Origin of the sequence: Pseudomonas sp. AL03 (assembly GCF_029960815.1) — a bacterium.
GTDB lineage: Bacteria > Pseudomonadota > Gammaproteobacteria > Pseudomonadales > Pseudomonadaceae > Aquipseudomonas.
The window spans coordinates 363,961-406,255 of record NZ_JASBRE010000002.1 but is presented as its reverse complement, the minus strand read 5'-3'; the positions used below and the strand labels follow the sequence as shown (position 1 = coordinate 406,255).

The 42,295-nt window shown below is 59.3% G+C and carries 45 protein-coding genes (1 of these 45 cut by a window edge); 6 read left to right on the top strand and 39 right to left on the bottom strand.

Translation table 11 applies throughout. The features are described 5' to 3' along the window. Window positions 1–308 precede the first annotated feature (308 nt). The 9 genes from QK293_RS04055 to QK293_RS04015 all read right to left on the bottom strand — a co-directional run bounded on the left by QK293_RS04055 (window position 309) and on the right by QK293_RS04015 (window position 7,367). On the bottom strand, window positions 309–914 hold the full coding sequence (locus QK293_RS04055) for an START domain-containing protein (protein ID WP_282375753.1): 606 nt from the start codon (window positions 912–914) through the stop codon (window positions 309–311). A 41-nt stretch (window positions 915–955) separates the two neighbouring features. After that, window positions 956–1,210, bottom strand: a complete 255-nt coding sequence (locus QK293_RS04050; protein WP_282375752.1) for a YkgJ family cysteine cluster protein — start codon at window positions 1,208–1,210, stop codon at window positions 956–958. 165 nt (window positions 1,211–1,375) lie between these two features. Further along, entirely contained in the window at window positions 1,376–1,849 is a 474-nt protein-coding gene (locus QK293_RS04045) for a translation initiation factor 2 (RefSeq protein ID WP_282375751.1), read from the bottom strand. Between the two features lie 90 nt (window positions 1,850–1,939). Beyond that, entirely contained in the window at window positions 1,940–3,379 is a 1,440-nt protein-coding gene (locus tag QK293_RS04040; protein ID WP_282375750.1) for a PLP-dependent aminotransferase family protein, read from the bottom strand. 213 nt (window positions 3,380–3,592) lie between these two features. Continuing rightward, on the bottom strand, window positions 3,593–4,405 hold the full coding sequence (locus QK293_RS04035) for an OmpA family protein (RefSeq protein ID WP_282375749.1): 813 nt from the start codon (window positions 4,403–4,405) through the stop codon (window positions 3,593–3,595). Next, window positions 4,402–4,758, bottom strand: a complete 357-nt coding sequence (locus tag QK293_RS04030; protein ID WP_282375748.1) for a DUF4398 domain-containing protein — start codon at window positions 4,756–4,758, stop codon at window positions 4,402–4,404. Before QK293_RS04030 ends, QK293_RS04035 begins: the two co-directional genes overlap by 4 nt. A 9-nt stretch (window positions 4,759–4,767) precedes the next feature. Next, on the bottom strand, window positions 4,768–5,604 hold the full coding sequence (locus QK293_RS04025) for a transporter substrate-binding domain-containing protein (protein ID WP_282375747.1): 837 nt from the start codon (window positions 5,602–5,604) through the stop codon (window positions 4,768–4,770). 81 nt (window positions 5,605–5,685) lie between these two features. Continuing rightward, entirely contained in the window at window positions 5,686–6,615 is a 930-nt protein-coding gene (locus tag QK293_RS04020; protein WP_282375746.1) for an FAD-binding protein, read from the bottom strand. 2 nt (window positions 6,616–6,617) lie between these two features. Beyond that, window positions 6,618–7,367 carry an electron transfer flavoprotein subunit beta/FixA family protein gene (locus tag QK293_RS04015; RefSeq protein WP_056745417.1) on the bottom strand — a complete coding sequence of 250 codons (750 nt, stop codon included), beginning with the start codon at window positions 7,365–7,367 and terminating at the stop codon, window positions 6,618–6,620. A gap of 546 nt (window positions 7,368–7,913) precedes the next feature. Here QK293_RS04015 and QK293_RS04010 point away from each other — a divergent pair. Further along, window positions 7,914–9,578: an electron transfer flavoprotein-ubiquinone oxidoreductase gene (locus tag QK293_RS04010; RefSeq protein WP_282375744.1), complete on the top strand. Its 1,665-nt coding sequence runs from the start codon at window positions 7,914–7,916 to the stop codon at window positions 9,576–9,578. 51 nt (window positions 9,579–9,629) lie between these two features. Here the strand turns inward: QK293_RS04010 and QK293_RS04005 are convergent, their stop codons facing one another. Beyond that, on the bottom strand, window positions 9,630–10,520 hold the full coding sequence (locus QK293_RS04005) for an AraC family transcriptional regulator (protein WP_282375743.1): 891 nt from the start codon (window positions 10,518–10,520) through the stop codon (window positions 9,630–9,632). 191 nt (window positions 10,521–10,711) lie between these two features. Between QK293_RS04005 and QK293_RS04000 the strand changes: the two genes are divergently transcribed. Beyond that, on the top strand, window positions 10,712–11,764 hold the full coding sequence (locus QK293_RS04000; RefSeq protein ID WP_282375742.1) for an NAD(P)-dependent alcohol dehydrogenase: 1,053 nt from the start codon (window positions 10,712–10,714) through the stop codon (window positions 11,762–11,764). On the opposite strand, the gene QK293_RS03995 is transcribed toward QK293_RS04000, so the two are convergent. The 6 genes from QK293_RS03995 to QK293_RS03970 all read right to left on the bottom strand — a co-directional run bounded on the left by QK293_RS03995 (window position 11,765) and on the right by QK293_RS03970 (window position 17,546). After that, window positions 11,765–12,568, bottom strand: coding sequence for an IclR family transcriptional regulator (locus tag QK293_RS03995; RefSeq protein ID WP_282375741.1), 804 nt, complete (start codon window positions 12,566–12,568; stop codon window positions 11,765–11,767). It abuts the gene before it with no gap. A 60-nt stretch (window positions 12,569–12,628) separates the two neighbouring features. Further along, complete coding sequence (locus QK293_RS03990; protein WP_282375740.1) at window positions 12,629–13,939, bottom strand: MFS transporter; 1,311 nt, start codon at window positions 13,937–13,939, stop codon at window positions 12,629–12,631. An 88-nt stretch (window positions 13,940–14,027) separates the two neighbouring features. Further along, complete coding sequence (dgoD, locus tag QK293_RS03985) at window positions 14,028–15,176, bottom strand: galactonate dehydratase (RefSeq protein WP_282375739.1); 1,149 nt, start codon at window positions 15,174–15,176, stop codon at window positions 14,028–14,030. A gap of 63 nt (window positions 15,177–15,239) precedes the next feature. Next, on the bottom strand, window positions 15,240–15,860 hold the full coding sequence (locus tag QK293_RS03980) for a 2-dehydro-3-deoxy-6-phosphogalactonate aldolase (RefSeq protein ID WP_282375738.1): 621 nt from the start codon (window positions 15,858–15,860) through the stop codon (window positions 15,240–15,242). 19 nt (window positions 15,861–15,879) lie between these two features. Continuing rightward, entirely contained in the window at window positions 15,880–16,872 is a 993-nt protein-coding gene (locus QK293_RS03975) for a 2-dehydro-3-deoxygalactonokinase (RefSeq protein ID WP_282375737.1), read from the bottom strand. Window positions 16,873–17,063: 191 nt separating this feature from the next. Then, window positions 17,064–17,546 carry a GNAT family N-acetyltransferase gene (locus tag QK293_RS03970; RefSeq protein WP_149417666.1) on the bottom strand — a complete coding sequence of 161 codons (483 nt, stop codon included), beginning with the start codon at window positions 17,544–17,546 and terminating at the stop codon, window positions 17,064–17,066. 165 nt (window positions 17,547–17,711) lie between these two features. Between QK293_RS03970 and QK293_RS03965 the strand changes: the two genes are divergently transcribed. The 3 genes from QK293_RS03965 to QK293_RS03955 all read left to right on the top strand — a co-directional run bounded on the left by QK293_RS03965 (window position 17,712) and on the right by QK293_RS03955 (window position 20,126). Then, the gene (locus tag QK293_RS03965) at window positions 17,712–18,365 is read left to right on the top strand and encodes an HD domain-containing protein (protein WP_282375734.1); all 654 of its coding nucleotides are present in this window, start codon (window positions 17,712–17,714) and stop codon (window positions 18,363–18,365) included. A gap of 112 nt (window positions 18,366–18,477) precedes the next feature. Beyond that, window positions 18,478–19,683: an MFS transporter gene (locus tag QK293_RS03960; protein WP_282375732.1), complete on the top strand. Its 1,206-nt coding sequence runs from the start codon at window positions 18,478–18,480 to the stop codon at window positions 19,681–19,683. A 188-nt stretch (window positions 19,684–19,871) separates the two neighbouring features. Beyond that, on the top strand, window positions 19,872–20,126 hold the full coding sequence (locus QK293_RS03955; RefSeq protein WP_282375731.1) for a hypothetical protein: 255 nt from the start codon (window positions 19,872–19,874) through the stop codon (window positions 20,124–20,126). 73 nt (window positions 20,127–20,199) lie between these two features. Here QK293_RS03955 and QK293_RS03950 read toward each other — a convergent pair whose 3' ends face one another. From QK293_RS03950 to QK293_RS03905, 10 genes are all read right to left on the bottom strand, one after another. Beyond that, the gene (locus QK293_RS03950) at window positions 20,200–21,129 is read right to left on the bottom strand and encodes a PfkB family carbohydrate kinase (RefSeq protein ID WP_282375729.1); all 930 of its coding nucleotides are present in this window, start codon (window positions 21,127–21,129) and stop codon (window positions 20,200–20,202) included. Further along, complete coding sequence (locus tag QK293_RS03945) at window positions 21,122–22,588, bottom strand: cytosine permease (protein ID WP_282375728.1); 1,467 nt, start codon at window positions 22,586–22,588, stop codon at window positions 21,122–21,124. Before QK293_RS03945 ends, QK293_RS03950 begins: the two co-directional genes overlap by 8 nt. A gap of 68 nt (window positions 22,589–22,656) precedes the next feature. After that, complete coding sequence (locus QK293_RS03940; protein WP_282375726.1) at window positions 22,657–23,664, bottom strand: ADP-ribosylglycohydrolase family protein; 1,008 nt, start codon at window positions 23,662–23,664, stop codon at window positions 22,657–22,659. Continuing rightward, on the bottom strand, window positions 23,661–24,374 hold the full coding sequence (locus QK293_RS03935; RefSeq protein ID WP_282375725.1) for a GntR family transcriptional regulator: 714 nt from the start codon (window positions 24,372–24,374) through the stop codon (window positions 23,661–23,663). Before QK293_RS03935 ends, QK293_RS03940 begins: the two co-directional genes overlap by 4 nt. Window positions 24,375–24,492: 118 nt before the next feature. Next, a complete protein-coding gene (araH, locus tag QK293_RS03930) occupies window positions 24,493–25,461 on the bottom strand; it encodes an L-arabinose ABC transporter permease AraH (RefSeq protein ID WP_111451791.1) in 969 nt (322 codons plus the stop codon). Between the two features lie 9 nt (window positions 25,462–25,470). Next, the gene (araG, locus tag QK293_RS03925) at window positions 25,471–27,027 is read right to left on the bottom strand and encodes an L-arabinose ABC transporter ATP-binding protein AraG (RefSeq protein ID WP_282375722.1); all 1,557 of its coding nucleotides are present in this window, start codon (window positions 27,025–27,027) and stop codon (window positions 25,471–25,473) included. 65 nt (window positions 27,028–27,092) lie between these two features. Beyond that, window positions 27,093–28,097: a substrate-binding domain-containing protein gene (locus QK293_RS03920; RefSeq protein WP_282375721.1), complete on the bottom strand. Its 1,005-nt coding sequence runs from the start codon at window positions 28,095–28,097 to the stop codon at window positions 27,093–27,095. A 121-nt stretch (window positions 28,098–28,218) separates the two neighbouring features. Beyond that, on the bottom strand, window positions 28,219–29,037 hold the full coding sequence (locus tag QK293_RS03915; RefSeq protein WP_282375720.1) for an SDR family oxidoreductase: 819 nt from the start codon (window positions 29,035–29,037) through the stop codon (window positions 28,219–28,221). Between the two features lie 198 nt (window positions 29,038–29,235). Continuing rightward, the gene (locus QK293_RS03910) at window positions 29,236–30,111 is read right to left on the bottom strand and encodes an SMP-30/gluconolactonase/LRE family protein (RefSeq protein ID WP_282375719.1); all 876 of its coding nucleotides are present in this window, start codon (window positions 30,109–30,111) and stop codon (window positions 29,236–29,238) included. A gap of 25 nt (window positions 30,112–30,136) precedes the next feature. Further along, window positions 30,137–30,853, bottom strand: coding sequence for a FadR/GntR family transcriptional regulator (locus tag QK293_RS03905; protein WP_282375718.1), 717 nt, complete (start codon window positions 30,851–30,853; stop codon window positions 30,137–30,139). A 211-nt stretch (window positions 30,854–31,064) separates the two neighbouring features. On the opposite strand from QK293_RS03905, the gene QK293_RS03900 reads away from it, so the two are divergent. Then, window positions 31,065–31,937 (top strand): triacylglycerol lipase, encoded by an 873-nt coding sequence (locus QK293_RS03900; RefSeq protein WP_282375717.1) that lies wholly within the window; start codon window positions 31,065–31,067, stop codon window positions 31,935–31,937. A 61-nt stretch (window positions 31,938–31,998) separates the two neighbouring features. On the opposite strand, the gene QK293_RS03895 is transcribed toward QK293_RS03900, so the two are convergent. From QK293_RS03895 to fabG, 13 genes are all read right to left on the bottom strand, one after another. Continuing rightward, window positions 31,999–32,559, bottom strand: coding sequence for a DUF1285 domain-containing protein (locus QK293_RS03895; RefSeq protein ID WP_282375716.1), 561 nt, complete (start codon window positions 32,557–32,559; stop codon window positions 31,999–32,001). A gap of 17 nt (window positions 32,560–32,576) precedes the next feature. Beyond that, the gene (locus QK293_RS03890; RefSeq protein WP_282375715.1) at window positions 32,577–33,185 is read right to left on the bottom strand and encodes a DUF4823 domain-containing protein; all 609 of its coding nucleotides are present in this window, start codon (window positions 33,183–33,185) and stop codon (window positions 32,577–32,579) included. A gap of 242 nt (window positions 33,186–33,427) precedes the next feature. Then, window positions 33,428–34,396, bottom strand: a complete 969-nt coding sequence (locus QK293_RS03885) for a radical SAM protein (protein WP_282375714.1) — start codon at window positions 34,394–34,396, stop codon at window positions 33,428–33,430. A gap of 142 nt (window positions 34,397–34,538) precedes the next feature. Next, window positions 34,539–35,177 (bottom strand): TetR/AcrR family transcriptional regulator, encoded by a 639-nt coding sequence (locus QK293_RS03880; protein WP_008152317.1) that lies wholly within the window; start codon window positions 35,175–35,177, stop codon window positions 34,539–34,541. A gap of 342 nt (window positions 35,178–35,519) precedes the next feature. Then, window positions 35,520–36,305, bottom strand: a complete 786-nt coding sequence (locus tag QK293_RS03875; protein WP_282375713.1) for a TatD family hydrolase — start codon at window positions 36,303–36,305, stop codon at window positions 35,520–35,522. Between the two features lie 14 nt (window positions 36,306–36,319). Further along, window positions 36,320–36,676: a PilZ domain-containing protein gene (locus QK293_RS03870; RefSeq protein ID WP_282375712.1), complete on the bottom strand. Its 357-nt coding sequence runs from the start codon at window positions 36,674–36,676 to the stop codon at window positions 36,320–36,322. Window positions 36,677–36,718: 42 nt separating this feature from the next. Then, the gene (locus tag QK293_RS03865; protein ID WP_282375711.1) at window positions 36,719–37,705 is read right to left on the bottom strand and encodes a DNA polymerase III subunit delta'; all 987 of its coding nucleotides are present in this window, start codon (window positions 37,703–37,705) and stop codon (window positions 36,719–36,721) included. After that, a complete protein-coding gene (gene tmk / locus QK293_RS03860) occupies window positions 37,698–38,330 on the bottom strand; it encodes a dTMP kinase (protein WP_282375710.1) in 633 nt (210 codons plus the stop codon). The genes QK293_RS03865 and tmk overlap by 8 nt, the downstream gene beginning before the upstream one ends. A gap of 19 nt (window positions 38,331–38,349) precedes the next feature. After that, window positions 38,350–39,615 carry an endolytic transglycosylase MltG gene (mltG, locus tag QK293_RS03855; protein ID WP_282375709.1) on the bottom strand — a complete coding sequence of 422 codons (1,266 nt, stop codon included), beginning with the start codon at window positions 39,613–39,615 and terminating at the stop codon, window positions 38,350–38,352. Between the two features lie 3 nt (window positions 39,616–39,618). After that, on the bottom strand, window positions 39,619–40,434 hold the full coding sequence (gene pabC, locus QK293_RS03850; RefSeq protein ID WP_282375708.1) for an aminodeoxychorismate lyase: 816 nt from the start codon (window positions 40,432–40,434) through the stop codon (window positions 39,619–39,621). Next, window positions 40,434–41,678, bottom strand: a complete 1,245-nt coding sequence (gene fabF, locus QK293_RS03845) for a beta-ketoacyl-ACP synthase II (RefSeq protein WP_282375707.1) — start codon at window positions 41,676–41,678, stop codon at window positions 40,434–40,436. The genes pabC and fabF overlap by 1 nt, the downstream gene beginning before the upstream one ends. Window positions 41,679–41,786: 108 nt before the next feature. After that, window positions 41,787–42,023 carry an acyl carrier protein gene (gene acpP, locus QK293_RS03840; RefSeq protein WP_003442511.1) on the bottom strand — a complete coding sequence of 79 codons (237 nt, stop codon included), beginning with the start codon at window positions 42,021–42,023 and terminating at the stop codon, window positions 41,787–41,789. Window positions 42,024–42,214: 191 nt separating this feature from the next. Next, window positions 42,215–42,295, bottom strand: the 3' portion of a protein-coding gene (gene fabG / locus QK293_RS03835) for a 3-oxoacyl-ACP reductase FabG (RefSeq protein ID WP_282375706.1). The gene runs 663 nt beyond the window's last position; only the last 81 of its 744 coding nucleotides appear in the window; the start codon falls outside the window, past its right edge; it ends in the stop codon at window positions 42,215–42,217.

The window sequence follows — 42,295 nt, the reverse complement described above, 5'->3', positions numbered from 1 at the left end:
ACACTCGTCGGCGCTACGCGCCGACGATGCTTGAGCCTGTTTTTACACACTCTGGGCCATGGATGGCCGATGGCGGCGGGCCCACGGAGCAGGACCGGAGCGAGGGCATGCCGAGCCTAGGCGAGGCACCGAACGTCAGGGGCAAGAGCCCTTGGTTACTTGGGGCTTTTCCAAGTGACCCGCCGTAAGGGCGGAACCCTAAGCGGCCGCGACCGCAGAAACGGATCTGCCCCCGATCAAATAAACCGCCCTACCAAATAGAAAACGCCCCGAACCAGTCGAGGCGTTTTATCAAAAGAGCGAATCGATTACTTCTCAGCGCGTTCTTTCAGGGCTTTCAGGGTATTGAACGGCGCATCGACCACAAACTTGTTGGCCACCATCGACGGTATGCTACCGCCCGGCTCAGTGTGCACCTGATAGGTCACTTCGATCTGATCACCCTTGGGCACGAACTTCCAGAAACCGTCGACCTTGGTCACCCGCACAAAGCCTTTTTCCTCAGGAATGTACTTCGGCACGCCTTCGAGTTTACGGGTCAGACTGCCATCGGCACCCTCGACGGTGGTCACATGCAGCACCGAATCACGCGCGGTGACCGGCCAAGGCGTATTGAACTGGGTGTAAGTCCAGCTCTGATCACCTTCGTGTTTGAGCAACTTCTGGGTCTTGCATTCGTGAATCCAGGCGCAGGCCCCTGGCACGTCTTCCTGCAATGCGCGCAGTTTGGCCAGGGTGGTCTTCATCAGCGTGACACCACGGTAGGCCTTGTAATCGGAGCCGGCCACCTCGCTCAAGGAGATCTTGATGCCGTCCTGTTCCTTGGCGACTTTCCAGTCTTCGGCCTGAGCAGCCGTGGTGGCGAGCATTACCGTCAAACCACACAGCACAGCCATACGTTGCAGCGAACCCATAATCTTATTCCTTATTGTTGAAGTTCCGTTCGGTGAACACATCACGCAGCCGTCATTTGCTCCCACCAACCCAGCAATCTGATCGCTTCGTCACTGCTGCTTCCGCAGACTTCGATGTCGGCTTCGAACGCCGAACACACTGAAGGACGTTCCGGTTTGCCAAACACATTGCACAGGTTTTCGACAGAGAGTTGTACGCAACGTTCTCCGGCGGCTTTGCCCTTAGGCATGCCGGGAATCGGTGAACTGATGGAAGGGGCAATGCAACAGGCGCCACAGCCTTCACGGCATTTCATGACGACGAGCTCCTCGCGATGGGCGATGTGTTAAAGGACGTGGCACAGAGTAACCGCTAAAACGCTTGTTTAAAATTGCCTGGGCCCGGGTTTTTTCGCTCAAACCAGCGTGACTGACCAGTCTCCGACAAAGCGTCTGGCCAGCGGGTCACAGATGGGAGGGAATTACCGCTTGAACTCGAATTCCAGCGCTGCGCCTTCGACTTCACGGCGCTCTTCGTTGCGCAGTTGCAACTGCATTTCGTTGCTGATCAGCCTTCCGTTGAGCTGAAACGGCGTGCTGCCAGCCTTGTCACCGAACATTTGCGGCAATACGGCATCGTGCCGTGGCAACGCTACCGTACCGATCGGTTTCAACTCCTCGGCCATGTCCTCGGGCAGGCTCAAATCCAGGTCGACCGAAGGAAGCTTGGTTTTCACGACTTCACTGGCGGGTTTGGACTTGGAAGCAATCGGCGGTCGTTTTTTCACCTTGGCGGCTTTCTTTTTGACCGGCGCGGCTTTCTTGGCCGGGGCCGGTTTTTTCGAAGTGGCGTTGGTTGCCGGTTTTTCCTGAACGGAAGCCGCCATGACGCCTTCGACCTGGAAGGTCATCAGCAGGCAGATCGAAAGCCAGACGGCGGGGAAAATCGATTTCATGGACCCAACGGCGCAACGGCATGAGGCCATATGCTCGCCTGTTGCAGGCAACATGACAAGCACGGACAGGAATAACCTGCCCCCGCCCCGTCACAGGCCGCCAGCCATCTCCTGGCAGAGCTGGGTGGCCAGCATGCCCAAGGTCATCAATGCACGCTCGGCTTCACGGTTCCACGGTGTGCCGCAGTTCAGCCGAATGCAGTGATTGAACTGCTCGGTGTTACTGAAAATCAGCCCCGGCGCGATACTGATGCCCTGCTGCAACGCACGAACGTGCAGCTCCTGAGTGTTGACCCGCCCCGGCAGACTGACCCAAAGAATGAAGCCGCCGGTAGGCCGGGTCATCTGTGTGCCTTCCGGGAAGTATTGCTGCACGGCCAGCTGGAAGGCGCTGAGGTTCTTGCGGTACTCCTGACGGATGTAGCGCAAATGCCGGTCGTAACCACCGTTCTCCAGATAGGCCGCAATACCCATTTGCGTGACGCTGCAGGCCGAATGGGTACTGAAGGTTTGCAAACGCTGGATCTCCTGCTGGTACTTACCGGCAATCATCCAGCCGATCCGCACGCCCGGCGACAGGGTTTTGGAGAAACTTGAGCAGTAGATCACCCGGTCCAGCCGATCGTAGGCTTTAAGCGACTTGGTGCGACCCTGCTCGAACATCAACTCGCCGTAGATATCGTCTTCAACAATCTGGATATCGAAATCCGAGGCCAGACGCAGCAGTTGCTTTTGCCGCTCTTCAGGCATGGTGCCGCCCAATGGATTGCTCAGGCGAGTGGTCAACACCAGCGCCTTGATCGACCACTGGTTGGCCGCCAGTTGCAAGGCTTCGAGGCTCATGCCAGTGGCTGGATCGCTGGGGATTTCGATGACCTTGAGGCCCAGCAGGTCAGCCAGTTGCAACAAACCGTAGTAGGTCGGCGACTCGGCGGCGATCAAGTCACCCGGCCGGGTCAGCACGCGCAACGACATCTGCAAGGCATCGACGCAGCCGTGGGTAATCACCACTTCCGACGGATCGACCACCACGCCGGCATCGCGCATGCGGATCGCCACTTGACGACGCAGCGGTTCGAAACCCGGGCTGAACATGTAGCTGAAAGCCCGCGGGCTATGGAAACGGGTGACTTTAGCCAGTTGCTGATGCAGCGCCCGCACCGGCAGATATTCGACGCTTGGCACGGCCGCGCCCAAAGGGAACACACCTTCGCGGCGAGATTCGACCAGGACTTGCTGAATGATGCTGCTGCGAGTGACCAGACCGGGACGTTCGACTCGGGCGATGTCCGGTGTCGGCGCAGTCAGGGCCGGGGTCTGGTGCACGTAGTAACCCGACTGCGGCCGGGCGCGGATCAGCCCCTGATCCTCGAGGTTGGCGTAAGCCTGCAACACCGTCGCGTGGCTGACGTTGAGCTGCGAGCTCATCTTGCGCACCGAAGGCACGCGCTCCCCTGGTTGATAGACGCCACGGCGGATGTCTTCGGCCAGTTGCTGAGCAATACGTTGGTAGAGCAAGAGATTGGTCATGACGCAGCACTCGATTTCACGGGCATTTTATTCTTGTGTGAAACAATACCGGAACAGTTTAGAAGTGTACTGGGACAGTTGCCACAATAGTCGACCGTACAGTGCATTGTCAGCAAAAACTGTACTGCTTTTATTGGCCCGGCGAGCGGTAAATGGCAGGCACAAAAAAACCCGGCGCTGACTGGCAGGCCGGGTTTTCCAGTGACGCAGCCCTTAGCGGGCAGCGCCGAGCTGGCCTTTTTCGTCGGAGAACACAATTTCCACCCGACGGTTCTGTGCCCGGCCCCGCTCGGAGGCGTTCACGTCCACCGGGTATTCATCGCCATACCCTTCGACCTGGATGCGTTTGTCGTCGATGCCCAGGTCCATCAGCACGTTCGCTACCGATTGCGCACGGTCGCGAGACAGCTTGAGGTTTTCCTGCTTGCCGCCGGTACTGTCGGCGTAGCCTTCGATGCGCACCACGCGCTTGGGGTTGAGCTGCAGGAACTGCACGATCTTCAACACCACGCGGTTCGCCGAGTTTTTCAACTCTGCTTCGCCCGTGTCGAACAGCACATCGCCCAAGGTCATCACCAGGCCTCGGTCGGTCTGGGTGGTCGCCAGCGCGACAATCTGTTCTTCGAGCCACTTGCCCTGCTGCTGCACGCTGAGCAGTTTGGATTCGCGCAGGGCCAGTTGCAGTCGTTGACGCTCCAGTTCGAGCTTCGCTGCACGCTCTTCGTTGAGCACCTGATTGGTGTGTTCGCGCGCGATTTCGCTGTAGCGCTCACTCAGGTAAGCGTAATGCAGCACGTCCGATCCACTGCCCCAGTAGCTGGACAGACGATCGGCGCGGGCCAGCGACTCACCCGCGCGAATCACGTCCTTGGGCGCAATTCGCAGCACGCTGGAGTCTTCCTTGACCTTCTGGAAGTCAGTACTGGCTTGCTGCAACGCGGCCTCGCTGTGCTGACCGGCACAACCATAGAGACTTACGCAGCCTGCCAGGATCAAACCGCCGAGTGCTTTGGTCTTGAGGCTCATTGGGCATCTCCCAGTTGCTTGCGCAGGCGAGTGATGCGGGTATTGAGCACGTTCAACTGCTCCTCGCTCTTGAGGGTCAGAACCCGGGCTTCGGCCAGACGCGCGTCCAGCTCGGCCTGCTCGGCCCGCATGCGCGCGTTCTTGAAGGATTGGTCGTTCATGCTGCCCTTGGCGCGGTTGAACTTGTCTTCGGCCAGTTTCATTTCCGGCACGTCGTCGACAGTGGCGCCCACGGCCTTTGCCTGCTCGAGTGCCTGTTCGGTCAGGCGCATTTGTTCATTCGGCGCCGGATCGGCTGCACAACCCGCCAGAGCCAGAACGGCCAGGGCAGCGAAAAGAGGTCGAATACTCACTAAAAATCCCTACTGTTTTGGGGTACTGACGGGTTGTTGCGGCGATTGCTGCTGTTGCGCCTTCCAGCGCTCGATATTGCGTTGCAGCACGGCTTCCGTCAGTCCGGACGCGGGCAATTCTGTCATCTTTTTGGCCAGCTGTCCGCGCAACCACGGATCGTTGCAGGCTGAGTTGTGGGAAACCGCGAGGAACAGGCCGGGTTTGTCGATCGGTTGTGGACGGGCGATCAGGTCGTTGGCCAGGTTAAGTGTCTGCGCAGCCGCCATGCCCGAGTAGCGTCCGGCAAGGACAAATTCCACCTCGCCCAGCAGCAATTTCTGAAACGCTTGGGTCAGGTTGGGAGTCCGTATGAGGGTCAATTGCTGCTCGGCGAACGTACCAAATGCCGGGGTCATGCGAGATTTTTCCGACAACGCGCCGGGATGACCGTGAAGGTCCTGCGCTTCGTTGGAGACCAGCGTCGAGTCTTTGCGGGTCCAGACCAGGTAATCGTTTTCCAGTAACGGAGGATGAATGTAGTCCAGGGATTGCAGTTCACTGACCGTCAATGACGCATCCGCCAGCATGTCCATTCGCCCACTGCGCACTTCGTCCAGGGCCTGAGAGCGTTTGCCGGCGTAAAGCAGTTCGACCTTGATCCCCAGCTCCCCCGCCACTTGCTGCAACAGGTCAGCACTGGCGCCGATCAGGTGCTTGGGGTTTTGCGGGTCTTGCCACAGGTACGGTGGCGCATCCGGGCTGCCGGTCACCACAAGGCGTTCGCACTTGCCGGCAGCATTGGACAACATCGGCAACATTGTCAGACCCAGCAGTAATGACCAGCCACCCACGCGGCGCAGATCCATGGCGACACTCTCCCACTCAAATCCGGAACAAAAAAAAAGCCCGACCAAAAGGTCGGGCTCTTTATAAGTCAGGCCGCTGGATTAGACCAGCTTCTCGAACTCAGGGATGGCTTCGAACAGATCCGCCACCAGGCCGTAATCGGCCACCTGGAAGATCGGCGCTTCTTCGTCCTTGTTGATCGCAACGATCACTTTGGAGTCTTTCATGCCGGCCAGGTGCTGGATCGCGCCGGAGATACCGACGGCGATGTACAGCTGTGGAGCAACGATCTTGCCGGTCTGACCGACCTGCATGTCGTTGGGTACAAAACCTGCGTCGACCGCGGCGCGGGAAGCACCGACGGCAGCGCCCAGCTTGTCGGCCAAGGCGTACAGGTGTTTGAAGTTGTCGCCGTTCTGCATGCCGCGACCGCCGGAAACGACGATCTTGGCAGCGGTCAGTTCCGGACGATCGGATTTGGCCAGTTCTTCGCCGACGAAGCTGGAAGTGCCCGCGTCGTGCGCAGCCGCAACGGCTTCAACAGCCGCCGAACCCCCTTCAGCAGCAACCGGGTCGAAACCGGTGGCGCGAACGGTGATCACTTTGACCGCAGCGTTCGACTGAACGGTAGCGATGGCGTTACCAGCGTAGATCGGGCGCTTGAAGGTGTCAGCGCTTTCGACCGAGATGATCTCGGAGATCTGGTCAACGTCCAACTGAGCGGCAACGCGTGGCAGGATGTTTTTGCCGTTGGAGGTAGCAGCAGCCAGGATATGGCTGTAGCCAGCGCCCAACTCGGCAACCAGCGGCGCTACGTTTTCCGGCAGTTGGTGAGCGTAGGCGGCGTTATCGGCCACCAGCACTTTAGCCACGCCAGCGATTTTCGCAGCGGCTTCAGCCACGGCGCCAACGCCCTGACCTGCAACCAGTACATGAACATCGCCACCGATTTTGGCCGCAGCGGCCACGGTGTTCAGCGTGGCCGGGGCCACTGCTTTGTTGTCGTGTTCAGCGATTACCAAGATAGTCATGATTAGATTACCTTCGCTTCGTTTTTCAGTTTCTCGACCAGTTCAGCCACCGACTTGACCTTGATACCCGCGCTGCGTGCAGCTGGCGCTTCGACTTTCACGGTCTTGTTGGTGGAGGCGGTGGAAACGCCCAAAGCGTCCGGAGTCAGCACTTCGAGAGGCTTCTTCTTGGCTTTCATGATGTTTGGCAGGGACGCGTAGCGCGGCTCGTTCAAACGCAGGTCGGTGGTGACGATGGCCGGCAGTTTCAGGGAAACCGTCTGCGCGCCGCCGTCGACTTCGCGAGTCACGGCAACGGTGTCGCCGCTGATTTCGACTTTGGACGCGAACGTGCCCTGACCGTAGCCGCTCAAGGCTGCGAGCATCTGGCCAGTCTGGTTGTTGTCGCTGTCGATGGCTTGTTTGCCAAGGATCACCAGCTGAGGCTGTTCCTTGTCGACAACGGCTTTCAACAGTTTGGCAACGGCCAGGGAGGTCAGATCTTCGGCGGATTCGACGAGGATGGCGCGGTCGGCACCCAGAGCCAGCGCAGTGCGCAGTTGCTCTTGAGCGGTGGACGGGCCGATGGAGACGACGACGATTTCAGTCGCAACACCTTTCTCTTTCAGGCGTACGGCTTCTTCCACTGCGATTTCGCAGAACGGGTTCATCGACATCTTTACGTTGGCGAGGTCAACGCCGGAATTGTCCGCCTTGACGCGAACCTTGACGTTGTAATCCACAACGCGTTTGACAGCTACAAGAACCTTCATGGATTCCTCGTTACTCTCCGGTGAAAAGAAAGTCGCCTAGGCGAACCTGGCGGTTTGATGCTCATCGGCGCAAGGGCACCTCTAAAAACGCTGGCAAAGGTGTCAAGTGACAAGCGCTCACGATGCAGATGACCGTTCGTCAGTGATGACCGACAAGTCATTCAATATCGCGGCGTGTAAACTGCGCAGCAAACTTGCGCGGCGCATCACCCTGTACTGCCATCGCCCTGTCTTTAGAGGTGCTCTTGAAACCAACAGTCAGCCTACGGCGAGCGCAAAACCGACCGTATATTGACCGGAACGCCTATTCCGGTCAATACGGCAAAATGGCCAGTCATAAGCCGCGTGACTTTGATTTCTCTGGCTTTGAGCCGATTCAAACAAACGTTTGTATTGGACGCTAGGAGTGGTGTAGATATAATGCGCCACCTTAGAGAGAAAGGTGGCTCATCGATTGTCCTCTTCCTGCATTGCGCAGGAATTCATGGATGCGACACCAAACCTCCAATTAGAAAAAACTGTTGAGCCTTGAGTAGGAGATAACCTGTGGAACGCGAATACATGGAATTCGACGTGGTCATCGTCGGTGCCGGCCCCGCGGGTCTTTCCGCCGCCTGCCGGTTGAAGCAGAAGGCCGCCGAAGCCGGTAAGGAAATCAGCGTCTGCGTGGTCGAAAAAGGCTCCGAAGTCGGTGCTCACATTCTCTCCGGCGCGATCTTCGAACCCCGCGCCCTGAACGAATTGTTCCCGGACTGGAAAGAACTTGGCGCCCCGCTGAACACGCCGGTCACCCGCGATGACATCTTCGTTCTCAAGAACGCTGACAGCGCGCAGAAGATTCCTGACTTCTTTGTGCCCAAGACCATGCACAACGAAGGCAACTACATCATCTCTCTGGGCAACCTGTGCCGCTGGCTGGCCCAGCAGGCCGAGAACCTCGGCGTAGAAATCTACCCGGGGTTCGCCGCCCAGGAAGCGCTGTTCGATGAGAACGGCGTGGTTCGCGGGATCATCACGGGCGATCTGGGCGTTGACCGCGAAGGTCATCCGAAAGAAGGCCTGTACACCCCGGGCATGGAACTGCGTGGCAAGTACACGCTGTTCGCCGAAGGTTGCCGCGGCCATATCGGCAAGCAGCTGATCAAGCACTTCAACCTCGACAGCGAGGCCGACGCCCAGCACTACGGCATCGGCCTGAAAGAAATCTGGGAAATCGATCCGACCAAACACCAACCAGGCTTGGTCGTCCACACCGCCGGCTGGCCGCTGGAGATCATGGGCACCGAAAACACCGGCGGCTCGTTCCTCTATCACCTGGAAAACAACCAGGTCGTAGTGGGTCTGATCGTCGACCTGTCCTACAGCAACACTTACTTGTCGCCGTTCGACGAGTTCCAGCGCCTCAAGCATCACCCGGTGCTCAAGCAGTACCTGGAAGGCGGCAAGCGCATCAGCTACGGTGCTCGCGCCATCTGCAAGGGCGGCCTGAACTCGCTGCCGAAAATGGTCTTCAAGGGCGGCGCGCTGATCGGTTGCGACCTCGGCACCCTGAACTTCGCCAAGATCAAAGGCAGCCACACCGCGATGAAGTCCGGCATGCTCGCCGCTGAATCCGTGGCCGAGGCGTTGTTCGCCGAGAAGGACGGCACCGAAGAGCTGACCACCTACGTCGACGCGTTCAAGAAGAGCTGGCTCTACGACGAACTGTTCGCCAGCCGCAACTTCGGCCCGGCGATCCACAAGTTCGGCGCCATCGTCGGCGGCGGTTTCAACTGGCTCGACCAGAACATCTTCGGCGGAAAACTGCCGTTCACCTTGCACGACAACAAGCCGGATTACGCTTGCCTGAAACTCGCGGCCGACTGCAAGAAGATCGACTACCCGAAACCGGACGGCAAGATCAGCTTCGACAAACTCAGCTCGGTGTTCATCTCGGGTACCAACCATGAAGAAGAACAGCCGTGCCACCTGAAGCTGACCGACCCGAGCATCCCGATCGCCAAGAACCTGCCGCTGTACGATGAGCCTGCCCAGCGTTACTGCCCGGCCGGCGTGTACGAAGTGGTGACCAAGGAAGACGGCGAGAAGCGCTTCCAGATCAACGCCCAGAACTGCGTTCACTGCAAGACCTGTGACATCAAGGACCCTGCACAGAACATCACTTGGGTGGCGCCGGAAGGCTCTGGTGGCCCGACTTACCCGAACATGTAAGTCGAATGCCTGAACATCAAGGCTCCCGAACGGGGGCCTTTTTGTTGTCCGTCAGGCAGCGCGCTCATCGCCCGGATTACGCTCGAAGTAGCGCTTGTACTCGCGACTGAACTGCGACGTACTTTGATACCCGACCCGATGCGCCACCTGTGCCACGCCCAAACCTTCGGCAAGCAACAACTGCTGCGCCTTGAGCAAGCGCAAGCGCTTCAAGTACTGCACTGGCGACAACAACGTGCTGCGTTTGAAATGCTCATGAAAGGTCGACGCACTCATGTTCGCGCAACTGGCCAGGGTTTCGACGTTCAGCGGCTCGGTGTAATGCGCATGCAGATGGCTGAGCGACGCCGCGATCCGGGCGAACTGCCCCTGCTGTTCGACCAGCGCCCGCAGCACATCGGCTTGCGGCCCACGCAAGGCGACGAACAACAACTCGCGCAATCGCGCCTGCCCCATAACCTGGCATTCCAGCGGATCGTGCAGGCAACGCAGCAGCCGTTCAACACAACCACGCATCGCATCGTCGAGCACCGCCGAGGTCATGGACTCTGGCGTTTGCGCCGGAATACTACGCCCCGGCGCCAGCCCCATGGCCAAGACCAACTCACCGAGCAACACCCGGTCAATGGCGATGGAAACGCCCAGCATCGGCCCATCCGGCGCCGAAAACGTCTCGCATTCGAACGGCACCGGCAATGCCTGAATCAAATAATGCCCGGCGCCGTACTCCAGCGTACGCGGCCCCAGATACGCCAACTTGCTGCCCTGGGCGATGATGACCAGACTCGGCTCGTAGATCTGCGGGCCGCGAGCCACATCACAACTGGCCCGCAAAACCTGAACACCCGGCAACGCCGTGGGCGCGAAACCATCGCGATTAGTCAAAGGTTGAATCAGCGAAACCAGCGTGGCATTGGCATCGAGATGTCGGGTCAACAACATGAGAGCTCTTCACAAAAAAAGTCGCGGAAAAAGGGATGAAAGCATCATCGCAGGTCTGATCGCCAATGCGACCCATTGAAGGCTGATGCCGGAGGATTAGGCATGACACCCGGAGGAATCGCCATGGCCGGTGACAGGTGCGGCGCCCAGAATGTGCCACCTCACCTGTCACAGCTTTTGCGAGGTTCATCATGTACACCGCCATCGGATACGCCGCCCAGTCGGCCACCACTCCCCTCGCCCCCGTGAAATTCGAGCGCCGCAGCCCACGGGCCGACGACGTCGCGATCGATATTCTCTACTGCGGCGTCTGCCATTCCGACATCCACCAGGCACGCAACGAGTGGGGCATTGCCGTTTACCCGCTGATGCCTGGCCACGAGATCGTAGGCAAAGTTACCGCCGTCGGTGCGAACGTCACCCAGCACAAAGTCGGCGATCTGGTCGGCGTCGGCTGTATGGTTGATTCCTGCCGCAGCTGCGAAGCCTGCCAATCGGACCTCGAGCAATACTGCCTCGAAGGTCCGACCATGACCTACGCCACCCCAGACCGCGTCGATGGCAGCAACACCATGGGCGGCTATTCCGACAGCATCGTGGTCAGCGAACACTTCGTCGTGCGCATCCCGGAAAAACTCGACCTGGCCAGCGCCGCGCCGATCCTCTGCGCCGGTATCACCACCTACTCGCCGCTCAAGCACTACGGCGTGAAAGCGGGCGACAAGGTCGGGATTCTCGGCATGGGCGGCCTCGGCCACATGGGCATCAAGTTCGCCAAGGCGATGGGCGCCGAAGTCACGCTGTTCACTCGCTCGGCGAGCAAGGCTGAAGAAGGTCGTCGCCAAGGTGCGGACCACGTGATCGTGTCCACCGATGCCGAACAGATGAAGGCCGCGGCAGGACATTTCGACTTCCTGCTGGACACCATTCCGGTGCAGCACGACCTCAACCCCTACCTCGATACGCTGCGTTTCGACGGCGTGCACATTCTGGTCGGGCTGATCGAACCGGTCGATCCACCGGTCCACGCCGGCAAACTGGTGATGAGCCGTCGCGTATTGGCCGGCTCGCTGATCGGCGGCATCGCAGAAACCCAGGAAGTGCTGGATTTCTGCGCCGAACACAACATCACCTGCGACATCGAAATGCTCGACATCCGCCAGATCAACGAGGCTTACGCCCGCATGATTGCAGGTGATGTGAAGTACCGTTTCGTGATCGATATGGCGACACTGAAGGTCTGATCAGACCCTAGCGCCAAGCTCCGCCGACAGCCGGGCTGTGACCCCTTTGATCAGGGGAATCAGCTCGGCCATTTTCTCCAGCGGCATATACGGCACGGTGCTGGCGATGCTGATGCCGGCGACGATGCGTTTGCTGGCATCGCGGATCGGCGCCGCCACGCAGCGGATCGACGGTTCATTGTCTTCCAGATCGAAGGCATAACCGCCCGCCACATACTCGACCATGCGCTGCTGAAACTGCTCCCAGGACTGCTCCGGGTGTTGCGGCCAGAACTGATTTTTCCCACCCGCCGGCAAACTGACTTCGTACAACCGCTGCCATTCTTCCCGCGTGTCATCGAGCATCAATGCCTTGCCGATCCCGGTACGCGCCAACGGCATGCGATGGCCGACCCGCGAACGCATTTCCGGGCCATTGCGCCCCGGATTCTTGTGCAGGTACAGCACCTCGTCGCCTTCACGAATCGCCAAATGAATGGTGTCGCCCGTCAACGCCGACAACTCATCCAGATACGGCCCAGCAAGGGTCACCAGCGGCAGCTCTTCGCGCGCCTGGAAACCCAGTTCGATCAGTTTCGGCCCCAACAGATAACCGACTTGCGGCACCACACGCAGGTAACGCTCGTCCACCAGGCAACTGGCCAGACGATGGGTGGTGCTGCGTGTGGTGCCGATCAGCCGAGCGATTTCCTTGAGATCGCGGGCACCACTGGCCACGGCCTGAACCACACCCAAACCACGAAGCAGTGTCTGGGTGCCGGTCGGTGCGGCGTCCTTGGCGATTTTTGGGGCGTCTTCCTGCATATCCAGCCTTTACCGTTGAGCGAGTGAACGGGCGGCATTATGGTCGCCCGACGGCTGCGACTACAACTTGATACGCTCGACCTTGCCTACCAGCAAGATGTAGGAAAGCGCACCAATCAACGCCAGAACCGAGATGTAGGTGATCGCCGGGGCAAACGAATCACCGGTGGCGAGGAAACCGATGACGATCGGCGTGGTAATCGCCGACAGATTGCCGATGAAGTTGAACACTCCGCCGGTCAATCCCAGCAATCGCGCCGGGGCCAACGTTGAAACCAGCGACCAGGTGATCGAAGCCAGCCCGTTACCGAAGAACGCCAACGCGAGGAAGGCAATCACCAGCGGTGTCGACTCGACGAAGTTGGCGCCGATGATCGAGGTGGAAATCAGCAGGCCGCCAATGATTGGCAACTTGCGAGCGAACCCCACGGTGTAACCGCGGCGGATCAGCCAGTCGGAAAAAAACCCCGAACACAGCACACCGACGAAGGCGGCGAGAAACGGCAGCGACGCCAATAGGCCGGACTTGATGAAGTCCATGCCGCGATATTTCACCAGGTAGGTCGGGAACCACGTCAGAAAAAACCACAACGTCGAGTTGAGGCAAAACTGGCCGAGGTAAATACCCCACAATTTGCGTTTGGTCAGCACGATGCCGAGGTCGATCCAGCTGAATTTGGCTTTGACTTTGGCGTGTTCAGCCTGGATATCCACCAACCCGCCGCCCTCGCGGATCAGGTCGATTTCGGCGTCATTAGCACCTTTGAAATCCCGTGGCTCGCGGTACACCGCGTACCAGATTACCGCCCAGAGAATGCCCACCGCACCGGTGCTGACAAACACCATGTGCCAACCATAGTGATGCTGCAGCCAAGCCAATACAGGGGTCAGGAACGCCAGACCGACGAATTGCCCGGACGTGTAAAAACCGATAGCTGTGGCACGCTCGCGTTCGGGAAACCAGGTGGTGACCACACGGCTGTTGATCGGGTATGCCGGTGCTTCCAGTGCGCCGACCGCCATACGCAACACGAACAGTGCGATGAAGCTGGCCGCGAAGCCGAGCATCACCGTGGCGATCGACCATAACAGCAGCGCGACGCTGTAAAGAATCCGCGGCGGGACGCGATCCACCAGCCAGCCGCCGGGGATTTGCATGGCGGCGTAAGTCCAGCCGAATGCGGAGAAAATCAGACCGACATGAATCGGATCGATGCCCAGTTCGCTGGTCAACGCCGGAGCGGCGATGGACAGGTTGCTGCGGTCCAGGTAGTTGATCACCACGGTGATAAACAACAGGACCATGATGAAAAAACGCTTGCGGCTGGGCGTCACCAACGTCGCCTGCCCAGTGAGGGTTTGCGGTTGCATGGGGAGTGCCTCTTCTTATGTTTATTGAGGGCGTGATCGTTCCCACGCGGAGCGTGGGAACGATCACCGCAGTGGGGTCAGACAGAACTCACCACTCGGCAAAGCTGCCATCGGCATGGCGCCAGATCGGGTTGCGCCAGCGGTGGCCGACGGCCGCGCGTTCGATGACGTATTCCTCGTTGATCTCGATCCCCAGTCCCGGGCCGTTGGGGATTTTCACGAAGCCTTTTTCGTAGTCGAACACCCGTGGATCCTTGACGTAATCCAGCAGGTCGTTGCTTTCGTTGTAATGGATGCCCAGGCTCTGTTCCTGGATGAACGCGTTGTAGCAAACCGCATCCAGTTGCAGGCACGCCGCCAATGCAATCGGGCCCAGCGGGCAATGCAGCGCCAGCGCCACGTCATAGGCTTCGGCCATGTTGGCGATTTTGCGGGTTTCGGTGATGCCGCCAGCGTGCGACGCATCTGGCTGAATGATGTCGACATAACCTTCGCTGAGCACACGTTTGAAATCCCAGCGCGAGAACAGCCGCTCGCCGAGGGCAATCGGAGTGCTGGTCAGCGGCGCCAGTTCCTTCAGCGCTTCGTAGTTCTCACTGAGCACCGGCTCTTCGATGAACATCAGTTTGTACGGATCGAGTTCCTTCATCAGCACCTTGGCCATGGGTTTGTGCACCCGGCCATGGAAGTCCACGCCGATGCCGACGTTCGGGCCGACCGCGTCACGCACGGCGGCGACGTTGGCCAGGGCCAGGTCGACTTTCTCGAAGGAATCGAGGAACTGCAGCTCTTCGGTGCCGTTCATTTTCACGGCAGTGAAACCACGCTCGACGGCTTCTTTCGCGGCGCGAGCGGTGTCCGCCGGGCGGTCACCGCCGATCCACGAGTAGACGCGAATCTTGTCTCGCACCTGACCACCGAGCAGGTCGCTGACCGACACACCCAGCGCCTTGCCCTTGATGTCCCATAAGGCCTGATCGATACCGGCCAGCGCGCTCATGTGGATCGCGCCGCCACGGTAGAAGCCGCCACGGTAAAGCACGGTCCAGATGTCTTCGATGTTGCGTGGGTCTTTGCCGATCAGGTAGTCGGACAATTCTTCAACGGCGGCGGCAACCGTGTGCGCGCGGCCTTCGACCACGGGTTCGCCCCAGCCGGTCACGCCCTCGTCGGTTTCGATCTTGAGGAAGCACCAGCGCGGCGGAACGATGAAGGTGGTCAGTTGGGTGATTTTCATCTTTTGCTCTCTTTTTATAAGTGCAGCTCTTATAGATGTAGCGCTCGCAGCGCCAAAAAAGTCTTAGCGAAGGGCTTTCCAGGCAGCTACGTAGGCCTTGGCGTTTACGGCCACTTCCTCAGGCGTCATGCCCGGTTTGAACAATCCGGAACCCAGTCCGAACCCTTTGACGCCAGCGTCGATAAACACCTGCATGTTGTCCGGCGTGATCCCGCCGACCGGCGCCAAAATGGTTCCGGCCGGCAGCACCGCAAGCCAGGCTTTGACGACTGCCGGGCTCAGCTGCTCGGCCGGGAACATCTTCAGCACGTCCGCCCCTTCGGCCAACGCGGCGAAGGCCTCAGTCGGCGTCGCCACACCCGGCGACAGGAACAATCCCGCCGCTTTCGCTGCGCGCAACACCTTGGCATCGCCGTGAGGCATGACGATCACTTGGCCCCCCGCTGCTTTCACTTGCTCGACCTGTTCCGGCGTCAACACCGTGCCCGCGCCGATCAGGCAATCGGCGGGCAACGTACTGCGCAGGATGCGGATACTTTCGTACGGTTCAGGGGAATTAAGCGGCACTTCGATGACGCGAAATCCGGCGGCGTAAAGGACTTCGCCGATGGCTGCCGCTTCTTGCGGGCGCAGGCCACGCAGGATCGCGATCAGACCGTTTTGCGCCAGTGCTTGCTTGAGCATGTCAGACCTCCAGTCAGGTTTAACGGGATGAATGTGGTGTGATCAGTCCGGCGGCACCCGCCAACTGCCACAAGCCGCGCTCGGTGGCGTGTTCGGCCAGGGTCACCCGGGCAAAACCGCAGGCGTCGAGGGCCCGTCTGTAGCGGGCACAGAGTTGGGCATTACCGATGAGGATGATCGAAGGCAGATGAACGCTGTTGCGTCGGCGGCGCTGAACACTCGCCAACGCTAACAGTTCATGGCCGATCAACAGACCCGACAAGTAATCCGGTTGAGCGGTGGCGCTGAGTTCGCCAGTCAACCCGAGGCTGCGGGCACTGAACACTGTCGACAACGGCCCGATCTCGCCCTCCGCCGACAGGGCCACCTGCACACCACGATCAAACGCTTGGCCATCGAAGGATGCGCCCTTTTGCTGGGTACGCCCCAAAATGCTGTATTCGCTGAGCACGGCGAAGAGTTCGCCGGTCATGAAGGTATCGAAATGCACGATGCAGCCGTTGGCCACTTCCACCCATTTCGAGTGACTGCCCGGCAGGCCGATCAACAGATCGTTGCCCGCCTCGCCCGGCAAAGTGTGCAGAACGCCAAGCACCTGGGTTTCTTCGCCACGCATCACGTTCGGCAGGCACGAACGCTGAATCACGCCCGGCACGATGTGCACATCAACACCGCGAAGACTGCGAACCGTTTGTAGGGAAGTTCCGAGATTGGCGACGTTCGCCGGCGTATCGCAGTAAGCCACTTCTCGCCAGCCTTGTGCGCTGCCGACCATGCCGCAAGCAATCACCGGCAAATCGGGTTGCGCATCGAGCCAGTCACCGCAGGCCTCATCGAAGGCCAGCTCAAAACCGTCGGTACATGCCTGACCCGCAATCATTCTCAGCGTTCTGGGCAGCTGCATGATGCCCGACGACAGCGAACGCTGTTCGAGCACCTGGCCACCGGCGGCGAGTTTGTAAGCACGTAATGAGGTTGTCCCCCAATCGAGCGCGATCAATTGCGCCAGCATCGATTCACCTGTTTTGTTTATTGGCAGTGAGTGAGCTGGACTATAAACCCGGACACGCAAAAATCTCAATATATAAATATCTATCCCATATAGTGGGAGGAAAACAAAAAAAGATCGCAGCTTTCGGCGACACCTACAAATCGAGGTAGAAGTTGCCGAAGACTGCGATCTTTAAAGGATGTCGCGTGCGATCAATTGCCCTCGGCAAACTCCCGCAACACCGCCCCATCCATGCGATACCGAACCCACTCTTCCTGCGGCTGCGCGCCCAACGACTTGTAGAACTCGATCGCCGGTTTGTTCCAGTCCAGCACGCTCCACTCAAATCGACCGCAATCATTGGCGCAGGCGATTTTTGCCAGATGGCGCAACAAGGTTTTGCCGGCACCGCCGCCGCGTTGTTCGGGGGTGATGTAGAGGTCTTCGAGGTACAGGCAGTTGCTGCCCAGCCACGTGGAATAACTGAAGAAGAACACCGCGAAGCCGATCGGCGAGCCGTCGCGCAGGCAGATCAGGCCGTGGGCGGTGGCGCCTTCGCTGAACAGGCTGCGCTCGATGTCGGCGACGCTGGCAATGACTTCGTGGCGGGCACGTTCGTAATCGGCCAGTTCGGTGATGAACCCGAGGATTTGCGGTGCATCGCTCGGGGTCGCCGGGCGGATCTCGATCGTCATGGACGTGCCTTCGTCAAAAGTGGAGAACGCCATACTAAGGCGGCGAGCGGCGCTCGTCACACTGGAAATTCAAAGCTGATCCATGGAGCATGTGTAGCCGCTGGCGAAGCCTGCGGCTGCAGGGCTATGTCGCTGCAAAAGACGTTTTCACTTAACAGGATGTTTATGAACACTGATGCTTTCGCGCCACTGCAACTCCTCGCTAAGCAACTGCTACCCCACGCGCTGGAACCCTCAGAGGACGGTGCTCATGATCTGTCGCACTTGCAGCGTGTCTGGCACAACGTGCGAACAGTCCATGCTGAAGAAGGTGGCGATCTTGAAGTGCTGCTCGCGACGGTGCTTTTGCACGATTGCGTGGCGGTAGAGAAGAACTCGCCGCTGCGTTCTCAGGCGTCGCGGCTGGCCGCCGAGAAGGCATCGATAGTGTTGGCGGACATGGCGTGGCCAGGCGCAAAAATCAGCGCTGTTGCCCATGCCATCGAAGCGCACAGTTTTTCCGCCAACATCGCGCCGACCACGCTCGAAGCCAAAATCATGCAGGACGCCGACCGCCTCGACTCCCTTGGCATGCTCGGTGTCGCGCGAACCTTTTACATCGCCGGACGTATGGGTAGCGCTTTGTACGATCCACAGGATCCTGAAGCGAAGGAGCGGGAATACGATGACAAACGTTTTTGCCTCGACCACTTCCAGACCAAACTGCTGCACCTGGCGGACCGATTCCAGACGACCACCGGCCAGCGTCTGGCGCAGATTCGCCACGAACGGTTGAAGGGATTCATGGTGTTGTTCAAGGAAGAAATCGGCGCCTGCTGAAGGCTTTACTCCGGCCAGCGCTAACCCTGAAATCGATAACCTCAGACCTAACATCGATGCCTTGCGTGATAGACAGATGAAGCTCTCTTCTATCGGGTCAAGGAACCGCGTCATGTCTAGCGCAACACCCCCAGTCTCCAGCAGGTTGTTCGGCCTGTTTTGCCTCGCCAGCTATTTGCTGTCGCTGTCCTACGGCTCGACATTTTTGTTGTCGCTGTTGATCGGTTCCCGCGGCGGCAACGAGCACGATGCCGGCAGTGTGATTTCGGCAGCGATGCTCAGCACCTTTGTCGCGGTCATCGTCTCCGGACACTTGTCCGATCTACTCGGCGCCGCTCGATCAATTGCCCTGTTCGGCGTCTTGCTGGTGGCCGCCAGCCTGGGCTTCGCCCTGACACCAGGTCTCGGCAATCTGCTGTTGTTTTTCGGACTCTTGCTGGGGCTGGGTTGGGGCGTGTTCTACACCTTGGGGCCGATCATCGTGGCGAGTCTGGTAACGCCTGCCCAGCGTGCAAAATACTTTGCGCTGCTGTCGGGCAGCATGATGACCGGGATCGGCAGCGGTCCATTGCTGGGTCGCGCCGCGAGCGCCCTCGGGTATCCGATCACCGCGGCGTTTTACCTGGCGGCGCTGGCCAGCCTGTTGGGCGTGTTGCTGTTCTGGCGGTTGGATTCGCAGCTCAAGAAGGCGCCCGCCTACTCGGCAGCGGTGTCACGGATTTCATGGCGGGCAGCGGCGCAAGTGCTGTCGTCCAAAGCGGTGTTCCCGATCATCATGGTGGGCCTCGGTGGTTGCGTGTTCGGCGGTTTGTCGAGTTTTCAAACCAGCTACGCGGCGGCGCGTTCACTCGACTATTCATTGTTCTTCCTCGGCTTCATGAGCGCAGCGATCAGCAGCCGAATGCTGATCGCCAGCTTCGTGGTCAAGCGCGACCCATTCTGGGCGTCCTGCCTGCTGTCGGGCTTGATGGTGGGCTCGATCCTGATGTTCGGTTTCGTCGTCGACGACAGGTTCAGCTATGTGTTGGCGGCAGTGATGCTCGGGGTCGGTTACGGGCTGACCTATTCGGTGATCAACGGCCTGGCGGCCAACGAGGCGCCAAACGGCACCACCGCGCAATCCTTGCTGCTGTTCAGCCTGTCCTACTTCATCGGCGTGTTCGGCTTTCCGCTGCTGGCCGGGAAAATCATCGTCGAACAAGGGATGTCGACGCTGCTGCTCACGGTGCTGGCAGTGGCCTTGCTGAACTGGCTGATCAGAGTCGGCCGGCTGGTCTGGCGCCGCGCCTGTACCAGCAAAGCCTTGCAGCAGGCCTAGACCGTTCGTCGTTCATCAGGCACCAATCCAAATCGGGGGCGGACCAACATCAGGTAAGGACTCTAATTAAATGGAGGCGACACCGGCGTCGGCTCGAAAACTACCACCGGTGGCTCGGGTTCAGAAGGCGGTGCCAGCCAATAGTTCGCCGACGCGAGCGACCTATCCACATCCAGGAAGAGGTAACCATGAACGTCGATAAAAACCTTGAGAAAGAAATCCTGACCCGTCTGCTGCATGCCCATCCAAGCGGCTTGGGCAAAGAGGTCCTGGACAATTACCGGGGGGAAAAAGTCGTGGCCAGCACCCTCGCCACGCTGCAGGATCGCGGGCTGATTCAACATGGGCATGTGACCTGTAACGAGGCGGGTGAGCATTCGTTGAGTTTGCCGATCAAACTCAGTTCCGCAGGGGTTGAAGCGGCGCGCAAGCTGGACGTTTAACAAGACGAATCAGGTCGCAGTCGTGCGCGGCTGCGACCGTTTGACAGACGCGAATCTTATGACCCCATCGCGATCAGGCACCGAAAGTCTGGCTAATTAACGCATCCACCTCGACAATCCCCGGCGAAGTCGCCGGCCCCCAACGAGTGACCGCCAACGCCGCCGCCGCATTAGCCCGCCGCGCCGCCTCACCCGCCGATAATCCTTGCGCCAGCCCGGCCACAAATACCCCGGCATGCGCATCCCCCGCGCCATTGCTGTCTACCGCCTCAACCTTGAAACCCGGCACATGCTGGCGATCTCCACGCTGGCTGATCCAGCACCCTTGAGGGCCGTCACGAACCACCATCAAGACGTCGGCTGGCAGATGATCGGCCAACCGGTTCAAGGCCTCGGCAATGTCCGACGTACCGGTAAACTTCATCGCCTCGACGCTATTGCTGGTCCACAAATCAATGCGCGCCAGCAAGGCTTGCATCAACGGCTCATCCGGCGAATCCACCAGCGGACCCGGATCGAACACCACGTTGATCGCTCTCGGTAAATCCAAAATCCAATCCACCAGCGCCTGGGCTTTGCCGCCCTGCAACAGGCTGTAGCCGCTGACGTAGACAAAGTCACCCGCCTCGGCCGGCACGCTCGCCAAGTCCTCGGCGGTCAACTCACCCTCGGCACCGATGTAGGAAATGAAACTGCGCTCGGCTGACGCTTCGGTGACCGCGACGCACACTCCCGTATCCCGCTCGGCGCGGTGAGTGATGCCGATCCGAATGCCTTCAGCGTTCATCGCTTCGCGGGCCAGGTCGCCGAAACGTCCGGTGCCATGACGGCCGAGGTAAACCACCGGCAAGCCATTGCGCTGGGCGGCAGCCATCACATTGAAGCCGCCGCCAGCCTCGAAACTGGCGGACTGCGCCAGCACATCGCCGCCCGAATGAGGCAGTTTATCCACGGCCATGACCAGGTCGATCATGACCTGGCCGGTGTGCAGCAATCTAGGCATGAGCGTTCTCGGTCATCGCGCCACGACGATCCTTGGCCCCGCCGAGTACCCAATAAATCCCGCCGGCCACCAGGAACGTCACGATCCAGCCGAGGCCGTTATGGCCCAGCCAGGAGTCGGACAGGAAGCCGCGGAACCAGACGGTTTGTTCGGTCGTGCCGATGGTGGTGAAGCTGAAGCCCAATACGATCGCCACCGCCCACGCACCGAAGGCGCGCCACTCAATACCGCCGTTGTACCAGTAAGCGCTGCTCGGGCTGACGTCCAGCAGGTCTTTGGGGCTGTAGTAATGCCGGTGAATCAGGTCGACGACGAAGATCCCGACCCATGCCGTGATCGGCACCGCCAGTAGCGAAATGAAGGTAATGAACGGGCCGTAGAAACTGTCGGCGATCAGCATGAAATAAATCGAACCGGCGAAGATCGCGACGATATCCACCACCACCGCGTAGACGCGTTTGACCTTCAGGCCGAGGGTCAATGTGGTCAAACCGGCGGAGTACACCGAGAGGTTGTTCGACAGCAACAACCCACCGAACGCGGTGATCAGGTACGGCACGGCCATCCAGGTCGGCAGCATGTCGCGGATCGCAATGATCGGGTCAGTGGCGGAGGCCAAGTCATTGTTACCCACCGACAGCAGGCCGCCGAGGGTGATCAGCAGCACCAGCGGAATCCCCGCACCGAACGCTGCCGAAGCCACCAGGCGCACGGCTTTGACGCTACGATGCTGATAGCGCGACATGTCGGCACCGGCGTTGGCCCAACCGATCCCGGTGCCAGCGGCCATGGTGCCAACGCCGATGATCATCGCGCTCAACGGCGCGGGCGTTGCGTTAAACACCGCGCTCCAGTCGATGGTGGCGCAGAGGAAGCCGCCCACCAGCAGGTTCAGCCCACCGAACACGTAAGTCGCCCACTTCTGAATCACCAGCAACGTGGCGTGACCGAGGCCAGAGACCGACAACGTCAGCAACACGAAAATCGCGATGAACACCAGGGTCAGCAGCGGCGCGCTTTTGGCTTCTACCGGCGAGCCGAACAGAATCGAGCACAGCGACAGCAACACGAAGGCTGCGGTTGTGGTGTTAACGGTTTCCCAGCCCAGACGCGACATCAACGAAACCAGGGTCGGCCCGATGTTGCCGCGTACACCGAAGATCGCTCGCGACAACGTCAGGCTCGGTGCGCGACCACGGCGACCGGCAATGGAGATGATCCCGACCACCGCGAAGGAACCGGCGGCACCCAGGATCGCGACGATGATCGCCTGCCAGATCGCCAAGCCGCGAAAGGCTACAAGGGTCGCGCCCAGCGGCAGGCCGAGGATGGAGATGTTGGCGGCAAACCAGACCCAGAACAGTTGCAGCGGATGACCGTTGCACTCCGCTTCCGGCACGGGCTCGATGCCACGGGTTTCCAGTTGCCCGGCGCTTTGCCCGGCGTTCGATGAACTCATGTGAAAATGCTCCTGTTGCCTTTGTTGTGGTTGTGGGCAATGACGGAAAGGCTCAGGGCTTGATGGCGTCAGTCCAGCAAGCGCAAAGCTAAAAGCCCCTGCACCAACGGTTCCAGCTCCAGATCGTTGACGGTTTTGACCTGTTCGATCATCGCCACCGGCCAACTCTCAAGGCCCAGACAAGCCCCAAGCATCGCCCCAAGAATCGCCGCGATGGTGTCAGTGTCGCCGCCAAGGCTTGCGGCCATGCACAGCGCTTCGAAAGCGTTCATTTCACCAATGGCCACTTGCTGGGCCAGGGCAAACGAGACCACCACCGATTCCTGCGAAGCCACCGAAGTGCCGATCACGTCGTACATCAAATCCGCCAGCAATGCCTTGTCGCTGTCGACACTGAGGGTCCGCGCCCAGCTGATGCGCGAGGCGATGCGTCCGCCAGCCACCCAGTAACCGTGGCTTTCAGCTTGCTGAGCGATTTGCTGGCCGAGGTTCAACGCCTCGCCCAGGTCCATGCCGTTGATACCGGCCGAGACCACCGCCGCCACTGCCGCCGCGCTGGAAATGCCCAACGTGGTGTTGTGGGTGACCTGGCAAGCCTGCACGACAGCGTTGATGAAACGCTCCGGATCGGCGACGTCCGCCGCGAGCCCCACCGGCGTGATGCGCATCGCCGCGCCATTGGTGGTGCCGTAGCGCCCCGCTTCTTCCGGCGAGTGGCCGGCGAGGATCATCTCGATGGCACGCTTGGTCGAAGGGCCGAGCAAATCCTGGGAACCTTTGGCCTGCATCGCGGTTTCCCATTCGATCAGCCGCTGGGCGAGCATCGCCGGTTCGATCCGGCCCTCGCCTTCAACCAACAATTGGCCGACCAGAATCGCCTGTTCGGTGTCATCGGTGATCGAGCCTTTGGGCATGTTGGCTGCGATCGGTTGATCCGGGCCAGCGTCTTCCAGGCCAGTGATTTCGCCGAAGCGCACCTTGATCTCGGCGCGACTCAGGGATTGGGTCGGCATGCCCAGCGCATCGCCCAGGGCCAGTCCGTAGAACGCACCCAAGGCACGGTTGAGCGCGGTCATTGCGAGGTTCCAAATTGCAGGTGCAGGCGAAAGTGCACCGGGTCGAGCCAGCTTTCGACCTGCTCCATGAATCTGTTTTTCCGGTCGTAGGTGGTGCGCAAGGCCTTGAGGAAAACCGTGCCTGCCGGACGGCCGAGCAGTTCGGCGTCTTCGGCGTTCAAGGGTTCGGCGCCGATCCATTGATCGCCGCGCTCGCCAATGTAGCCATAGGCGGCCAGGGTGATGGTCAGGGAATCATCGATCAAGCCGACCCGCGGCAGGCTTTCCAGGCCTCCGGTGGCGGGCATCAACGAGCGTTCGAGGGAGACCAGCTTGCCTTCGTTGGAACGGCGGCGACGGTCGAGGGTGATGAATTGGTCAGTGCCGAAACGCGGCAACAGGTCCGGACGGGTGACCGCCTCCAACCGCAGCACTTCGGTGTTGATCAGCGCCCCGCTGTCGGCCAGGGCCTGGGCCCAGCCGCTGCGCTGATCAAGCACCACACCGTCGAAGGTGACGATGGAGCCCACCCCGCTTTGCGTCGCGATGTAGTTGCGCCGTTTCAACTCGGCGAGGGCTTCGCGCAGCGTGCCGCGGCTGACTTTGAATTCTTGAGCCAATTGATGCTCGCCCGGCAGCAGAAAGCCGTCCTCCATGAGGCCGCTTTCGATGCGCCGGATGAGTTCGTCGACCACCCGTTGTTTCTTGTCAAATCGTACCTGTCTAATCATGTACAGAGTGATAACCGAAACGGGGTTGGGCGAGCAAGGAATATTTCAGGGAGGTGACGGGTGAACTTACGCTGATCGTTCCCACGCAGAGGGTGGGAACGATCAGTTAGCGGGGGGTTTAGCGTTGTTTTAACCGGTCAATGACGACAGCCAGCAATAGGATCGAACCGCGAATCACATACTGGTAAAACGTATCGATGTTCTTCAGGTTCATCGCATTCTCAATGATCGCCAGAATCAGCACCCCGGCAATCACATGCCGAATCATGCCGATCCCGCCACTCAACGACACCCCGCCCAACACGCAGGCAGAAATCACCGTCAGCTCAAAACCCTGACCAATCATCGGCTGACCGGACGTCATGCGCGACGCCAGAATCACCCCGGCCAACGCCCCGATCACTCCGTGCACGGCGAAGATGATGATCTTGGTCCGGTCAACGTTCACTCCGGCCAGCAGTGCCGCTTCCTGGTTACCGCCAATGGCCATGGTGTTGCGCCCGTAGGTGGTGTAGTTCAGCAACCAGCCGAAAAACAGGAAGCAAACGATGGTGATCAGAATCGGCACCGGAACACCCAACAACTGGCCGTTACCGAAGACGAAAAACTGCTCTTGCGACACGCCCACCGCTTTGCCATTGGCGAAGATGTAAGCCAGGCCGCGAACGATCTGCATGGTCGCCAGCGTGGTAATCAACGCATTGACCCGCAGCTTGGCGATCACGATCCCGTTAATCAACCCGACGATCAGCCCCATGAACAGCGCCGCAACAACACCGAGAAACACGCTGTCGGTGTCGCGCATCACCACCGCGGCGACCACGCCGGCGCAAGCAATCACCGAACCTACCGACAAGTCGAAGTGCCCGGACGCCAGGCAATACAACATGGTGCAAGCGGCAATCCCCGTCGTGGAGATCGCCAGGCCCAGACCGCGCATGTTCAGCGGCGAAAGGAAGTTGTCGATCAGCAAGGTGCAGAGCACGAAGATCCCGACGGCCGCCAACAGCATCACCCAGTCATCGAGAAAGCGCCGCAGGTCCAGAGGTTTGCGCTGGGTGGGCAAAGCGTTGTTTTGAATGGTCATAGTCACCTCTCAGTTCGCCACGCCGTCAGCGCGTTGGCGCGGCAAAGCCAGTTGCAGCAGGTTGGATTCATTGGCCTGTTCGCGGGAAAGTTCGCCACGCATTGCACCTTCGCAGAGCACCAGGATGCGGTCGGAAATACCCATCACTTCCATCAGGTCGCTGGACACCACAATCACCGCGATGCCACTGGCCGCCAGGTTGTGGATGATCTGGTAAATCTCGGCTTTGGCGCCGATGTCGATACCGCGAGTCGGTTCGTCGAGCAGCAGGACTTTCATCGGCATCGACAGCCAGCGACCGAGAATGGCCTTCTGCTGATTGCCGCCGGACAGGTACATGATTTTCTGCGCCGCGTTGGGCGTCTTCACTTTCAGTGCTTTGATCTGCTTGTCGGCGTTGCCCTTTTCCCACAGGCCACGCAACAGGCAACCGAAGGTGGAATGAGCGCCGCGAGCGCTGATGTTGATGTTCTCGGCGACGCTGGCGAGCGGCAGGATGCCCTCCTTCTTGCGGTCCTCGGGGCACAGCAGAATCCCGGCGGCAATCGCATCGCGGGGTGAACTCAACTTCAGTTCATGACCGCGCAATTCCAGGCGTCCGGCGGTGTTGCGCTCAAGGCCGCTGAGCATCCGGAACAGCTCGGTGCGACCGGCGCCGACCAAACCGAACAACCCGAGAATCTCCCCTTTGTGCACCTCGAAACTCACCGGTTCACGCAAACCCGGCCCCAGCAAACCCTCGACCTTGAGCGCCACCGCGCCACGTTGACGGTGGCGGTAATCGTAGATGTCCTGAATGTCGCGACCGACCATGCAGGTCACCAACTGGTCGTGGGTCAGTTCGCTCATGTCCTCGAAAGTGCGCACAAAGCGGCCGTCCTTGAACACCGTCACCGCGTTGCAGATGCGGAACACTTCTTCCATGCGATGAGAGACGTAAAGCACCACTTTGCCTTCGTCCCGCAGGCGACCGATGATCGCCATCAAACGATCGATTTCCCGTGCCGACAGGCTGCTGGTCGGTTCGTCAAACGCGATTACATGCGCACCACGGGACAAGGCCTTGGCGATTTCCACCAGTTGCCGCTGACCGAGGGACAAGCGCCCTACTTTCTCTTGCGGATCGATTTCATCGGCCAGGCCCTTGAGGCTGGCCAATGCTTGCTGCCGCAGTGCGCCGCGATTGATCAGGCCGAAACTGGCCGGCAGATGACCGAGGAACAGGTTCTCTGCCACGGTCATTTCCGGGACCAAGTGCAGCTCTTGATGGATCACTGCGACGCCACTGCCGATGCTGTCGGCGGTGGACTTGAAGACCATCGTCTGCTCGCCAATCTGCAGGTCGCCGCTGCTCGGGGTGTAAGCACCGCCGAGGATTTTCAGCAGCGTGGATTTGCCGGCGCCGTTCTCGCCCATCAAGGCGTGAACCTGCCCCGGGTGGGCGACGAAGCTGATGCCATCCAGCGCCTTCACCCCGGGAAAGGTCTTGCCGATCCCGTTGAAGCGCAAGCGGCCACTGCCACTAAAAGAACAGCCGCTGTGTTGTTGTATTTTTGTTTGCGCCATAACCACCTCATCACACAGATCAGGCAAGCCTCGTCACCAGGGCCGCCGATGAAATCAACCGCGCCTCAGTTCCAGAGGCCGATCTTTTCCAGTTCCTGCTTGAAGTTCTCGCGAGTGATCAGCGTTACGTCGTCCATCGCGGTGTATTTCGGTGGCTCTTTGCCGGTGGTGACCCACTCGAACATCATGCTCGCGGTGTTGTAGCCCTCGATGTGCGGGCTCGGCAGCATCGAGCCGAAGAAGCCGCTGTTAGCCTTCTTCAATTCGCCGATGGCGTCGGTGCCGTTGATGCCGATGCCGATCACATTGGCCGCGGCAAAACCGGCGCTTTCGGTGGCGCGCACGCCGCCCAGCACGGTGTTGTCGTTCATGCCGCCGATGATCAGGTTTTTCGCGCCGCTGGGCAGTTTCACCAATGCCGAATTGGTGGCGTCCATGCTGCCGGGTACGTCGAGGGTTTTCAGCGCCGAGAACAGAATGTGGTCTTTTGGCAGGCCGGCGTCTTCCAGTGCTTTGGCCGAACCGTCGGTGCGCTTCTTGCCGGTGTCGAGTTCGTTGTAGGTGTTGATCACCGCATAAGTGTCTTTCCAGTCCCAGCCGCGTTTCTTCGCTTCGATGGCCATGGCGTTGCCCTGCTTCTGGCCGACTTCGTACGCTGCCATGCCGAGGTACGGAACGTCTTCCATGAACTTGCCGCTGGCATCGACGAAGCCGTCATCGACGGCGATGACTTTCAAACCGTTGAGCTTGGCCTTGGCCATGATCGCAGGTCCGAGGGAGACGTCTGGCGGGCAGATTACAAAGCCCTTGGCACCGTTGGCGGCGAGGCTGTCGATGGCCGAGAGGGTTTTCTCACCGTCCGGCACGGCGATCTTGATAACAGTGAAGCCCTTCTCTTTACCGGCCTTTTCGGCGAACGCCCACTCGGTCTGGAACCAGGGTTCTTCCGCCTGCTTGACCAGAAAACCGATCTTCACTTCCTCGGCCGCCAGCAACGAACTGCTCAGGCTGACCGCGGTGACCGCCAAAGCGGCACAGCACAGGGAACGGATCCCACGACGACGATTCATAAACTGACTCCTTGTTATTTTTTTGAGCGTTATTTGAAAGCCAATCAAACCGTACAGCTAATAGTCATATCGTATGATGATTGGATTTCAGGCGTAGTTCCGCGCCTGAAACCCGATTAATTCAGTCGTGGTACATGACCGAGCGACCACCGTCGATGGTGATGCACGAGGCATTGATAAACGGCGCCTCATCGCTGGCCAGGAAAACGGCCGTCATCGCGACTTCAATCGGCTGCCCGATGCGACGTGGCGGGTGCAGATCGAAGGCGCGCTGACGCTCGGCATGCGGGTCGGCAAAACCGTTCCAGTAATCGACGTTCAGTTGGGTTTCGATGTAGCCCGGCGCGATGGCGTTGACGCGAATGCCCTTCGGCGCATATTCGATGCCCAGGGCTCGGGTCAGGCCGAGCAAGCCATGTTTGGCCACCGGGTACGGGAAGCAGCCGGGAATGATGTGAGTGGAATGGGTCGAAGCGATGTTGATGATGCTGCCGATGCCTTGCTCGATCATCTGCGGTAGCACCGCTTTGCAGCCGTACCAGGCGCCGTCCAGGTCGATGGCGAAGCAACGGCGCCAGTCTTCCTCGGTCATTTCCAGCGGATCACGGAACACATTGACCCCAGCGCAATTGACCAGCACGTCGATCCGACCGTGAAGCTCGATCGCCAGTGTGGCCATGGCGTGCAGGTCCTGCTGCCTGGACACATCGGCCTTGATCGCCTGAACATCAAAGCCTTTGTCCCGCCAGTGGGCCGCGAGCTTTTCGACTTTCTCACCCTGGATATCGCTGATGATCAGCTTGGCCTGCTGGGAAGCGAACGTCGCGACAATCGCCTCGCCGATACCCTGAGCCGCACCGGTCAGCAGTACGACCTTGTTTTTCAGTCGCTCACCCTTCGGCGGCTCGGGCACCGGTGGCAAGGAAAGAGGTTCAGCCATGGATCAAGACTCCTTTTCGAAGGCACGACAAAAACCGGGCATCTGTCGAGGTCCGGTCAAAAAGCTTTTTGGAAAATCGCTGCATCACTTCACCTGTTTTGTTTTTTTAAGTGTGAGTGCGTGTCACTGATGGGGCCGACTATAAACCCGACCACCAAATAATCTCAATATATAATTTTACATCCCATATTTTGGGATTCACCCAGCAAAACGAGTACAGGGTTTTCCGGGCACATCGACTCGAATCGACAACAACGCACCGTCCAACGGATGGTTGAGCGGGCTTGCGGCACTGGTGATGTAGAGGGTTTTCAGGTCCTCACCGCCGAACACGCAACTGGTGGGGCGGCTGATCGGCAGTTCGATCACGCGATCAACCTGCCCGTCCGGGGTCAGCCTGAGTAGACAGCTGCCATCCCAGCGAGCGTTCCAGATGTATCGCTCGGCATCCATCGCCGAGCCATCAGGGCCGCCGCGTTCATGGGGCCCAAACCAGACCTGGGCCGGGTCGAGGTTACCGTCGGTGCGGATGAAATACTGGTAGAGCGTGCTGTCGAGGCTGTCGGCGAAATACACGGTGGTTGCGTCTTCGCTCCACAGCAACGTATTAGGGATGCCCAACCCTCGAAGCAACGGCGTGACCCGAGCATCGTGATCGATGCGAAACAAGCCACCGGTACGCCGCACGATGGGCAAGTCTTCGCCCTGCTCGCCGATGTTGTTCTGCAGGGTGCCGAGCCAGAGTCGGCCTTGAGCATCGCAGCGGGCTTCATTGGCGCGATTGCCGGGTTGCGGATCGGCGACGCAAAGCAAGGTCAGTCGTGGTTCCAGGCCGGGGGAATCCAGATCGAGTCGATACACGCCGCTGTTCAACGTCACCAGCGCATCGCCGCTTTCGCAGGGTATGAAGGCAGACACGTGCTCGGGCATCTGCCAGATCTGCACGTTGGCGCCAATCAGCCGCAGCGCCTGTTGACCGGCGATATCAACCCAGTACAGCGCCTGGGTCGGCGCGTCCCAGAACGGGCCTTCGCCCAGTCTCGCCCGGTGTTCGGTAACCGCAGTCCACGTCATGAAACCTCCTGCTTTCTTATTGTTGTCAGCTGGCCTTCTTGTCGGCCATGACTTGCGGGTAGAAGCGCTTGATGGCCAGGTCGGCGTTATCGATCAGGGTCATGCAGGCCCAGACACCCCTCGCGGCATCCCGGGCGGCGATGGCTTCGGCCATGTCTTGGTGAATCGGTAGCGTGCGGCGCAGTTCGTCCGGGTCGGCGGCGGACACCTCGAAAGACACCGCGAGCAGCGCGCCGAGGGCCGGGACCATTTGTTCGATGAATTGATTGTGACTGGCGGCGAGGATGCACTCGTGGAAGAACTGGTCGGCACGGTTGTAATCGACACCGCTGTCCACTGCCCTCGCCAATGCGTTGTAAGCCTGAAGGATGGCTTGAACCTGCTCGACGGTAGCGCGCTCGCACGCCCAGCGTACGGCCATCGGTTCGATGGTGCGGCGCAGGTCGAGCAAATCGTCGACGAAGTTTTCCGGCAAGCCGCTGCGCGAAAGCCAGCCTACGACTTGTGGATCGAAGAGGTTCCAGCGTCGCACCGGCAACACCCGTGTGCCGACCTTTGGCCCGACTTCGAGCATACCTTTGGCGACCAGGGTTTTTATGGCTTCGCGGATAACGGTGCGACTGACACCGAGTTGCTCGCCCAGGTCGGCTTCGACCTTGAGGGTTTCACCCGGCTTGACCTGCCCCGTGGCGATCCAGCAACCCAGCCAATCGACCGTCGACGCATGAAAACTGCTGGACATGGACACCTCGGTGCAGCAACGACACAAAGCCGTTCGCGATGGATGCCCACGCTAATCATCATACGATTGGGTGTCAATTTGAATTTTGCTGTTTGACGGCGTCCAGGCGATCAATTTGAACGAACCCCTATTGTGACCTACGGTTAGCCACGACAGATCAAGCAGTCAATAGCATCTGTACCACTAAAGTCAGCTATCGACAGGTATAAGCATGAACATGGATGCGTCTACGCAATACCCGATTGTTTTAGTCCACGGCCTTTTTGGCTTCGATAAAATTGCCGGCTATCCCTACTTCTTCGAGATCAAGGAAGCTCTGGAACATGCTGGCGCCAAGGTGTTTGCCGTCAATATTCCAGCCGTTAACGGAAACGAGGAGCGCGGTAAAAAACTGCTCGAACACGTCAACCGTATTTTGCAGGAAACGGGAGCCGCCAAGGTCAATCTGATCGGGCACAGCCAAGGTCCACTGGCCGCACGCTACGTAGCGGCGCTGCACCCGGAAAAGGTCGCATCAGTCACTTCCGTCAGCTGCCCCAATCATGGCTCCGAGATTGCCGACCAATTGCATAAGGCGCTGACGCCTGGAGAGTTGCCCGAAGCGCTCGTTTTAGCCCTGTTCAAAGCAGTCGGCACTTTCATTTCGTTGATCAGCGGCCATCCGGAAAACCCTCAGGACGCTCAAGCGGCTTTCGAATCCCTGACCAGCGCAGGATTGGCCGCTTTCAATCTCAAGTACCCGCAAGGGATACCGAAACATTGGGGTGGGGAAGGCAACGAAATTGAAAACGGCGTGTATTACTACTCTTGGAGCGGGATCGTACAAAACTTTCAAAGCCTGCAACCCCTCGATCCGTCCCACTTGAACTGTATCGTGCTGTCGAAGCTATTTTACAAAGAGAAAAACGCCAACGACGGGCTGGTCGGTCAATACAGTTCGCACCTGGGGAAAGTGATTCGCTCGGATTACCCGATGGACCATTTTGACGCAGTCAATCAGATAGCAGGGGTCGACAGCTGGAATGTGAACCCGGTCAAGCTCTACCTTGACCATGCCGCTCGGCTCAAGAGCAAGGGTTTGTAAGCCCAATGACAGCGGCCCGCTTAATAGCGGGCCGTTTTCCAGAACACAGCAACTCAGCGAGTTAAGGCTCAAGCCCGATGGGGAAGAACTCGCCACCACTCCACACGCCTAACCAGCGCTGCCCGTCGATCTCACGGGTCACGGCCAATTCCACCAGTTGGTAAAACACGTTGCGGTGGATCAAGGCTTCTAGGTTGGTGCGCACATGCACGTAGGGGGCGGGCTCCTGCGTTACGGGGTCGATCACCACGCGCATGGGGTGTTCGGTGCCGGCCTCGGCGGTCTCATCGACATTGGTGGTAAAACGCAGGAGTTGGGCTTCACCTTCGCCTTCGACATCCACGGCAATCGCCACGAAGGGCGCATCGTCGACCTTGATGCCAACTTTCTCGACCGGGGTAATGAGGAAGTAATCGTCACCATCGCGGCGAATGATGGTGGAGAACAGCTTGACCATCGGCTTGCGCCCGATCGGCGTGCCCAGGTAATACCAGCTGCCGTCACGGGCGATACGCATGTCGATGTCGCCGCAAAAGTCGGGGTTCCACAGGTGGACTGGCGGCAAGCCTTTGGTTTTGGGGATTTGCCCCAACAGATCGTTGGCTTTTTGCGGGCCACTCATGGCGTTCTCCTTTTGAATTACTGGTCGCTGAGCCCCAGCAGGCTGCGCGCGTATTGTTCCAGCGGCGGGCCCATCAGGTCCTCTGGCTTTTTGTCGTGGAACGTCAGTAAACCGCCACGACTCTTGATGCGTGCAGTATCAATCAAATACTGGGTACTGGTCTCGATCAACATGATCTGAATCACGCCGCTGTCGATACCGAGGCGATCCAGGGCTTCCTGATCGAGCCATTCGTCCGAGTTGCCGATACGGTCGTCGGACCTGGCGAATCGGGTATAGAGCAGGTAATGGGCACCGGCGGCACGGGCCTCGCCCATGGCTTGATCAAGGCCTGCCGGGGCACGGGCGCGGCGGACCATAGGGAAGTATTCGACAAAGCCATCGAAGGCGATTTCGGCTATCACGTTAGGTCGTGGGTAGACAGCACTGCCTGGCGGCACAAAGGCGCCTTGGGCGATATAGACGAATGAATCCGGTTGAATGCGCAGGTTATTCACACGACGGCTGTCGCTATGGTCGAGCAGCCCCGCATCGCTCATGTGGTAGCGAGTCCCTTCAGCCAGATCGCTGACATTCATGCAGCCACCAAGCGCCAAAACGGCCAGCAGCAAAACCAGGCTACGCATCCTACCCTCCAGAGGCCGGTGACGGAAAACCGGCGAATGGCCATGGGATGCAGCTTCCGCGCCAGCTCGGGAGAGGCATGGCTCTTGTAGCAGCTGCCGGAGGCTGCGTTCGGTTCGGGCCGCGTTCGGACGAAGCAGTCGCGAGATCAGGCGATGCGGTGTTCCAGACATATTTTGCTTACAGGATTTACGACTGCTGCGCAGCCGAACGCAGCCTTCGGCAGCTGCTACAGGGATCGTGTTTAGCCGCCGATGATTTTCATCACGGTCGCGCCACCAGAAAATGCCACTTCCTGTTTATCACCCAAGGCTTTCACCAAGAGTCTCTGCAAGGCGGGCAATGCTTGATGACGGGGTTTGTCCAGCAGATCGCCGACATAGTGGCGGTTGCTCGACGACAGGCAGCCATGTAGCCAGCCCGTAGACGACAGACGCAAGCGCGAGCAGGTGCGGCAGAACGGCACGCTTTCGTTGGCGATCACACCGAAGTGGCCTTGCCCTGGGATCTCGTAGCGCACGGCTGTGGCGTCGACTGGCGCATCGGCCTGAAGATACTCGTGGCGCTCACCAATCAGGCTCAGCAACTGCTGAAGGCTCACGAACTGCTGCAGGAAAGCATTGGAGTCGCTGGCCAGGTGGCCCATGCGCATCAGCTCGATGAAGCGAAGCTCATAGCCGCGCTCCAGACAATAATCGAGTAGCGGCATCACTTGATCGAGGTTCTGCCCACGCAGCGGCACCATATTGACCTTGATCTTCAGGCCGGCCGCACTGGCCTGATCCATACCGTCGAGCACCGTCGCCAGATCGCCGCCACGGGCAATGCTGCGAAAAGCGCTGGCATCCAGGGTATCGAGCGAAACGTTAATGCGACGAATGCCAGCGTCCACCAGCAGTGGCAGTTTTTTCGCCAACAGCTGACCGTTGGTAGTCAGGCTGATGTCCGCCAGGCCCATCTGCCCGACGGCGGTCATGAAGGTTTCGAGTTTGGGGCTGACCAGCGGCTCGCCACCGGTAATGCGCAAACGCTCGATGCCTGCGGCCTCGATCAGATAAGCCACGCCACGCGCCATGGCCTCAGCCGACAGCTCATCCTGCGCAGCCACCAAACGCTTGCCGTTGGGCACGCAGTAGGTACAAGCGTAATTGCAGGCTGAAGTCAGACTGATTCGCAAATTGCGAAAACGCCTGCCTTGACGGTCAACGATCATGGATCACTCCGGCGGAAGAATATTCGGACCGCTAAAACTTGACTCACAAATCAAGTTTTAGCAATACCTAAGCCTGAGTATATTCCTGCGGTACTGCGCCATGGTGTGAATATCATGGCGCGATAAGGCGAACTGTATGGACTCAGCTGCTCGGGGTGTCGGTATCGCGCTTGCGCTTGTTGCCCATGCGCACGCCGATATCCATCAGGAACTGGAAGAAGCCTTCCTGATCTTCCAGCACATTGCTCCAGAACGGCGAGTGATACAGCGCCACAGCGCCGTGCACCAGCGCCCAGGACGCGCAGTAATGGAAGTATGGCGGCACGTCTTCGAGCTTGCCTTCGCTGATCCGGCCCTTGATCAGCAGGGTCAGGCGTTCGAAGTTCGAGGCGCGGATCTTGTGCAGCTCCTCGACCATCTCCGGCACCTGATTGCCCTTGACCACCTTTTCTTCCAGGCGATCGAACAACCGATAGCGTTGAGGGTCGCGCATGCGGAATTCGAAGTAGGCGCGGGACAGGGCTTCCTTGTCCTTGTCGACATCGGCCGAATGCAACAGCTCGTTCAAATCGCGCTCGTAATCGAGCATCAGGCGCAAATAGATCTCGGCCTTGGATTTGAAGTGCTTGTAGATCGTGCCTTTGCCGATACCGACGGCATCAGCAATCATCTCGACGGTGACACTGTCTTCACCTTGATCGAGGAACAGCTTGAGCGCGGTATCGAGAATTTCTTGCTCGCGGCGACGAAACTCACGGACCTTACGAGGTTCTTTATGCATAAGAAAAGGTCTGTAGGTGTCAAAATTCGAAGCCGCGTATTATGCCTAACTTGCGCAAAAATGCACGGATCATCCGACCATGTATGTGCTTCTTGATGAATTCCGGCAGTCTCGCAGACTGATGAGAACTCAACCGAAGCGCCCGTATTCCAAATTTGTTTAAAAATCGCGACCGGTTAACTGGACTCGGCGCAATACTGATCAATACTTCAACTGTCGGCGGGGCATCTCCCCCAAGTGTCGCGCCGATATAGGTACCAACGGACCGCGTGCCTTTGTTTTACTCCTAATGGTCTTAACCCGGATTCACCCCCCAGAACCCGGGTTTTTTTTGCCTGCGATTTAACCTTTCACATGCGCCAGCGGAAAAAGTCGCTTGAAGTTCTCGGTGGTTTGCTCGGCAAACCGCTCGTAGGACTCACCTCGCAACATTGCCAGAAATTCCGCTACGTCGCGCACGTACTGCGGCAGGTTCGGTTTGCCGCGATGAGGAATCGGCGCCAGGTAGGGCGAGTCGGTTTCCACCAGCAGTCGGTCAGCCGGCACTTTACTGGCCACGTCACGCAGAGCGTCGGCATTGCGGAAAGTGACAATCCCGGACAAGGAAATGTAATACCCCATGTCCAGCGCCGCTTTGGCCATGTCCCAGTCTTCGGTGAAGCAATGCAGCACGCCAGCCTGGGGCAGCGCCGCTTCGCGCAAAAGGTTCAATGTATCAACGCGGGCGCCACGGGTGTGGATGATCACCGGTTCGCCCGTCTGCTGCGCCGCTTGCAGATGCAGGCGAAACGACTCCTGCTGCAACTCTGCCGCTTCCGGCTCGTAGTGATAATCCAGACCGGTTTCACCGATCGCCACCACGCGCGGGTGGTTGAGCTCGCGCAACAGCCAATCCAGCGCCGGCGCTGCCCCCGGCTGCACATCCAGCGGATGTACGCCAACCGAACAGTCGACGTCGTCGTAACGTTCGGCCAGGGCTTTGACGTCCGCGGCGTTCTCGACGCTGACGCCGATACACAGAAAATGCCCTACCCCGCGCTGACGGGCCGCATCCAGTGCAGCATCCAGCGAGCCGTCGTGGGCGGCGAGGTCGAGTCGATCAAGGTGGCAATGGGAATCTACGAGCATAAAAGGGCTGCAACTTACATCGTATGAGTGGGACGGTCGGACTTCAGGGCTCCGGCCAGATGGGTTTCGATTCGACTGCGCGCAGTGTTGTCGCCGTCGTTGAATTGCACGCCGACTCCCGCGGCCCGATTGCCCTGCGCACCTTTTGGAGTGATCCAGGCGACCTTGCCGGCGACCGGAATCTTTTCCGGTTCATCCATCAGGTTCAGCAGCATGAATACCTCATCGCCCAACTTGTAATTTTTGTTGGTCGGGATAAACAGGCCACCGTTTTTGATGAACGGCATGTAGGCCGCGTAAAGCACGGACTTGTCCTTGATCGTCAGGGACAAAATGCCGTTACGCGGCCCCGGATTGACGGCTTCATTCATGCTGACCTCCACTGCTGATGTTCAGAGTCTAGGCTCAGACGCTCACCTCTGGGTAGGCAAACCCGCCCATTGCACCAACAGCGCCTCCAGCAACAGCACCCGATTGAGGTTGGCTTTGCTTATCACTTTCTGGCGCTGGGCGAGGATCCAGTCCTGGATATTCAGGACTTTGTCCTGGCCGGCTTTCTGCGCCAGGTACTGAATCACCTTGCGCATGTCCGTCAGTCCCAGCCCTTCTTCATCCTGAGTCAGTTGATAGCGCAGGATCAGGCTCGACCAATCGCAGAACCAGTCGAACAGCAGCAACAGCGGAATCGCATTCCAGCCTTCGGCCAATTGTGTTGGCGACTGTTGCTGCTTGAGCAACTTCTTCACGCCATCGACCACCAGCGCTCGCTGCTCGCGTACGCCCTGGGCCTGCAAGTTGACGGCGGCCAGTGGCGAACCGGCGGCCAGGGTCAGCAACTCGATGCGCTCTTCTTCCGAGCAGTCCGGCAACGCCTTCGCCAGCCACGCAAGACTCATGGCTTCGCTCGGCAGTGGACAGGCCTGCTGCACGCAGCGGCTCTTGATCGTCGGCAACAGACGACTGGTCTGATGGCTGACCAACAGCAAAACAGTATCCCCGGAAGGCTCTTCAAGGCTTTTGAGCAAGGCATTGGCGGCGTTGATGTTCATCGACTCGGCCGGCTCGATCAGTATCACTTTGCGGCCGCCCATCTGCGCGGTCTGGACCACGAAACTGACCAGATCACGAACTTGGTCGACCTTGATCGCCTTATCGGCTTCTTCCGGTTCCAGAATGTAGTTGTCGGGGTGACTGCCGGCCTTCAGCAACAGACAGGATTTGCATTCACCGCAAGCATCCTGGGCGGATGGGCGCTGGCACAGCAAACGGGCCATCAAGCGCTCGGCCAGCGCACGCTTGCCGATCCCGGCCGGGCCATGCAGCAGATAGGCGTGAGCATGTTGCTTGCGACCGGCCAACTGCTGCCAGAGACTGTCCTGCCACGGATAGGCTTCAGCCACGAGTCAACTCCAGCAGACGCGGCAGCAAGGCATCCAGTGACTGCTGAACCTGCGCCAGCGGCTGGGCGGCATCGACCAGGACATAACGCGCAGGATCCGCTTCAGCACGCTTGAGGAAAGCACTGCGCACCGCATCAAAAAAGGTTCGGCCTTCAAGTTCGAAACGATCCAGACGACCGCGAGCGCTGGCGCGGGCCAGGCCCACTTCCACCGGCAGATCGAAAATCAACGTCAGGTCCGGGCGCAGATCGCCCTGAACGAAGGTTTCCAGGGTCGCGATGCGCTCCAGCGACAGGCCGCGACCGCCGCCCTGATAGGCGTAGGTCGAGCAGGTGAAGCGATCACACAAGACGACTGCGCCACGGGTCAACGCCGGGCGAATCACTTCGGCCAGATGCTGGGCTCGCGCGGCGAACACCAACAGCAACTCAGTGTCCGGGTTCATGACTTCGTCAACCGGCGCCAGCAGCACTTCGCGGACCCGCTCGGCCAACGGCGTGCCGCCGGGTTCGCGGGTCAGCACGACCTCGATCCCAGTGGCGCGCAGGCGCTCGGCCAGGTATTCGCGATTGGTGCTCTTGCCGGCGCCTTCCGGGCCTTCCAAAGTAATAAACAAGCCAGTCACAGGCAGTCCTTAGTCAGAGTCATTGCGGGCTTTGCGGCGCGGTTGCATCCGGTTCGGGCACAGGTGCAGCAGCGGGTTCTTGAACGGGTTCTTGCGGCGGCTCCTGTGACGGCTCCCGGGCAGGCGCTTGCGGCTCGGGTGGCGCCGCTTGAGCAGGCTCTTGCGGCGGCACTTGTGGCAAAGCCTCGGGAGCCGTGTCGGGCGATGCGGCCGGAATCGGTGCCTGCTCATCCGTTGCCTCTGGCGCCGTGGTCGGCGCCGGGCTGGAGCGGTAGTCGGCACGGCGCTTGATCTGGAACTCACGCACAGCGTTATTGTGCGCGTCCAGATCATCGGAGAACACGTGGCTGCCATCACCACGGGCCACGAAATAGAGGCTATTGCCAGCCACCGGATTCAGTGCTGCATGAATCGCTTCGCGGCCGACCATGGCGATCGGAGTCGGCGGCAGGCCCGAAATCATGTAGGTGTTGTACGGGGTCGCTTCCTTGAGATGGGCGCGAGTCAATTTGCCGTTATAACGATCACCGAGGCCGTAGATCACGGTCGGATCGGTCTGCAACAACATGCCCATTTCCATGCGCCGCACAAACACGCCAGCGATTTGTCCGCGCTCCTGCGGCACACCGGTTTCCTTTTCCACCAGCGAGGCCATGATCAGCGCCTGATAGGGTTCGGTGTACGGCACGTCAGCCGAGCGCTGGCCCCACTCCTTGGCGAGGACTTCGTCGAGGCGGTCGTAGGCTTTTTTCAGCAGCTCAACATCGGTCATGCCACGCACGAAGCGATAGGTGTCAGGGAAGAACCTCCCTTCCGGAAAAATCCCGGTGTGGCCGAGTTTGTCCATCACCTCGCTATCGCTCAAACCGTTCAGGGTCTGCTCAAGTTTTTCATCCTTGGCCAGCGCCGCGCGGACCTGATGGAAATTCCAGCCTTCGACCAGGGTCAGGCTGTACTGAACCATTTCCCCGCGCTTCCACAGGTCAATCAGCCCTTCGACAGTCATGCCGGGCTGCAGGCGGTATTCGCCCTTGTGCAACGGTTGTTTGGCGAGATTGAAGCGCCAATACACGCGAAGCCAAAAAGCATCCTTGATGACGCCGTCGGCTTCGAGTCGATAGAAGGTACGGGTGGGTGTCGTACCTTTTGGCACTTCCAGCAGTTCTTCCTGGGTGATGTTCAGCGGTTGTTCCAGCGCCGAATGGATTTTCCAGGCGGAAGCGCCCAGACACAGCCCCGCCAGAACCAATCCGGTTTCCAGCAGCAGCAAGAATTTACGTCTCACGTATCAAGCATCCAGTAGTGCGCGGGCAGTGGTTTGGAGTTTACGGGTGAGCGGACCAACCGGCCAGCTCAGTGCTGCATAGGCGCACACAGGCCAAACGCCATACACGCTGTTGCAGACAAAGACTTCATCAGCCCATTGCAGCTGATCGAGGGTGATGTCGGTGATTTGGGTGCGGATCCCCAATGACTCGGCTTGAAACAATAATTCGGCACGCATCACGCCGGCCACGCCACAGCGTTTGAGATCGGCCGTGATCAGTACACCATCGCGCACCAGGAACAGATTGCTAAACACGCCTTCGATGACTCGCCCGGCCTGGTCGAGCATCAAGCCTTCGGCATGATCGGAGTCTTGCCATTCGGAACGGGCGATGACCTGCTCAAGACGGTTCAGGTGTTTGAGTCCGGCGAGCAGAGGCTGTTTGGAAAGCCGCGTTGCACAGGGGAACAGGCGAACGCCCTGCTCCGCATTGGCGGCGGGATAAACCGCAGGAGGGTTGCCCAGCATAATGCGTCGCGCCTGAGCCGAAGGATCGGGCGCATAACCGCGCAAGCTTTCGCCACGCGTGATGATGAGCTTGAGCACACCTTCGCCCAACGCTTGGGCATAGGTCAGTAACTCAGTGCACACAGCCGCATGGTCGATATTAATTGCCAACCGCTGGCAACCTGTGACCAAACGCAGCAGATGCCGATCCAGCAATACCAGAGTGCCGTTGCGCACAGCGATGGTCTCAAACAGACCATCACCATAAGCCAGGCCGCGATCCTTCAGCGACAAAGCGTCAGCCGGCTGACCGTCGACCCAGCTGTCCATCAGTCAGCGAACCGGCGGAACACCAGCGAGCCGTTGGTACCGCCAAACCCGAAGGAGTTGGACAGCACCACATCGATATTCATATTGCGCGCGGTATGCGGTACAAAATCGAGGTCGCAACCTTCGTCTGGCTCATCGAGGTTGATGGTCGGCGGCGCTACCTGACTGTTGATCGCCAGCACACTGAAGATCGCTTCGACCGCGCCCGCCGCACCCAACAGGTGGCCGGTCATGGACTTGGTCGAACTGACTGCCAGTTTGTAAGCGTGATCGCCGAACACCGACTTGATCGCACAGGCTTCGGCAAGGTCGCCCGCCGACGTCGAGGTGCCGTGAGCGTTTACGTACTGAACCTGATCGCCATTGATCTTGGCATCGCGCAAGGCATTGGTGATGCAACGCGCAGCACCCGCGCCATCGGCCGGAGGTGAAGTCATGTGGTAGGCATCGCCACTGGTGCCAAAGCCGATTAGCTCGGCGTAGATGGTCGCGCCGCGGGCCTTGGCGTGCTCCAACTCCTCCAGAACCAGCGCACCGGCGCCGTCGGACAGCACGAAGCCATCACGGCCCTTGTCCCATGGTCGGCTGGCGCGGGTCGGCTCGTCGTTGCGGGTCGACAGTGCGCGGGAGGCTCCGAAGCCGCCCATGCCCAGACCGCAAGCCGCCATCTCGGCGCCGCCGGCAATCATCACGTCGGCTTCGTCGTACATGATGTTGCGGGCCGCCATGCCAATGCAGTGCGTACCGGTGGTACACGCAGTGGCGATGGCGTAGTTAGGTCCCTGTGCACCCAGGTGGATGGACAGGAAACCGGAAATCATATTGATGATCGAGCCAGGCACGAAAAACGGGGAAATCCGTCGTGGGCCGGAATCATGCAGCGTGCGACTGGTTTCTTCGATATTGGTCAGTCCGCCAATACCCGACCCCATGGCCACGCCGATGCGCTCACGGTTGGCGTCGGTGACTTCCAGACCGGCGTTACGAACTGCCTGAAAACCTGCGGCCAGACCGTATTGAATGAACAGGTCGAGCTTGCGAGCTTCCTTGACCGACAGGTATTCCTCGACATTGAAGCCCTTTACCGAGCCGCCAAAACGGGTGGAATAGGCAGAAAGGTCGGTGTGTTCGATCAGACCAATGCCACTGCGGCCAGCCAGAATGCCCTGCCAACTGCTCGGCACATCCGTGCCCAGTGGCGACAACATACCCATACCGGTGACTACGACGCGTCTACGCGACACAGCACTCTCCTTTTTCAAATGACGACTTTGCATCAGGCCTAAAGAAAAAACCGCACGCCGTGATGGCAGTGCGGTTTTTCCATGACAGCAAGCAACGATTACAAGCTATTAAGCCTGGTGGTTAGTAACGTAATCGATTGCGGCTTGTACAGTAGTGATCTTCTCAGCTTCTTCGTCAGGGATTTCGGTCTCGAATTCCTCTTCCAGAGCCATCACCAGCTCAACGGTGTCAAGGGAGTCGGCACCCAGGTCTTCAACGAAGGAAGCAGTGTTGACCACTTCTTCTTCTTTAACGCCCAGTTGCTCAGCAACGATTTTCTTGACGCGCTCTTCGATGGTGCTCATACCTTGTTTTCACTCCTAATGGACAAATTCAGGCAGCTGGCCAGTGGGTAAGTGTATAGAAAGACTTTTCAGTTTTTCAACTGAAAGCTTCACTCCTCAAACCCGGTGGCCCTCTGCCTATAAATAGATTGCAGCTTTATAACGGATTTTAGACAGCTCGTATGACATTTTTTTGAAGCAACCCGTCACATTTAACTCATGTACATCCCGCCGTTCACCGGGATTGTAGCCCCAGTAACGTAAGCCGCACCGTCGGATGCAAGAAAAGCGAC

Excerpts from the sequence above, each read along its gene's own strand:
- QK293_RS04055 (WP_282375753.1), bottom strand. The coding sequence starts at position 914 with ATGGGTTCGCTGCAACGTATGGCTGTGCTGTGTGGTTTGACGGTAATG.
- QK293_RS04050 (WP_282375752.1), bottom strand. The coding sequence starts at position 1,210 with ATGAAATGCCGTGAAGGCTGTGGCGCCTGTTGCATTGCCCCTTCCATC.
- QK293_RS04045 (WP_282375751.1), bottom strand. The coding sequence starts at position 1,849 with ATGAAATCGATTTTCCCCGCCGTCTGGCTTTCGATCTGCCTGCTGATG.
- QK293_RS04040 (WP_282375750.1), bottom strand. The coding sequence starts at position 3,379 with ATGACCAATCTCTTGCTCTACCAACGTATTGCTCAGCAACTGGCCGAA.
- QK293_RS04035 (WP_282375749.1), bottom strand. The coding sequence starts at position 4,405 with ATGAGCCTCAAGACCAAAGCACTCGGCGGTTTGATCCTGGCAGGCTGC.
- QK293_RS04025 (WP_282375747.1), bottom strand. The coding sequence starts at position 5,604 with ATGGATCTGCGCCGCGTGGGTGGCTGGTCATTACTGCTGGGTCTGACA.
- QK293_RS04020 (WP_282375746.1), bottom strand. The coding sequence starts at position 6,615 with ATGACTATCTTGGTAATCGCTGAACACGACAACAAAGCAGTGGCCCCG.
- QK293_RS04015 (WP_056745417.1), bottom strand. The coding sequence starts at position 7,367 with ATGAAGGTTCTTGTAGCTGTCAAACGCGTTGTGGATTACAACGTCAAG.
- QK293_RS04005 (WP_282375743.1), bottom strand. The coding sequence starts at position 10,520 with ATGTTGTTGACCCGACATCTCGATGCCAATGCCACGCTGGTTTCGCTG.
- QK293_RS04000 (WP_282375742.1), top strand. The coding sequence starts at position 10,712 with ATGTACACCGCCATCGGATACGCCGCCCAGTCGGCCACCACTCCCCTC.
- QK293_RS03995 (WP_282375741.1), bottom strand. The coding sequence starts at position 12,568 with ATGCAGGAAGACGCCCCAAAAATCGCCAAGGACGCCGCACCGACCGGC.
- QK293_RS03990 (WP_282375740.1), bottom strand. The coding sequence starts at position 13,939 with ATGCAACCGCAAACCCTCACTGGGCAGGCGACGTTGGTGACGCCCAGC.
- dgoD (WP_282375739.1), bottom strand. The coding sequence starts at position 15,176 with ATGAAAATCACCCAACTGACCACCTTCATCGTTCCGCCGCGCTGGTGC.
- QK293_RS03980 (WP_282375738.1), bottom strand. The coding sequence starts at position 15,860 with ATGCTCAAGCAAGCACTGGCGCAAAACGGTCTGATCGCGATCCTGCGT.
- QK293_RS03975 (WP_282375737.1), bottom strand. The coding sequence starts at position 16,872 with ATGCTGGCGCAATTGATCGCGCTCGATTGGGGGACAACCTCATTACGT.
- QK293_RS03970 (WP_149417666.1), bottom strand. The coding sequence starts at position 17,546 with ATGACGATCGAGATCCGCCCGGCGACCCCGAGCGATGCACCGCAAATC.
- QK293_RS03965 (WP_282375734.1), top strand. The coding sequence starts at position 17,712 with ATGAACACTGATGCTTTCGCGCCACTGCAACTCCTCGCTAAGCAACTG.
- QK293_RS03960 (WP_282375732.1), top strand. The coding sequence starts at position 18,478 with ATGTCTAGCGCAACACCCCCAGTCTCCAGCAGGTTGTTCGGCCTGTTT.
- QK293_RS03955 (WP_282375731.1), top strand. The coding sequence starts at position 19,872 with ATGAACGTCGATAAAAACCTTGAGAAAGAAATCCTGACCCGTCTGCTG.
- QK293_RS03950 (WP_282375729.1), bottom strand. The coding sequence starts at position 21,129 with ATGCCTAGATTGCTGCACACCGGCCAGGTCATGATCGACCTGGTCATG.
- QK293_RS03945 (WP_282375728.1), bottom strand. The coding sequence starts at position 22,588 with ATGAGTTCATCGAACGCCGGGCAAAGCGCCGGGCAACTGGAAACCCGT.
- QK293_RS03940 (WP_282375726.1), bottom strand. The coding sequence starts at position 23,664 with ATGACCGCGCTCAACCGTGCCTTGGGTGCGTTCTACGGACTGGCCCTG.
- QK293_RS03935 (WP_282375725.1), bottom strand. The coding sequence starts at position 24,374 with ATGATTAGACAGGTACGATTTGACAAGAAACAACGGGTGGTCGACGAA.
- araH (WP_111451791.1), bottom strand. The coding sequence starts at position 25,461 with ATGACCATTCAAAACAACGCTTTGCCCACCCAGCGCAAACCTCTGGAC.
- araG (WP_282375722.1), bottom strand. The coding sequence starts at position 27,027 with ATGGCGCAAACAAAAATACAACAACACAGCGGCTGTTCTTTTAGTGGC.
- QK293_RS03920 (WP_282375721.1), bottom strand. The coding sequence starts at position 28,097 with ATGAATCGTCGTCGTGGGATCCGTTCCCTGTGCTGTGCCGCTTTGGCG.
- QK293_RS03915 (WP_282375720.1), bottom strand. The coding sequence starts at position 29,037 with ATGGCTGAACCTCTTTCCTTGCCACCGGTGCCCGAGCCGCCGAAGGGT.
- QK293_RS03910 (WP_282375719.1), bottom strand. The coding sequence starts at position 30,111 with ATGACGTGGACTGCGGTTACCGAACACCGGGCGAGACTGGGCGAAGGC.
- QK293_RS03905 (WP_282375718.1), bottom strand. The coding sequence starts at position 30,853 with ATGTCCAGCAGTTTTCATGCGTCGACGGTCGATTGGCTGGGTTGCTGG.
- QK293_RS03900 (WP_282375717.1), top strand. The coding sequence starts at position 31,065 with ATGAACATGGATGCGTCTACGCAATACCCGATTGTTTTAGTCCACGGC.
- QK293_RS03895 (WP_282375716.1), bottom strand. The coding sequence starts at position 32,559 with ATGAGTGGCCCGCAAAAAGCCAACGATCTGTTGGGGCAAATCCCCAAA.
- QK293_RS03890 (WP_282375715.1), bottom strand. The coding sequence starts at position 33,185 with ATGCGTAGCCTGGTTTTGCTGCTGGCCGTTTTGGCGCTTGGTGGCTGC.
- QK293_RS03885 (WP_282375714.1), bottom strand. The coding sequence starts at position 34,396 with ATGATCGTTGACCGTCAAGGCAGGCGTTTTCGCAATTTGCGAATCAGT.
- QK293_RS03880 (WP_008152317.1), bottom strand. The coding sequence starts at position 35,177 with ATGCATAAAGAACCTCGTAAGGTCCGTGAGTTTCGTCGCCGCGAGCAA.
- QK293_RS03875 (WP_282375713.1), bottom strand. The coding sequence starts at position 36,305 with ATGCTCGTAGATTCCCATTGCCACCTTGATCGACTCGACCTCGCCGCC.
- QK293_RS03870 (WP_282375712.1), bottom strand. The coding sequence starts at position 36,676 with ATGAATGAAGCCGTCAATCCGGGGCCGCGTAACGGCATTTTGTCCCTG.
- pabC (WP_282375708.1), bottom strand. The coding sequence starts at position 40,434 with ATGGACAGCTGGGTCGACGGTCAGCCGGCTGACGCTTTGTCGCTGAAG.
- acpP (WP_003442511.1), bottom strand. The coding sequence starts at position 42,023 with ATGAGCACCATCGAAGAGCGCGTCAAGAAAATCGTTGCTGAGCAACTG.